Here is a 56,827-nt window from a genome sequence, read left to right as displayed (position 1 = left end):
TGTGCGGCTGCTTCCGGTACATGGGTACGGACCTGGCGACGGGCGAGCGCGTCGATACGCTGACGCCGCGACCGGTGCGTCATGCGCAGTACGGTGCCAATACCTTCGACACGACGCGCGGGACGATCCACCTGATCCTCGGCGGTGGCGGCACCAGTGCGCCGCTCGATGTGTATGGCGTCGACACTGGCACCGGCATCGCGCAAGCGAAGGTATTCACGAAGCCGAACCGTCCGATGCCGGGTGCGAGCGCGGGTACCTTCGTGCGTGCGCCGGCCGACGCGGTGGAAGACGCGGTGTGGTCCGCGAAGCGCGATACCGAGACGGGCTACGGCATCGCGGTGTTCGATGTCGATCCGGGCGAGCATGGCGGCAAGACCACCATCACGATGAACTACTATCACGCGCCCGGCGCGGACCGCGTCCCGACCGGGGAGTACGAGCTCTTCGAGACGGTGACGCTCGCGAAGGCACGTCGTTGAGATGTAGGTCGACTGATGCAGGGCGCGGCTTCGTCACGCCCTGCATCAGATGGCAGACGTAACGGCTTTCCTGCTCGCTGAAGGTCGTGCGGGTACCGGCGCTCTCGCCGCGTTGCATTGGTTCTACTTTTCGCTGTCGTCCTCTCGTTTTCGCCCCCCATCCTCCCCGGACCGTCGCGACTTTTCGACAATCCTCCTGCAGCACTTCATTAGCTGACTCCGAATGAATGCTCTTGCGCAACGCTAACGGTTGCCGCAAGCGGCAAACGTTTTCCCTCCTCGCCGAACGGCGATTTGCCTCGTATCGTTAAAAAGGAATGCCCATGCCGAAAAAGCTTCATCACGCTGCCTATCGATGCAAGGACGCCGCTGAAACCGTCGACTTTTATGTCAACGGAATCGGGATGAAATTTGCCGCGACGATGATCAATCACATCCCGTCGACGGGGCTCAAGGCCATCAACAACAATGTCTTCTTCGAAATGGAAGACGGCAGCTATATCTGCTTTTTCGAAATTCACGGCAGCAAGGAACCGGTTCTACCCGTCGAAAACGATTGGGCACAACATCTCGCGCTCGAGGTCGAGGATGAAACGCGCGCCGAGGCCATCTGTGCACGGCTGCGCGAGCGCGGCGTGGCAGTCGAAGGGCCCGTCGTGCACGGCGAGCTCGCGAGCTCCTGGTATTGCAACGATCCGAGCGGACACCGGATCGAATTGATCGTCAAGCCCCGCGTACCCGCGACCGCGATATGGGAACGGTTCGCGGCAACCGCATACGACGATCTGGCCAAGTGGGCCGAGTTCAAGAAGACCGCGATCTGAGCGGGTCCCTACGGTCGCATTCGTCGACCGCGCATTCCGTTGCAAAAACGCAGATCGAGGTCGCGCATGAAGGAAACGAATTACTGGAATTACCTCAAAGTCGAGGAGTTGTTGGCGCTTCAAACAGGTCTTGGTGAGGACGAATCGGGAGTCGGTAACGATGAACTGCTTTTCATCGTCGTCCATCAGATTTACGAGCTTTGGTTCAAGCTCATCCTGCGTGAATTGACGTTCGCGCGCAATGCGCTAAGTGAGGACATGCCGCACGATCATCGCGTCGCGCCGATCGTACGCTCCCTGCGCCGGGCCATCGTCATTTTCGAGCAGGCGAATCAGCATTTCCGGGTGATCGAGACGATGACCACACGGGATTTTCTCGATTTCCGCGACGCGCTTACGCCGGCGAGCGGCTTCCAATCGGCGCAGATGCGCGAAGTCGAGATCCTGCTGGGGCTCGAGGACCACGAACGCATTTCGCTCGGCAACCGATGCTTCAAGGACGCGCTGAAGTCGGCGGACGGCACGCCCTCATGGTCGTCCCGACGCGTCGAAGCGCGTATCGCGCAAGGCCCGAGTTTCAAGGATTGCCTTTATGAATGGCTCTCCCGTCTGCCGATCGTCGGGACGGTCGACGGCTTCATCGGCGACTATGTGCGCGCCATTCGCGACGAGAACCGCAGCCGCGCGCAAATGCTCGTCGAGTGCGGTCTTCCGCCCGACGATATCGAGCGCCTCGCGGCCCGCCGGCGGGCCGACGAATCGAACGTCGAGGCCTACCTGCGCGCGCAGGACGACCCCGAAGCCGATATGGCGACGCGCGCCAAACGTCGTGCGGTCCGCGCCGCGTTGCTCTACATCGAAAGCTACCGGGAACGACCCGAGCTCGGATGGCCGCGCGAGCTCATCGAAGCGGTGCTCGATTTCGAGCAGGCCTTCGTGATCTGGCGGCAGCGGCATGCGCGGATGGTCGAGCGGATCATCGGCCGCCGCGTCGGTACCGGTGGCTCGAGCGGCGTCGACTATCTGGACGAAACCGCGCTGCGCTATCGCGTGTTTTCGGATCTTTGGGCCGCGCGTTCGTTGTTGTTGCGCAAGGCCGCGGTCCCGACGCTCGATCCGGCGTTGGAGGATCGATGATGACGCGCATTCGCGTGGTCGTCGTCGGGGCGAGCATGGCGGGTTTGATGGCCGCGCTCGCGCTCGCGCGCAAGGGCGCCGACGTTCAATTGCTCGATCGCGACGATATGACGCCGCGCGTCGATCGCGCATCGAGCGGTGAAACTCCGTTCGATGCGAGCTGGCGCAAAGGTGTACCGCAGGCGCGTCATACTCATGCGCTCGCGGCACTTGGGCGCCAGGTACTGCGTTCGCACGCGCCGGACGTGTGGCAGGCGTTGCTCGATGCGGGCGCGATCGAGACGCCGTTTGGCGGTACGCTGCAACCGGGCAAGGAAGCCGTGCCGCGCGTCGACGATGACGCGTTGTTCGGCCTGTCGTGCCGACGCTCGCTCGTGGAGGAAGTCGTCCGCCGCATCGTATGCGCCGAGCCGAACGTGACGCTGCGCGATCGGGTGGTCGTCACCGGACTGCTGGCGGCGCCCGGACCCTTACCGGTCGTCGAAGGGGTACGCACGTCGGAGGGCGACGTGCGTGCCGATCTCACGATCGACGCGCTGGGACGTGCATCGCCATCGGGAGAGTGGCTGCAAGCGCTCGGCGCATCCGCACCGGTGGAAAGCTCGGAAACCTGCGGCCTGTCCTATCTCACGCGCTGGTACCGGTCGCGCAACCGGCCGGCCGTGCAGTTGACCTCGGGTCTTTCCGCCGGCGCCTATGCGGCATCGAGCGGCTGTATTGCGTGCCCCGCGGATCATGGCTATGTGTCGGTGACGATGATCGTTCCGCACGGCGACGTCATGCTGTCGCCGCTATCGGATGCGCAGACGTTCACCGCGGCGGCCCGTTTGCATGCCGGCCTGTCCGAATGGCTCGATGTCGAAGCCGGAGAACCGGTCTCCGACGTCCTTCGCTGGCCCGTCTGCGAGAATCGCTTCCGACGCTTCGTTGTCGATCACCGGCCGCTCGCGCTCGGGCTCATCGGCGTCGGGGATTCGATTTGCGTGACGAACCCGGTCTATACACGCGGCATGTCGCTCGCTGCGCGCTACGCGTTTGCGATCGCGGACATGGTCGGTGCGCTCGGTGTGGGCGACAGCTATCGACTCGCGCTCGAAGCCGACGCGCTCGCACAAACGCTGTTGCGCCCCTGGTTCGACGACAGTGTCGCCCAGGATCGTGCGCGCCTTGCGTTATGGCGCGGCGAGTCTCATCCGTCGATGGGCGATGAATCGATTACGCTCCAGCAGATCGCGGCCGCGGCCCGGCATGACATCGATGTGTGGCATGCGTTGGCCCGCCGCACGAGCATGCTCGAGGAGCCCGATGCGATTTTTACGCGCGGCGCGCTCATCGAGCGCGTGCGCCGTACGCTGGCGGCGCATCCTCCATTGCCGCCGCCGGGGCCGACGAGGCAGGACCTGCTGCGGGTCATCGATGCGCGACGCGCCCATGCTTCACAGCCGGGAGCGCACGTTGGCATCGACCCTTCCAGTTCGCATGAAGCTCGCAGCGCGCCGGCCTTCGACGTCGCAGCCGCGCGTGAGCGCTTCCTGCTCGACGATCGCATCGTGTATCTCAACCACGGCATGCTCGGCGCCTGTCCCATCGAGGTACTCGATCGGCAGACCGAGTGGCGCACCCGAATCGAACGACAGCCGTGCGCCTTCGTTTTACGCGAGCTTCCGGCTCGACTCGACGATGCGCGCCAGGCACTGGCGGAACTCATCGGCGCATCCCCGGGAGATCTTGCGCTGCTGCCGAACGTGACGACGGCGCTCAGTGCCGTGCTGCGATCGCGATCGTTCGCCGCGGGCGATGAAATCCTGACGACGGACCACGCTTACCTGTCGTGCCGGAATCTGCTCGATTTCGTGGCGCGCGAAACGGGCGCGCGGATCGTCGTCGCTCGGATCGAGACCCCCGTGGCCCACCCCGATGCGGTCGTCGACGCCGTGCTCGATCGCGTGACGGCGCGCACGCGGCTCGCGGTTCTGGATCACGTGACCAGTCCGACGGCGATCGTTTTTCCCATTGCGGCGCTCGTCGACCGACTGGCGGCGCGCGGTGTCGATACGCTGGTCGACGGCGCGCACGCGCCGGGAATGCTGCCGCTCGACGTCGACGCGATCGGCGCCGCGTATTACGCGGGCAATTGTCACAAATGGCTTTGCGCTCCGCGCGGTGCGGGCTTTCTGCATGTACGGCGGGATCGCGCCGACGGTTTGCATCCGCCCGTGATCAGCCGCGGCTACGGCGTATCGAGCACCGATCGTCCGCGGCTGCATCTCGAGTTCGACTGGCTTGGCACGGCGGACCCCACGCCGCTGTTATGCATTCCCGACGCGATTCGCTTTCTGCGGAATCAACTGCCCGGCGGATTGCCGGCGCTCTATGCGCGCAATCGTGAGCTGGCGCTCGATGCCGCGCGCACGTTGGCGCAAGCGGTGCCGCTCGTACGGCTCGCACCCGATTCGATGGTCGGCAGCATGATCGCGCTTGAACTGCCGGACGCGTTCGTCGCGGCGCCCATCGACGCGGCCGCATCGCTGCAGCAACGCCTGTACGACATGCATGGCATCGACGTATCCGTTGCGTCCTGGCCGGACGGCCGGCGGCTTGCGCTGCGTATCTGCGCGCAGATCTACAACTCGATCGACGATTTTCGTCGACTGGGCACCGTGCTTCGCGAACTTGCCGCCGACGTGCGGGACAGCGACATGGTGTCCGACGCTCATCTTAGGAGTACTGAATGTTGAATGGGAATCACGAAGCAACCCGGCGTGTGTTGTTGACCGGCGGAAACGGCGGCATCGGCATCGAGCTGATTCGGGTGTTCGCCGAGGGGGGATACCGCGTCACCTTCACGCATCGCCCGGACGACGACAGCCGGCGACGGGCACTCGATCTGATCGAGCGGTTTCGCGAGCTCCGCGTCGACGCTTTGCCGCTCGATGTCGGAAATCGTGCGAGCCACGCGGAGCTGGTCGAGCGCCTCGTCGAACCTGTCGATGTCCTCATCCACAATGCCGGCGTCGGCACGAAGACGGTGGAGCGGGTTGCGTCGCACCCCAAGGCTCAGGACGAAGCGTTCTTTCGCGTGAATGCGCTCGGGCCGCTTTGGCTGACCGACGATCTATTGCCCGCGATGCGTCACCACGGTCGCGGCAAGATCGTCTTCGTGAGTTCGGTCGATGGCGGCATCACGCATTTTCCGCGTTTTCGCGCGGCGGACGGAATGAGCAAGGCGGCCGTCGCCTTTCTCGGGCGGCAACTCGCGGCATCGCTCGCGTATACCGGCATCGATGTGTTCACCGTCTGCCCGGGCGCAACGGATACGCCGATGTTTCAAGCCAGCACACTGCGCGGGCTGACGGCCGAGCAGCGGCAGGCGCTCGAATCCTCGCTGCCGGGCGGCCGACTGATCGAGGCTCGCGAGATCGCCGATCTTTGTTTTTATCTGTGTCGCGACGAAGCGCGCATTTTGCGCGGTGCCGTCATCGATGCGTCGCTGGGTCTGGGCGTGTGCCCGACCGTGTTGAGCTAAGGAGCCCTCCATGCCCGTTCCATCCAATAGCTTCTGGGAGCAATGGCTCGTCGCGCATCGCGCGAAACCCGAAGCCTGTGTGACGTTCTCGCTTTCACCCTCTCCCTCGTTGAAGGAATTCATCGAAGAACTCGACGGCAGCATGCCTCTCGATTGGTCGAGCGAGGACTATCAGGGAGCGCGCGGCCTGCGTGCCCAGGTTCTCGATCGTTACGGATATCGTCCCGCATGCGATATCGACGACGTGCTGATCACGGCGGGTGCGCAGGAGGCGAACTATCTCGCTTTGACTCAGTTGCTTCGCCCCGGCGATGAGCTCGTGATCGATGCGCCCGGCTGGCAGCAGCCGATCGTCCTGGCCGAGCAGATCGGTGCCGTCGTGAAGTATGCGCCGCGCCTCGAGGCGCGCGGCTGGGCGCTCGACGTCGATCGGCTCGAAGCGCTCGTCACGCCAAAAACGAAGGTCGTTTTCATCTGCAACCCGAACAATCCGACCGGACGTGTCGAGGACGAAGCGACGCTGCGCAGAATCGTCGGCATTGCCGAGCGTGTCGGCGCGTACGTCATCTCGGACGAGGTGTATCGCGGTCTCGAATGGGAAGGACCGCAAACGCCGCGCGTGGCGACGATGTACGAGCGCGGTATCAGCACCGGCAGCGTGTCGAAACTGCTTGGCTTGCAAGGGCTGCGCACCGGCTGGATGATTACGCGCGATCGAAAGCTGATTGCCGACGCGATGGTGTTGCGCGAGAACACGAGCGAGATCATGAACGTGATGGGCGAGCGGATCTCCGAGATCGCACTGCGTCCGGATCGATTCGCGCTCGCCGTCGAGCGCTCGCGAGCGGTCGGATATGCACGGATCGAACGACTCGACCGGTTCGTTGCCGATCAGCCGGCCTTGCGCTGGCGCCGGCCGGCGGCGGGGCTGCTCGGACTTGCATATCTGGATCTGCCGATAACCGCGGGAGCGTTTGCGCACAAGCTGCTGATGCCGCCGTACAACACGTTCGTGATGTCGGGCGACGCGTATGCGTGCCCGCAGCACCTGCGGCTCGGGGCGGGCGGGGTGTCCGACGAGGAGCTTGAACTCGGGCTTTCGCGAATGGCGCGTTTGCTGGGGAGTTGAGCCGGCTGGCTCTCGGTGGGCAGGCGGGCAGTGTCGAATCGGAGCGATACGGTCCGTCCGACGAAATCGGGTGCCGCGCTGTCCTGGCACGCTTTGAGCTAGCTGCGATAGGTGCGGACCACTCCTGTCCGTGGAGGCACCGTGTCAAAGAAATCGGCCAAATCCGCGCAATATCCTCCGCCTGACGCAAGGCAATGCGTGCTGGCCGAGTTGCGCCGGCAGAAAATGGCGCGCTCGCCTCATGCCTATGAGCGGGGCACCGCCGCTCACTTTTACGAATGGGTAAAGACTCAGGCGGCCGGCAGGTTACCGGTGGGGCCGGACGAGTGGATTTGCGGCGATTGTCATTTGGGCAACCTTGGCCCGGTTGCCAACGCCGAGGGAGAGGTTGCGGTTCAGATCCGGGATCTCGATCAGAGCGTGATCGGCAATCCGGTGCACGACCTGCTTCGGCTGGGGCTATCGCTGGCCACCGCGGCATGCCGTTCGGACTTGCCGGGTGTGATCGTGAGCCGCATCGCGGGTGCGCTGCTCGACGGGTATGAACAGGCATTCGACGACCGGCGCGCTGACGACGCGAGCCGGTCGCAACGACCGGAGGTGGTCAGGATCGCGATGCAGGAAGCGCTGCACAGTTCGCAGCGTAAGCTTGCACGCCAGAATATCCGGCATGTCCGCCCCCACATCTCGCTCGGCAAGCGCTTTTGGGCGATGTCGGACGACGAGAACCAGGCTGTGCACGCACTGTTCGAGGCCGGGGGGCCGGCTCTGATTCGAACGGTGCTGGGCGAGACGGTGCGAGACGCGTCGGCGATCCGCGTGCTCGATGCCGCTTATTGGGTGAAAGGATGCAGTTCGCTGGGCCGGCGCCGATATGCGGTGTTATTGGGCGTCGATGGGGCGAACTCCACGGACGGCCCACCGCGCCTCATCGACATCAAGGAAGCGGCCGCGCCCGCGGCGCCGGTTGCTCACGGGCATCGTATGCCGCGTGACGATGCGAAACGTGTGGTGGAAGGGGCACGTCATGTCTCGCCGTTGCTGGGCGAGCGCATGATCGCTGCTCGGCTCGATGGATGCTCGGCTGTGGTCCGCGAGCTGATGCCTCAGGATTTGAAGGTCGAGGCCGAGCACCTGTCCGAGCGCGACGCGGTGAAAGCGGCGTATTTTCTGGCGCGTGTCGTCGGTCGCGCGCATGCGGGACAGATGGATGCCGCGACGCGCAAAGCATGGCTCGCCGCATTGCACACCAGGCGACCGAAGTCGTCGGAGGCGCCGTCGTGGCTCTGGAGCAGTATCGTCGAATTGCTCGTGATGCATGAAGCGCAATACCTCGAACATTGCCGGCGTTATGCGTTGGAACGGCCGTTGAGGGACGAGTAGCTAGCAGCGCCGGGCACCTGGCTCGAACGAGCGTGCGGTACCCCTGGAGCCACGGTGGCGCTGGCGTCACGCCGACCGCTGGAATGAACCTCAGGCACTTCGGGCATTCACGACGCTCTTCCGGATACGAGAGGCGATCGAAAGAATGTGCAATGGAATTCATTTGGGGCGTCCGACCGACCGGTAATCCCCGGAACGGCACGTCGGTACGATTTCGAGCAGTGCCGCCCAGCGCCGGCTCCAGTCGCTGTCGTGCGCCAGGCCTGGAACGGTCAACGCCTGGGCGCACCGCGTACCGGTGGCGTTCACGAAGCGTTGCGCCACCGCAGGCGGGACGACATCGTCCTTGGCCCCGCTGAAATGCACTTGCGCAATGCTTGCGACACGGCTTGCGAAATCGATCGCGTCTTCCGACTCGGGCATCGGCGATACATCGTGCAGCCGATTGACGAATTCGTCGTCGAGATTGCCCGCCACCGTGCGAATCGAAACGACATCGGTACGGCGTGCTGCGATCAGCACTGCGACGGCTCCGCCCCCCGAGTAACCGACCAGCTCGACGGGTTGGCCGGGTGTGAGTGCGGCGAAGCGGCTGACCGCCGCGTTCATCGACTCGATCACGTCCGCCGCGAAACGCTTGCCGGTCCAGTATGGAATGCCGCATCGCGGATTCATTGCCATCGGCGTGAACTGGCAGGGGCGGGCCAAATAAACGACGTTCGGCGCGAGATCCTGCGCGGCGAGCGCGAGCCCCGTCGCTTTGCGCGGTGTCGGATCAAGCGCGGGCTCGGTGAGCGAGAGCCAGGCGACGCCATCGCCTTCGATGTACACGCGCAGAGGCTTGCGAGGCTGCGAGATCCGTGCAAAGGCCGTCAGCACGAATGGGCCGGTATTCACGAGCTGGCGGCGCAGGTGAGCCGGTTCGGCGAGCGCATCTGCATGCGCGTCGGGATCGAGCGCGACGCACCCCGACAGCGCGCCCAGCAGCAAAAGCGGCACGAGCGCCACAAGCACCTTACGCACCATCAACGCTGACAGAACTGCCGTCCAGAGACACGCCATTTGACGCGATAGACCACTCCGCCAACCCATGCCACACGGCAGTCTCATTGAACCGTCAATTGCATGAGCTCGGCGGCCATCCGCGAGACGACGCCACTCCAGTCCGTGCGTACGTCCTGACGAAACAACCGCATCTGGGGATACCACGGCGTATCCGTACGCTCGAGCAGCCAGCGCCAGTCCGGGACCTTCGGTAGCATGACCCACACGGGCCGGCCCAATGCGCCCGCGAGATGGACGGGAGAAGAGTCCACCGAAATCAGGAGGTCGGCGATGCAAAGGATCGCCGCCGTGTCCTCGAAATCGCCGATCTCGTTGGACAACGACAACAGCGGCATACCGCCGGGCGGCGTGTCGGCCTGCGTTGCGGCAGGGCCTTTCTGAATCGACACAAAGCTGACCGCTGCCTGCGCGAGCGGCGCGAGTTGGGCCAGGCTTAGCGAGCGGTTGGCATCGTTGGGGTGCGTGGGCCGACCCGCCCACACGAGCGCGACCAACGGGCGGGGCAGGGCGGCCAACCGCTGTCGCCATAGCTCAACGCGCCGCGGGTCCGGGTTCAGATACGGTATCGGCCCGGGCAGATCGTCGAGACGTAGCCCCAAGGCCATGGGCAAGCTCATCATCTCGCAGTGCATGTCGAACGCCGGCGGCAGGCTCCCACGTTCGATGATCTCGTCGAACCCCACGCTGCGCCGTATGAGCGATAGCGATTCGGCGTTGATTTCGAGCACTACCCGCGCACCGCTTTTCTCCTCGGCCCAAGGCACCAGGCGGGCGAACTGGAAGGTGTCGCCGTAGCCCTGCTCGTCGTGAATCAGCAGCGTTTTGCCGGGCATGGCGCGGCCGTCCCAGCGTGGACGTTGTACCTTGCGTTCGATGCGCGTCGTGTGCGCGAGGCTGTAGCGGTATTGGTATTCACGCCAGCCGCGTTCGAACTCGCCCGAGAGCAGTAACGTCTCGGCGAGGTCGAAACGTGTAGGAAAATCGCCGGGCGCGTGCTCTACCAGCATTTCCTGGATCGCGCGCGTTTCGGCGACGCGTCCCTGCGGACGAAGCGCCGCAGCGAGCAGCTTCCAGAGTGCGAGCGGTCCTCTGCCCGAGGCCAGATACGGTCGCACGATCGCCTCGGCGTCCTCATAGCGTCCCGATGCCAGCAGCGAGCGAATCCGCAGATCGATCGCGCGGATATCGCAGTCGGCACCGGACATCACGGAGCCTCAACGCCAAGCACGTCGAGCAACGGACCGAGATAGCGCGCGTACCCTCGCCAGCGGCCCTTCGAAGTCAGGTAGATCGGCTGACGCACTTGGTTGACGCTTGCTGTGCGGACCACCCGACGGTTGCGGTGAAATTGCAGGCAGGCATCGTCCCACGGCAACCCGAGCCAGCCGATCAAACGCCGCGCTTCGCCTTCAATATCGTCGACCACCGCCTCGTATTCGGTTTCGATGAAAACCTCACGAGGCAGCAGTTCGCGCCAATGCGCCATCAAGCGTTGGTAATGGCGGTAGAAGGCGCCAAGCTCGGCAAGGTCATAGGCAAACGGCTGCTGTCCGGCGAACAGTTTCGTGTAGCAGGACAAGCATGTATCGACTGGATCGCGCCGAACGTGGATGATCCGGGCGCCCGGCAGGAGTAGCGGGATCATGCCGGCATACAAGAAATTGCCCGGCATTTTGTCGACGACATGGGGTCGCCCCCCGGCGAGCGGAGCCACGCGCGCCAGATAGGCTTGCGCGCACTGGCGCAAGCGCGCGCGCGTGCTTGCCTCGTTGTCGGGCGCTACGAAGTCGGGGAAGTTGCCGAGTTCGTCGATCGCGAGACGCAGTGCCGATAGCTCGCCCGCGCCTGTCACCTGCGGATGCGACGAAAGGATCTGTTCGATCAGGGTGGTGCCGGAGCGCGGCATGCCGATGACGAAGATGGGCAACGTCGACGGCTCGCCGAAGCCTTGGAGCCCGTCATACCGTTCCGGCGTGAAGACCGTCCTGACCTGTTCCATCCAGCGGCCGATCTGCTCGCCGTCATAGTCGAACGAACCGCGCTTGCCGCGGTTGCCAGCCTCTAGATGACGAAACGCCCGTTCCGGATCCTTGATGTCGAGATAGGCTTTACCGAGCGCGAAGTGCGCCGCGATGCGGTCGATGAGCGGACGTCGTTCGCCCTGAGCGAGGTAGGCTTCCAGCGTTCCGATGTCGGGATCGTTCGCTTTGAACGTGCGCAGCTCGGCGCGCGCTGCGAGCGCCTGCGCAGAATCCGGGAAACGGATGAGCGCTTGCTCGAACGCCGCGAGCGCTTCATTCTGGCGCCCCGCTTCGATCAGCAAGGTGGCGCGTCCCACCAGTGCCGCTTCGGCTACCGCGCCGGGCAATGTGGCGGCCTGCTCGTAGGCGAGCAGCGCCTCATCGGTCAGACTCAGATCCTGCAGCGCGAGCGCAAGCGTGTAGTGCGCCTCGGCGTTGCGCGGCGCAAGTGCAACGGCGTGCCGCGCGATGGCAAGCGCCTCTTCGGTATGGGCGATTTGTCTGAGCGCCTTTGCGCGCGCCGTGAGCGCGGCCGGATGCTCGGAAGCGAAAGCGCCCAGCATATCGAGCGCGCGCAGTGCCGCATCGTGGCGCTGCCGGGAAATCTCGGCGTCCGCGAGGTTCAGGTATGCGTCGACGAGGCGAGGGTTCAAATCGATGGCCCGCCGCGCATGTTGAGCGGCTTCGTCATAGCTGCCTTGCGTCGACAGCAGGTAGGCGAGATTACTGTGCGCTTCCGCATAGGATGGATTAAGCGCGAGCGCCTGACGATAGCAAGCCTCGGCACGATCCATCTGCCCGAGTCGCCGCCACGTATTGCCGAGGTTGTTCCGCGCTTCGGGCCATTCGGGATTGAGCGCGACGACCTTCTCGAGGCATACGCGGCTGCGCTCGAGCTTGCCGGCTTCTTGCAGCAGGATGCCCAGGTTGTTCCAGCCGGATATGAGCGCCGGATCCATCGCGACGGCGCGCTCCGCAGCTTCCTCGCCTTCCGGCAGCATCCCCTTTTGGCGATACATCTCGGCCAGGTTGCTCGAATACACGGCCGACGCGCGAGGGGCAAGACAAGCCTGCTTTAGATGCGAGATCGCCAGATCCAGGTTGCCGTAGGCGTGGGCCATCAGCCCGAGCAAATGGAGGGCGTCGGGCTGGCCCGGCCATGCGACGAGCACGCGTTGGGCCAGCATTTCGGCCTGTTCCGCTTGACCTGCATTCCAGTGCGCGTAGGCACGGGCAAGTGCTTCCTGGATGCTGATGTTCTCTGAAGGAGTTGCTGTGCTGACCATGCTCGACATATTAGAACAACTGTCGCAGACGCAGGCTTCCGGCTTGGGAGACAAAGCCGCGCCCGAGCAGAACGTTATAGCGCGCGGTCAGACTGAGATTCCTTTCCTTCAGCAGCGTGACGCCTGCGGTCACCACGGCTGCGTTCGTCACGGGGCTCGTACCGAGTACGGTGAAACTGGTCTGGCCGCTTGGATCCGCAGCGAAGCTCGCAGTGGTGAGCGCGCGCGTGTTGTCGTACTCGTGCCGCCATGCGACGGTCAGCTCCGGCACCAGCACGCCATATGAGGTTGGTACCTCTCGTTCGATCTTCGCGCCGAGGTCGGTAGTGACCGAGGTCTGGTGCGTGGCATCGACCGAGAGCGCGGCGCCGTTGCCCCCGGATTCGGTGTAGGCATTTTGATGCAAGTAGCTGTACGTGAGGCTTGCGAGCGGCGTGACAGTCGCGACACCGAGCGCGAGCGGATATCCGATCTCGCCGCGCGCGACGTACTGCTGGCCGCTGAAGCTGCCGCTGGCTTGGCCGGAGAACCCGGGAAAGGCGACCAACCGATTCGTGTCGTAGCGCTGAACGATCGCGCCGGCGGACAGATTGGCGTACCACCTGTTCGCCACGTAGCTGCCGTAGCCGATGAGGCCATACGAGTTGATGCGGGTGTTGTCCCCGGCAGTGTCGCCCGTATTGTTGACTGCGGTGTTGCTGTAGCTGAATGCGCCGCCGACACGCCACGCCTGGGATATCGGGCGATCGACACCGAATAGCAAGCCACCGTAGTTCGCGCTGTATCCGTCCACTTGATCGCGTTGGTCCTGGCTTGCGTGTCCGCCGAAAGCCTGCCCCCACACGCCCCACGACGGCGAGCCCTCGCCGGTCGAGATGCCGCTGCCGTACCGTTGTTGCGCCAGGCGCAGCCCGTTGGCGTGGCTCGATATGATATCGAGTACGTCCAAGGTTGGAGCCGCCGCTGCGCGGCTCGAGGAGGTTTGCGACGTCGGGCTGAGCTGCTTGCCTGCCGCGTTGAGCGCTTGGGTCGAGCCGCCAGCTTCGAATGCAAGCGAGGCGTCGAACAGGTTGAGCAGAGCTGGGCTGATGCCAGTGTAGTTCTTCAGCCCGGTCAGCGCCGACACTGCATTGGGCGCAGTTGCGCCTATCGGCGTTGGCGTCGGCGTTGGTGTGCCTGTGCCGGTTCCAGTCCCTGTGCCCGTACCGGTGCCAGTCCCAGTCCCTGTGCCCGTACCGGTTCCTGTACCTGTACCTGTTCCTGCGGAGTTGGCGACAGTCAGGACAAGATCGCTGTTTGAGCCATTGGCCACGGCCGTCCCTGTGACGACCAGCCCGGTGACGCCGGCGATCGAATAACGCAGCGTGCCTTCGTTGTAGTTGGTGCCGGTCCCGGCGGCATCGACGACGACAAAGCGCTGGCCAGCCGCGAATCCATAGGCATTGACCTTTTGCAGCGTCACGGCAGAGCCGCTCGCGATATTGGCTGTGCCAGAGACCACCAGCCGGCCATAGCCGGCGTCGCTCGCAATCGATCCGCCCGCGACCGCGCTGTCCGTCACCCCGACCAACAGCGTCGCGGATGCACCTTGCGTGTAGTTGCCGGTGATCGCGATGGGATTGTTGACCTGCAGCGTAGCGCCGGTGTTATTGACGGCGTGGCTGCCCGCGTTGATTTGGTCGTTCAGCAGTACGTTGCCGGACCCAAACACCACATTGGACGAGGTATTCGTGATGGTGCCTGCATTCGCGGCGGCGATCCCGCCGCTCAGCCCTGTCAGGGTGCCGAATACCGAACCGCTCCCGCCGCTGATGTTTAGATTGGTAGAACCGGTGTTATGGATGGCACCTGCGATCAGGCCGCTGTTGCTGATCTGACCGATGGTGCTGGTGCTGTCGACGTTGATGGCGTTGAGCAGGCCCGTAATGGTACCGCTGTTGATTACCGTACCGATCGTAGCGCCGGCCAAAGCGAAAATACCCGTATAAGGCCCGCTCGGAAAGCCGGTCACCGTTTGCGTGGTCGCGCCGCTGATAACGCCAGAATTGTTGATCGTGCCGATGGTGCCGGACTGTGCGACAACGCCGGAAAACGTGCTGGTGATCATCCCGGTGTTGGTCAGCGTGCCGAGACTGGCGCCGCTGCGGATAAGAACACCCAGTTCGTTGGTGATGGTGCCGCTGTTGTTCAGCGTGCCGATAGTGGCTGAGTTTTCGCCAAGAACACCATAGCCGACGATCGTTCCGGCGTACGTGGAACCTTTGATGGTGCCGCTATTCAAGATCGTGCCGATGCTGCCGGCGTTGTTATCGATGCCGAATATGCTGCCGCTGACCGTGCCGCTGCCGGCGAGCAGGCCCATGTTGTTCACGGTGCCGATCGTGCCGCTATTGAGGATGCCCCGTCCGGCGCCGGTGATGGTGCCGGTTGCCGTGTTGGTCAGCGTTCCGATCGTGCCGGTGTTGTTGAGGCCGGCTGCGATGGTGCCCGCGATATTGGACGAGCCGATGAGCCCGTTGTTGGTGAACGTGTTGATCGAGCCGCTGGTCCTGATGCCTGAATTGCCGCCCACGAACTGGCCGGCACTGTTGTTGGTCAGTACGCTGATGGTTCCGGCATTGACCATCCCGTACGTTATGCCCGCGATGGTACCGTTGTTGGTGAGCGTGCCCAGCGACGAACCGACCGCCAGCAAGGCGGTCGCAGTGTTGAAGTTGGAGAGGATGATGTTCGGGGCGATCGTGCAGTTGCCCGAGGACCAGCCGATTTCCGTGGTGTTGGAGCTGATCGTTCCGTTGATTCCGCAGTCGGCTTTTGCGACCAGCGGCGCGACGCCGGTGAGCGCACCGGCAAGGGCTGCAACGATTGCGCGTTGTCTCTGCGGTACGTTCTTGCGATCCATGGATACCCCGATCAAAAAAGGTTCGAGCGGCAATCGTGTAAGAGTTTGCAACTTCCCAGATACTATTCAGACGAATCGCGAAATTCAATGTCGATTGTTAAGTGTGTGGTCTGGTCTCCCGTGCAGCATGACGAGAGAAAGCGGCAACAGGGCAATCGATCGCTTAATCCTTTCAATTCCGCTACAGGCAAAACCATTTGCGCGAATTTATGCAAATATTCACCAACGCCTTATCTGGCGGGCGTTCGGTTCGGTTGAGCGATCATTGCCACGGCGATGAAAAACGATGCGTATCGAGTGGGGGAATGCGCCGCCCTATGCGACACGTGCTACGACGCGCTGCCTTAGCCAAAAAACACCAATTGACAACGTCGCGTTTTTGTATGGCGCCTCGATGGCATTCGAGTGGCGGCGTACGAAACACGGCGTGCGCAATGTGCAAGCTGCCGGACACCCGTCAAGGCTCGGGCCTCGCCAACGGATGAGCGGTCGCATCGACGATTTCCTCGAAGTCGCGAAGCACCAGGCTCGACTCGCGCGGGACGCCCAGCATGTTGAAGGAGCAAACTTGCGGATAGCGGTTTTCCGTATTGGCCCGGAAATTTTGTGGGTTGAATAGGGGGCTGATATGCCACCACAATCGGTAACCGTGTCCCCACAAGAATTCGATAAGCCTGCGAGAGTGGGCGACCCGATCGTTCTCGACATACAACAGCGGACGGTGCTTCGCGAGAATCCCCTCGGCACCTTGCAGGACCTGTAACTCGAACCCTTCGACGTCGACCTTCAGGAGGTGGACAGTTTGCCCACGAGTCATATCGTCGAGCCGTATGCACGGCACCTCGATGCCGTTGTCCAACGGCTGGGTGCGAGCCGATACTGCGCCGAAGTTACCTGCCCGGCGGTAATCCGGGGAAGGGAACCAGACTGTTCCCTCATGTGCGGCGCACGCGAAAGGCCAAGCGACCACATTGTCCGTGGCATTTAGCGCGAGATTCGCACAGAGATTCTGGAACACGAAGGGCTGCGGCTCGAATGCCATGACGTCCGCACCGGCTGCTTTAGCCGCTTTTGCGAGGGGCACCGTCTGGCTGCCGATATTGGCGCCGACTTCTACGACGGTGCCTGGCCGGTCGATGCATTGCAAGAGCAACTGCGTTTCTAGCTCGGCGTACTCGCCATACTGGATCAACGCTTGACCGACATATTCGTCGAAGCGGTTGGCGAGCATGGTTCCGTGTCGCGTATCGACGAGAACGTAGGGGTCTGCGGCGTATGGCATCGGTCCGAGTGGGCGGCAGAGGATCGCATCATAGCCTACATAAACGCGATCGTCCTTGTAGCATACCGATCCCGATGCCAACCCCATGGTCCTGATCGACAATCCGAAGGTTTTTAGATGTGTTCCGCAAACCCGATCATATCTGGCCCGAAAATGACGTCGCTCGGAGATAGCGTTACGATCGAGAGTTAGTCGTCACAGCTCAATGTCAAAGGCCATATGAAGCGATTCCTTCTAGTACTTTTTGCGGCGACCGCCTTCACGATCTGCGCTCATGCGCAAAGCAATGCGCCTGGCCCGGTGGCTACCCGCTCGGGGAAATTGGAGTTCGTGCACAGCGACCGCAATTTCGCAGGCACGCTTGACGGCCAGGTTTTCGATCGCTTCGAGACAAACGTCCTGACACATTTCGATGACGTCGACGATAGGAATGGCACCGTCACGCGGACACTCGTGCAGACCGATGCCGGCCCTGTGCTGTACGATTTCCGCGCTCACCCGCCGCTTGTGCTGCGCGCGAATAGGCGCATGACTGTCAAGCGCGTATTTTGGCAAGGCGATGACGTGGTGATGCAGGGTACGCGAGGGTGGTTTCGGCTCGCTCGCGGTGGGCTGACCAAGCTACAGTCGTCCAAGTCGACGTACCGTTGAATGCGTTTGCTGGCCATTAGCGCAACGGCAGAACTGAAATCACGACCGGCAAAAACATCGAGCCTTCTAATGCACACGGTAAGATGACGGCCACCTCGTTCCATTGGAAGCGCCGAGATGCAAGTGCTGGTTGATGCAGATGCCTGTCCCGTTGTCGTCAAGGACATTCTTTTTCGGGCTGCGCGGCGTACCAAGGTGTGCGTGACGCTGGTGGCGAATCAGTATCTACGCACGCCGCCTTCCCCCTTTATCAAAGCGCTGCAAGTGCCAGCGGGGTTCGACGCCGCGGACAATCGAATCGTTGAACTGGTTGAGCCTGGCGATCTCGTCGTTACCGCCGATATACCGCTTGCAGCGGCGGCGTTGGATAAGGCCGCGTATGTCCTCGATCCGCGGGGAAATTGGTTTACCCGCGAGAACATCCAGGAGTATCTGACCATGCGAGACGTGATGGATCAGCTCCGCGGCTCGGGTGTCGCGACCGGCGGCCCGACGGCCTACGCCCCATCCGATAGCAAGGCATTCGCTGCGCAGCTGGATCGATTTCTTGCCCGGCGTGGACCGGCGCCTGGGGACTCGACGAGATAGCGAAGCTCAGCGTTGTGCAATGCGTTGACGGACGCGTCCGAGATTGCTTTTTCGCGAATGGGTGCAGAGCTAGTAAAACCCGTGCAGATTCCGGCTCATGAATAACCAGAAAACCACGTTGATCGATACGACGCTTGAGTGCATCGAGATTAACCTGATCCATAGCCGAGCCGACGAGAAAACCGTCGAGCTTTACCGGTTGACGGTGCACGACGGTTGCTATTTCGCGGCCCGCGGCGACATCGACCCAGAAGGATTCAAGCGCATCGAGCGGCTGCGGCTCGGCGCGATCGTGCGCATTTGCGCTTTCGAGGAGCGCGGTCGTCGAAAGATCGCGTGGATTAGGAGTATCGAATATGGCATTCCTCCATATGACCTACTCCGTCAAAGGCAGCGAAACCTCACTCTGCTTTCCGTCTCGTTCTGTCTGCTAGCGGCGAGCCTTCTAGGGTTGGGGATTCACGCGTCGCTTGTCACGGTGCTGGCTATCCTCGTGGCGATCATCAGCTTGTTTGGCTGCGTGGTTGCCGTCGGCGGCCTGATCGAGTCGCTAAATTCGTCGCGGGTGGAAGCGCAGGAGCGGTGGCAGAGCGAGCCATACCGGTTTGTCGACGAAGGAAGCATCCGATGACATATGGGGCCGTGCAAACCGTATCCGGCGCGGTCATATCGGTCAGCCAGAAGCCGATCGTGATTGATGTGTGGAGTCCGAATATAGGGCCAACAACCGATCAAGTTGAACAAATCACCTTCCGGCTCGACTCTATTGATCTACCGCTGATACTGAGGACCGGCAAAACGCGTGAGCTCTTCGTTGCGAATGGCGATCGGTTGCACGTTGCCTGCATCGCGTTTCCGGATCGCCTGGCGATCTTAGGTATCCGGAATGTGAACGATGGCTCGGTCTACATGGTGCGCACGGCGAACGTCGTTAGCACACGGCGGGAGATCTACACGGCGATTTTTGCTGTCGTCGTTTGGGGGATGGCTTCTGCCGTGATCGGCTTCGTTCAAAGGAGCACGCACCTGGCCGTGGATTCGTTTCTGATCGGTGCAGCGGTTTCCGTGGGCTTCGGCGCCGTTAGCACAATCGTTCGTTCGCTGTTCGGCTGGAGTGTATGGCCCGATATCAGAAAGCTCGTGCAGCCAGGGGGAAAACACGAGATGCACGCAGCGGGTCAGGCTCTTGGGCTCGGACCGAAAGAAGAGCGCACGATTCGGTTTCTGTGAAGGGGATGGCGCCGACAAACTCGCCATCCACCTCACAATCGGCCAAGCGCCGATATGATTTCGTCTTGCCGATATATGAGCGAGCTAACCGGCTTGGTCAACGCGCTCCGTGGACCTGCTGCCAGCGTCGGGGTTTCGAGCATGCACTCAATTCCCTCAATGGTGAACACAGGGATCAAGTCTGGCGGACGTGGTACCGGGGGATTCGATCGACCGAGGCAGCGGGATGACCACACGAGTTGCCAGTCCGGACAAATGATTTCCTTGGACCTCGACCAGATAGGGCGTACCCGCGTGCCCACTGGGGTTGGAGATTGTCCCCGGATGTCGGGGCGGCAACCCTTCCGTCCCTGACCAACGGCTGTGGTGGAGCGATCCAATCCTTGCCCGTCGATTGCTATATAATGCACATTATATAGCGAGGAGAGTGCCATGCTTACATTCAAGGTCACAACGGTCGGGGCCTCGGCCGGTTTCATTCTTACCAAGGAGGCGATGGCACGACTCAAGGTGCAGAAGGGCGATACTGTGTATCTGACCGAGGCGCCAGAAGGCGGCTACCGGATTACGCCGTACAACCCGGATTTTGAACGCCAGATGAAGCTGGCGGAAGAGATCATGCACGATGACCGCGATATTCTACGTGCGCTGGCCAAATGACAGCGTGGCGCTGGGTGCGCGCGGATCTGACTTATGCCGTCCATGATCGCCAGCTTGCCGAACATGGGGGGCTTGATGGCGTTCGAGACAAAGGGGCAGTGGAGTCCGCACTGACACGGCCGCAGAATCTCGACGTTTATGCGCGGGCGGACGCAGCGGCACTCGCCGCTGCATATGCCTATGGGTTAGCGCGGAATCATGGCTTTGCGGACGGCAACAAGAGAACTGCGTGGGTAGTTGCGCGCATCTTCCTGGCAGACAACGGCTATCGATTGAAGTTTGATCCGACCGACGCCGTTAGGACCATGGAAATGGTCGCTGCTGGCGCGATCGACGAAGTTGCGCTGGCGGAATGGTTTCGGCAACGGATCGCAGAGTAAGTCGATGCTTAGACGATGCGCGAACAATCGGAACCGCTATGGCGTCGTTACGGCGGAAAACGAATCTGAGAGAATTGTCTCCCGGCCAAGATCGCGCGCCGCTCGATTTCTGAAGCCGAGTCAATCAACCTCTGTTGCTCGAGAAACATGAGGAAGGCGCAAGTAGAAACCTTGCGTTCTTCAGAGACGGGAGTCAACAGTACCCGGTACATCGTGGGCGTAGTAGTGTACGTCCGCGTAGTGCTCCCTGGCGAACGAACCTTTGGCCGACCAGTTGATGTGGTTGTGATAGCTTGCTTCGGCCACTTGCGGGCCATGCGCCTTCAAGCGATCGACCGTTGCGGTATCAGACGGCCGAACTATCACGATGTGGCCACCCTGTTTGGGATCGGGGTTGACGTACACGCCAACGACAAACCAGCCTTGATTGGCGAGATACTGGACCTGCTCAAGAGATTCGACCCGGTGCCAACCGGCGCGCCGCCCGGCGGAACTGTCGAGCCATTCGCCTTGTGCGTTTGCAAGCAGGTTCAACCCGTGGCGCGGCGGCCGCATCAGATAGACTCCGAGTCGGACCGACATGCCAGCAATGTAGGCGCTGCAGTGCGTCTCGCTGTCGCGTCCGTGCCATTCTTCGGGCATGTCCGGTATGCCGGTCTTCCAGTCGATATGACGCCGGTACAACCAAAGATGCTCCACGTCCGAGTCAACGATCACTTGCAGCAGGTGGCGACCGGCAGCGGTAACCGGGCCGCAGCACGGCCCCGATTGCGACACGGTGATTGACGGCAACGCGGCCTGCGGCGGGTCCGACGCGCATGCGCCGAGCCCCAGGGCAAATGCAATCGCGCTTGCCTGGCCGCGTCCAAGCTTGGTGATGTTCATTGCCGATTCCTTGCTTTGGTTTCGTCGCGCTTGATTGACGTGTACAAAATCGGATCAGGCCGCATTTTATCAGGGAGCGAACGAGCGTCGACAGACCGAGGCGCCAAAATGCGCTACCGGATTACGCCGTACAACCCGGATTTTGAACACCAGATGAAACTGGCGGAAGAGATCATGCACGATGACCGCGATATTCTGCGGGCGCTGGCGAAATGACAGCGTGGCGCTGGGTGCGCGCGGAATGCGACGACGGCATCTTAACTTCCTGCGCGTTTCACGTAGTGGTTCCTATTCCCGTATTGGCGGCCATCGGCGGGCCGCGTGTACGACGTGGTCAACGCACTGCGTGGAATTGCGGCAAGCGTTGGAGTATCGAGCATGCACTCAATACCCTCGATAAGGAATACGGGGATTAGATCGGGCCGAAGCGGTACCGGGGCGCGGAAATCGACGCCGCGCGGAAATGACCGCGACGTATGGTGCGTTGATTGGCACGCCATTTCGAAACGGCACGACCATCGATCATTTGATCATTTCACTGTTGCGCGGAGCACGTAGTCGCCCAGAATCGTTTCCCCTACAGCCGTGGACAGTTCCCGATTGCTGTACATCCCCGCGAGGACGATGACGAGGAGATCCAGACTGGGAACGATGAACATCCGTTGTCCGCCATAGCCGATTGCCGCAATCCATCGAACGTCCTTGCGATCGACGAGCGATTGGCCGGTCCACCAATGGAGGCCGTAGCACAACGACCCGCCCGCTTCAATCTGCGCGGACGTACTTTGGGTGATCCATGACTGCGAGACTATTGGCTTTCTGCCCCAACGCCCGCCGTTGAGCACCATCTGACCGATCTTCGCAAGATCCCTTGCGCGCATGCGTAGACCGGATGCCGCGTTGGGCGTCCCATCCGCATATCGAATCCACTCGACATCGCTGATCCCCAGCGGCTCGAATAGCATTTCGTTCGCCAGTACGTCGAGAGGACGGCCGGATGCCGACACCAGTACGCCGGCGAGGACGGTGGTGAGCCCTCCGTTGTAGACGTAGGCCGAGCCCGGCGGCCGTGTTATAGGTTGCGAGAGCACGTAACGACACCGATCCGGAGCATCGGTCATCTTTCGCTCGCTGTTAGTTGCGTCGCCGTATGGTAGTGACTCGTTCCACTCGAAGCCCGCGGTCATGCTCAGCAAGTGTCGCAATGTCACCCGGCGCAGGTCGGTTGCGTTCGCGCTGGCGTAGTCCGGCAGCGCAGCTATGACAGGAAGATCAAGATGCTCGACCCAGCCCTGGTCGATCGCGATTCCGAATAGCAGCGACACGATGCTCTTGGTGATCGAGCGCAGGTCGTGCTTCAGATGAGCGTCGTACTTGACGAGGCCAACCGGTATCCCCCAGCACTCGTCTTCCCCGCAAAAATAGTGCTCGTATGCAAGCTTGCCGTATCGACACATCACGATGGTGTGGACGTTCGCCGCCGTCCAAGCGCTGATCCGCGGCTCGATGGCGTCCATGATGACCTGAGTCAGCCCCACCTCGTTCGGCGGGCAAATTTGCCATTCGCCCGGCGGGCCCTGAAGCGCAGCGCGGCGGCCGTAGCTATCCGCCTCGGTCATTTCAATTTTCCTCAAAAAGGCACGCCAACTCCACGGTCATGAACGTAGTGCATGTCCGAAGAAGCCGACGACACGGCGGGCGGTTTGCTGATGGACCGCGTCCCGATCGATTCCCGAACCATCCTTGCAGACCCTCGCGAGCTGGTCGATCATCTGCGGAACGCATGTGTCGAGGAAGGTGGAGTGCGAGGCGCCTTGCACCATTACAACGTCAGAAGTGGGCAGCAATCTGGCGATGCGGCGAACGTTGGTATCAGGCGGCGCGGTCATATCGGAGGTTCCTGCGGTCAGAGACACCGGAATCCTGACATCGGCAAAGGATCGTCCGTTGAATGCTTCTCCTAACGCGGGAGCGATCGCGAACACGGCCTTGATCCGTTTGTCCTGATACGATGCACCGGCTTTTGCGATGGAGGCTAGCGTCTCGGGCGACATGACGGCGGGAGGAGAATCTCCGGCAACGGTTGTGATTCGGTTCATTTCCGGTGGATGGCAGATGGCATCCGCTGCCGACGATCGACAGAAACGTTTGAACGCCTTTAGGTCGGTGCGCGCTCCCGCCAGTTCCAGAACTGTGTATCCGCCCAGAGAGAAGCCCACTGCCCCGATTCTTTGGCGGTCGACGTGCATGCCGAATACCGGATCGCTCAGCAGTGCATCCAATACCTCGCTGACATCGGTGGCGCGTTCCCACCAAAGCATGAAACCCGCACGCGTCAATGGGCCGAGCGCATTATTGCCCGGGTGATTGACGCCGGCCACGATATAGCCGTTGACGGCAAGGGCGGACGCAAGCCAGTCGAGGTCATTTGCGCTGCCGCCGGTTCCGTGTGAGAGCACAATCAGCGGGTACTTACGCGTAGCAGCCGAAAGCGGGGCGCCCCACGCAATAGGATGTCCGCGAAAAACGGCATGTCCCGGAAAGCCGATATCGTGTGGCTGTTCCAGAATCCTTGGATCGACGGGGTACCAGAGCGTCGTGATGAGTCGCTCCGTTTTTGCGCCCCGCCAGTCTCGCGCGACGCTGGGCGCGAATTCCCGTTGCGCTTCACCGACGTGATAGGGAGCCGTGGCGGCTTCGTGCGCACTTGCCGACATGAGCGCGGTAACGAATACGGCTATCGAGGTCAGAGTACGCAGCATGCTCATGCCTCTCGAACCGGGATCGCAAGATCGGTTACGGATTGGTGCTTCAAACCCGACAACGGCGGATTTCTGTAGAGTTCGAGTGCTGGTCGGCCGTCGCTCAGGTAGCCGCTACGCGGGAGCCAGCCGTTGAAAAGTGTCCGGAACGTCGGACCGATCAACGCGTAGGGCCCCACAAGCCGCGTCGACGCGTATAAACCGCCTTCGAGGCAGACGGGTTGGATCGCGCCAACGGGCTTCATACCCGAGGAAGGAATAATGCCGGCGAAATATCGAAAGCCGTCGCGATGCTCGGGATTGCCGATGCATAGGCCGATGACTTGGTGTTTCTTCGATGCCGCGTCGATGCCGAGTAAGCGCAGCAGCAGTCGGTAGGTTTGCCCGATGGTAGCAGTCGGTCCATCGTGGCGAAGGCACAGTAGGGTCGACGCCGGCAGTTCGATGGTCGCGACGGTCCGCGTGTCATCCGCCACGATCTGCCCACCGTCCAACTTGTCAGCGAGCGGAATGGGAAAGGCGGAGACATCCTCCTGCCGGGAACGGAAGGTGCCCGGACTGACGCCGGCGAATCTCCGAAACGCCCGTGCAAATGCCTGCGCACTGTCGTAGCCGACGTCCGAGGCCACCGATGTGACGGAGTGCGTGCTATCGGTTAGTCGATTTGCAGCCTCCGCCAGTCTCAGTCGCTGAATGGTCTCCGCCACGGTTTCTCCCGTGAGGCTTTTGTAGACGCGATGGAAGTGGAACGGCGAAAAATGGGCGATTGCCGCGAGGCTTTCGAGGGTATGTTGACCGCTTGGCTCTGCGAGAATCGCCTCGACGACACGAGCGATTCGCCGCCGGTAGTCCTGTTCGGTGGTTGATTTCATGGTGAAACCAGCTTAGCTTGTCCGGGCACGATAAGCGGTGCAGAGTTTGCGGATTTTTCCCGGACTTGGTCTAGGTGCTCGGTCGGAAATGCTGTGTCGGAGGAGCAGGCGGTAGGTGGGTCCCCAGAATTGCAACTGATAGAACACTCGACAGGAAACCGTGCATGAAACGCCTCTATTGCGCAATGACTGCGCTGCTCGTCGCCGCGCATGGGGAGGCGGCTCCTCTCGATCATGGAGACCTCGTGACCTTTCGGACTCGTGAGGGTGTGACGCAAAGTCTCTTCATTGAATCGCCGTCACCGAATCCGCCGGTGATCGTCATCCTGTACAGCGGTGGCGACGGAACCACCCGACTCGATCAAAGCGGCGCGACGAATCAGCATGGCAATTTTATCGTCCGTACCGCCCACTTCTGGGTCCAGCATGGCTACGCTGCGGTCCTGACTGACGCGCCGTCCGACATGCAACGGAACGGCATGAACGACTACTGGAGGCGCAGCAAGGATACGCTGGTCGATCAGAGGGCGATCATCGCACAGGCGCGCCAACGTTTTCCCAACTCGAAAATCGCTCTGGTCAGTACGAGTCGCGGGACCGTCACGGTTGGCAACATGCTGGAGCACGCACCAGAGCTGGCTGACGTATACGTGCTGACCTCGCCGGAGTCGGTTGCCATCAAGCATCCAGGCATCTCCGACCTTGACGTGCCGGAGCAGTACCGCGGCAAGGTGCTGATCGTCTCCAACAAGAATGACGTCTGCCCCGTCGCCAACTATGCTGGCGGCAAGCGGCTGGCCTCGCGCAACAATGTCGCATTCATCACGGAGGAATCGGACGAGGGGGGCGGCGATAGGCAATCCGACTGCGGCGGTCATTCGCCGCACGGCTTTCTCGGCATCGAAAGCGACACGCTGAGAGACATCAACGACTGGATTGGCCCGAAACTGTAAGGTAAGCGGTCGATAAACGACGTCCCACCTTCATCGGACGTGCAAGAGCGTTCTGATATCGTTCGACTCTCACTCTGGCTGGCCAGTGGGTAGTGGCATGCGTTGGATAGTGACCCTTGTACTCGCAATCGGATGTGAATGGTTGCACCAACGGATCGCAGAGTAAGTCGACGCTAACAGTCGTTCGATCGAACTCGAAATTCCCGCTGGTTTAGCGAGTTACGGGCGTCCCACGGGCACCGCCGACAACATCCGCTCCACATACCGCGCAATCAAATCAACCTCCAGATTGACCCGGCTACCCGCCGACAGATGCCTGAGCGTGGTGACTTCGACGGTATGCGGAATGAGGTTGATCGAAAACTCGCAACCGTCGTCCCGATCGACAACGCTATTGACCGTCAGGCTCACACCGTTGACGGTCACCGAACCCTTATACGCGAGATAGCGGCCGATCTCGCGCGGCGCCAGCACGCGCAACTCGTGCGACTCGCCCACGGGTGCGAAGCGCGTGACGGTACCGAGCCCATCGACATGTCCCGAGACGATATGCCCGCCCAGCCGCTCATGCGCCGTGAGGGCCTTTTCAAGGTTGACCTCGCCGGACTCGCCAAGCCCCACGGTGCAATTGAGGCTTTCGCGCGAGACATCGACGTCGAATGTTTCGCCGGTCTTGGCGACGACCGTCATACAGGCACCCTGGATCGCAATGCTGTCGCCGATGGCGACGTCCGTCAGATCGAGCGCGCCCGCGCGCACCGTCAAGCGCACCCCGGCGTTTGCCTCAGTGCCGAGCGGCGCTACTGTCTCGATGCGGCCCACTGCCGCGACGATTCCCGTGAACATCGTGTCTGTGCCTCGTAATCAGAATGAAGAGGGTGTCGGAGCAGGCGCCGGCGAAACCGGCTCGGCCGGTACAATGCGCGCCAGCACGCGCAGATCGTCGCCGACCCGCTCGACGCTGCGGAACGCGAGCCGCGTACGCGCATCGAGCGTCGCGGGAGCGGCAAGCGCAAACATGCCCGCAGAATCGGCGCCGAGCAGGCTCGGTGCAAGATAGACGAGCAACTCGTCGACACATCCTTCGCGCAGCAGCGAGCCGTTGAGCTTATGTCCGGCCTCGACGTGCAACTCGTTGATGCCGCGCCGGCCGAGTTCCTTGAGCATGCCCGCCAGATCGACCTTGCCGTGTGCATTCTCGAGCGCGACGACTTCCACGCCCCGCTCCGCGAGCGCCTCCGCTCGTGCTGCATTGTCCCCGTCCAGGCCCGCGCAGAAAACAAGTGGCGGCGCCCCTTCGAAGATATGCGCATCGAGCGGCGCGTCGAGCCGGCTGTCGATGAGCACACGCAGCGGCTGGCGCGGCGTCTCGATCGCGCGTACCGTCAAGTGCGGATTGTCCTCGCGCACGGTACCGACGCCGGTCAGGATCGCGCAGGCGCGCGCGCGCCAGGTATGTCCGTCGGCACGGGCGGCGGGCCCGGTGATCCACTGACTCTCGCCGGAGGGCAGCGCCGTTCGCCCATCGAGCGAGGCCGCGATTTTCATGCGCACCCACGGCCGTTTGCGCGTCATGCGCGAAACGAAGCCGATGTTCAGCTCCTGCGCTTCATGGGCCAGCAACCCGCAACGAACGTCGATCCCAGCGTCGCGCAGCATCGTGAGACCGCGGCCCGAGACCTGCGGGTTCGGATCTTCCATCGCCGCGATCACACGCGCCACGCGCGCCTCGATCAGCGAATGAGCGCACGGCGGCGTGCGACCGAAATGGCTGCAAGGTTCCAGCGTCACATAGGCCGTCGCGCCATGCGGATCGTTGCCGCGCCGGCGCGCGTCCTTGAGCGCCTGCACCTCGGCGTGGTCCTGGCCGGCAGGCTGTGTAAAGCCCTCGCCGATGGCCAGCCCGTGCTTGACGAGCACGCAGCCGACCCGCGGGTTGGGCGTCGTCGTGTAAAGCCCCCGCGCAGCCAGCGCGAGCGCGCGCTGCATGTGGGCGAAGTCCGCGTCGGAAAACATCGTCGGGTGCTCGTCGGCGAGCGGCGTTACGCCGCAAGCGCGGCAAACGCACCGCGTGCGGCATCGAGCGTGGCATCGATGACGGCATCGTCGTGCGCACTTGACACGAACCCGGCTTCGTACGCGGATGGCGCGAAATGGACGCCCGCGTCGAGCATGCGATGAAAGAACGCGTTGAAGGCGGCGATGTCGCTGCGCGAGACATCGGCGAAGCTGGCCGGAACCTGCGCGGTGAAGTAAATGCCGAACATGCCGCCGAGCGCATCGGCGCTGAAGGCTACGCCGGCCGCACGCGCCGCCGCCGACAGCCCGTCGGCCAGGCGCGCAGTCTTCGCCGAGAGCTGTTCGTAAAACCCCGGCGCCTGGATCAGTTGCAGCGTCTTCATGCCCGCCGCGACGGCGACAGGATTGCCCGATAGCGTGCCGGCCTGATAGACCGATCCTTCAGGGGCGAGGTGCGCCATGATGTCGCGCCGACCGCCGAATGCTGCCGCGGGCATGCCGCCGCCGATGACCTTGCCGAGGCAGGTGAGATCCGGCTCGATGCCATAAAGCGCTTGCGCGCCCCCCAGTGCGACACGAAAACCGCACATCACCTCGTCGAAAATCAGCACGGCACCGTATTCCGTGCAAAGCCGCCGCAGCGTCTGCAAGAAGGCCGGATTGCCGCGCACGAGGTTCATGTTGCCGGCCACGGGCTCGACGATCACGGCCGCAATCTCGCGGCCGAATGCGGCGAACGCCGCTTCGAGCGCCTCGCTGTTGTTGTATTCGAGCACCGTCGTATGTTTGGCGATATCGGGCGGCACGCCGGCCGAAGTCGGGTTGCCGAACGTGAGCAGACCCGAGCCGGCCTTGACGAGCAAGCTGTCCGCGTGCCCGTGATAGCAACCTTCGAATTTGACGATGCGGCTGCGATCCGTGAATCCGCGCGCCAGGCGCAGCGCACTCATCGTCGCTTCGGTGCCGCTCGAGACGAACCGCAACTGCTCCATCGAGGGGACGAGCTTGCGGATTTCCTCGGCGATCTCGATCTCGGCTTCGGTCGGCGCGCCGAACGAGAAGCCGTCGGCCAGCACACGCTGAACCGCTTCGAGCACTTCGGGATGGACATGCCCCAGGATCATCGGTCCCCAGGAACCGATGTAGTCGATGTAACGGGTCCCCTCGGCGTCCCAGAAGTAGGGGCCCTGCGCACGTGCGATGAAGCGCGGCGTGCCGCCGACCGAGCGGAAGGCCCGCACGGGCGAATTGACGCCGCCGGGGATGACGCGCTGAGCGCGTTCGAACAGAGCTTGATTGCTAGGCATGGAGTGAGGGCAGCTGCAATGAAGGATCGGGCCGGGGCGCCACCCGTTCAATCGGGCGCCATGGCAAAAAACGGCCCTACGATGCGTGGAATTGTACCGGAGCGGCGCCGCCCGGGCGTTTGCCGATCGCTTTGCGTAGAATCTGCGCTTTACGCGCCGTGCGCTTCGCGCCCGGTTGCCTGGCTCGCCGCTTGCAGCCGCCGCGCAGCGCCTGCCGTCTTTATGAGGCACTCCATTCGATGACCGAAACCGACCAACGCCAGCCTGATCTACGCCTCATCGCGCTCCTGGGCGCGCTCGCGGCCTGCGGCCCGATCGCGGTCGACATGTACCTGCCGAGCCTGCCTTCGATCGCACGCGCGTTCGGGGTCGCCGATTCGGCCGCCCAGAGCACGCTGACGAGCTTCATGCTCGGCTTCGCGATCGGCATGCTGGTCTATGGCCCGCTGTCCGACCGTTTCGGCCGGCGTCCGATCCTGCTCGGCGGCCTCGCTCTTTTTCTCGTCGCGAGTATTGCCTGCGCGAGTGCGGGGTCGATCGATCTGCTCGTCGGCATGCGTTTCGTCCAGGCGCTGGGGGCCGGCGCGGCCTCCGTGATGGCGCGGGCGATCGCGCGTGACGTGCATGCGCCGCACGATGCGGCGCGCGTGCTCTCGATGATCGCGATCGTGACGGGGGTAGGCCCGCTGCTGGCGCCACTCATCGGCGGGCAGTTGCTGCTCCTCGGCGGCTGGCGTGCGATCTTCGTCGTGCTGGCGCTCTTCGGTGCCCTCGCGTCGGCGCTCGCCTTCATGCGGGTGCGCGAATCGTGGCCGGCCGACAAGCGTGCCGGCGCGGTGCTCTGGCATTCGTTCGCCATCTACGGGCGGCTTCTCGTCGATCCGGTCGCGCTCGGCCACTTGTTGTGCGGCGGCATGGCGTTCGCGTCGATGTTCGCGTACATCACGGCAACGCCGTTCGTGTACATCGATTATTTCCATGTGACGCCGCAACACTACGGGTTCTTCTTCGGCCTCAATATCGTCGGCATCATGCTCGGTAACTATCTCAACGCGCGGTTGATCAGCCGGTTGGGCTCGCTACGGCTCGTCGCAGGTGCCTCGTTCGTGAGCTGCGGGGCCTCGTTGTTCGTGGCGCTCGCTTGCCTGACGGGGTGGGGCGGCCTCTGGTCCATCGTCGCGGGGCTGTTCTTCGTGGTGGGCGTCGTAGGTGTGCTGACCGCGAATTGCACGACCGATCTCATGCACCGCTATCCGCGCAACGCGGGTGCCGCGGCCGCGGTTTTCGGTGCCGGGCAGCTCGTGCTCGGCGCGCTCGCGAGCTTCGTCGTCGGTGTGCTGCAAAACGGCACGCCCACCGGCATGGGCATCACGATCGCCGGGACCGGGGCGCTCTGTTTCGCCGGGCGAACGATGGTGATCCGCTGGCACGGCCTGCCGGCGCGCGGTACGGCCATGCCACGCTGAAGGTCGCACGCGAGACAACCGCGATAAAAAAAGGCGCCGACAACGCGGCGCCTTTCGAGTGTACTGCCGATCCCGCTGTCGTCCGGCAAAGCCGAAGCTTTGCCGGCGCGCGGGTTGTTACTTGTTGGTTTAGAACTTGTGACGGATACCGACGCGTGCTGCGACCTGGTTCTTCGTCGTGCTGGCGCCGGAGAACTCTGCCGCGTAGATGTCAGCCGTCACACCGCCGCTCATCGCGTGCTGGTAGACGCCCATTGCATAGACGTCGGTGCGCTTCGACAGACGATAGTCGGCAACCAGGTTGAGCTGACCGTACTTCGGCTTTTGGCCCGTTGCATCGACCTTACCGAACGTGAACGTGTAGCCCGCGCCGAGCGTCGTGGCCGGCGTCAGGCTGTACTGGCCCCACAGTTCAGCGCTGTCGAACCGCACTTTGTTGCCGGCCACGCCGTTCGCGTCGTCGAACCGCACGTCCGAGAAGTTGGCACCGAAGAGCGCCGGTCCCATCGTGTAGCTCGCGCCGAGGCTGGCGACCTGCATGTTGCGGGGCAGACCGACGAGACCCCAGATGCCCGTCGTCGGATTGACGGCGCCCGGTGCCTGGTTCGCGTTGAAGTTGCCGTCGTCAAACTGCACGCCGGGGTTGCGCGCGTAGAAGTAACCCGCGCCGACATACAGAGGACCGGCCGAGTAGCTCAATGCGCCGCCGATCGTGCTGTTTTGACCGAACTGGCCGGCAACGCCGCCGAATGCGTACATGGCTTCGGCTTGCAGGCCCGCAAACTTCGGCGAGACATACTTCACTGCGTTGTTGATACGGAAGCCGTTATCGGTGTTGTCGATATCGGCCGGGTGCGAGAAGAACGCGCCCCACTGGCCGTTGAACGTCGTCGACTGAACCATGTCGACCACCGGGTCGTATTGACGGCCGAGGGTCAGGGTACCGAACGAGTCGTTCGTCAGACCGACGTAGGCCTGGCGACCGAACATGCGGCTATGCTGAGCCAGCTTGCCGTTGGCCGCGTTGAAGCCGTTTTCCAATTGGAAGATGGCCTTGGTGCCGCCGCCCAGGTCCTCAGCGCCCTTCATGCCAAAGCGGCTACCTTGCAAGATACCGCTTTGCTCTTGCCACTGCGAATGACCGCTAGTGTTGTTAACGTAGCTGATACCGAGATCGATGATGCCGTAAAGGGTGACACTGTTTTGCGCGAACGCCGGTGCTGCCACGGCGCTCGTCACTGCGAGGGCGATAAGCGATTTTTTCATTAAACGGTCTCCGAGACGTTGAACTGCAAATTGAGCACCCGGGGTGGTGAGTGCAGCGGACTAGCGCATCTTTTGAACACGCTGGATCCCCGCCGCGGGTCCAGGTAGTCGTCCGGATACTAGGCATGTCGAAATCAGCCCCTTATTAGTGGAAACACTAGTTGCTTCCCGTCGTTGCAGTTTTTGAAACGGTGTATTTCGCGAAGAGCCTCTTCGAGAGCCGCGCCGGCTGTGCGTTTCGGTGAAAGCGGTTGCTTAAATATGCACGACAGCGTTGCCGCCCCGCCACATATCGTGTGTCAGAATTGTTGCGCTTGCGTGGGGAAAAACAGACGAAGAAACGGCCGCTTTGCCCAATATTGGGGCGACCGCGGGCGGCTCGTGCACCGAAACGGGGGGCTGGGTGAGGGCGGCAGGCCGGCTCGCCCCAAAAAAAAGCCCGGGCCGGCGGACCGGAACGGGCTCTTGGAATAAAGCCGGCGAATCGCAACAGTCCCCGGCCGATTGAGTGTAGCAGCGTGGAGACGCCCCTCCGATGAGGGTTTTCGCCAAGCTCGAGGTCAATCCGTAGCGGAGGATGCCGCCCCATGGCTGAGCCAGTCGAGCACGGCCGCCGCATCTTCGGTGCGGCTCGCGCGAGCCTTGGCAACGGCCTCGGTCACTTCCGGGCTCGGCACCGCGCGCCGGATCGCCACGCCCACGGCGAGAATGTCGATCATCACCAGATGCAGAATGCGCGAGATCATCGAAAGCTGCGATTCGCGCATCTCGATGTGATCCGTTTCCAGCGCCACGGTAGCCCGCTTGGCCAGCGGTGTGTTGCTCGAGGTGATGGCGATCACCTGCGCGCCCGCCTGCATGGCGACGTCCAGCACGCGCAGCAGCTCGGGCGCCCGGCCCGACTTCGATACCGCCACGATGACGTCGCCTTTGCCGAGCAGGGCAGCGGAGGCGGCCTGCATATAGAGATCGCCGTAGGCGATGGTCGGAATGCCGAACCGGAAGAACTTGTAATGCGCGTCCTGCGCGACGATGTTCGAATTGCCCAGTCCGTAGAACTCGATGCGCCGTGCGCTGTTGAGCATATCGATCGCCCGCTCGACATGCTCGAAGTTCAGGTGCTCGCGCAACTGCAGGATCGCCGAGACGGTGTTGTCGAGCACTTTCGCGCCGAAATCGGTCGCCGTGTCGCCCAGATGGACCTGGCTGTGGCTGACCGGAATGGTTCCGGTCAGCCCCGTGGCGAGCTTGAGCTTGAAATCGGACAGGCCCTGGCAGCCCAGCGAACGGCAAAAGCGGATCACCGTCGGCTGGCTCACGTCGGCCTTGCGGGCGATATCGACGATCGGATCGCTGATGATCGAGCGCGGATGATTCAAGGCGAGATCGGCCACGCGCCGCTCGGCCGGCGTCAGCGCATCGCGCATCTGACGAATGCGCTCGAACACAGCCGAGGAGCCGCCGCCCGTGCGGTTCGAGAGCTGCTCCGCGAGAATGGCCGACACGCCCAGGAACGCCGGATACTCGGCCGTGATGACGTAGGTGGGCACGTTGGCCAAATAAGGCTCGAAGCGGCCCTTCGCCTCGAAGCGCTCTCTGAACCGCGAGCGCGCGAAGAACTCGCCCAGCTTCAGCACGACGCCGCCGCCGATGTAGATGCCGCCGAGCGCGCCGAGTGTCACGGCGATATTGCCGGCGAACGTGCCGAGAATGCCGCAAAAGCAGTCGACCGATTCAGCCGCGAGCGGATCGCCTTCGAGCGCGCGGCTGACGACCTCCGCGGGATCGAGCGTGGCGCCGACGCGCTTTTTGTCGCGTGCCGCCAGCGCCCGGTAGATCAATTCGATGCCCGGGCCTGCCGCGACGCGTTCGAACGACACGTGCGACCACTTCTTGCGCGCATAGTGCAGCACGATGTCCTCGCGCTCGTCGGACGGCGCGAAGCTCGCATGACCGCCTTCGCTGCCGAGGGCAATCCAGCGGTCGTCGGCGGGAATGAGGCCCGATACGCCAAGGCCCGTTCCGGGGCCCAGCAGGCCGATCACGCTGTTCTGGCGGCGCGCGCCGCCGCCGATCTGCACGCGCTGCGCGTCCGTGAGGCCCGGCAGCGCCATCGCGAGCGCGGTGAAGTCATTGACGACGAGCAGCGTATCGAAGCCGAGCGCGCGACGCGTGGCTTCGATCGAGAACGTCCAGTTGTGGTTGGTCATGCTGACCTGATCGCCATCGACGGGATTCGCGATCGCGATTGCCGCATGATTGACGTGGCCGACTTTCGTGTCCTTCAGATACTGCTTGAGCACCTCTTCGACGCTCGGATACTCGGCGCAGGGATAGACGCGAATCTGCGAAATCTCGCCGGGGCCGATTTCGAGCGCGAAGCGCGCGTTGGTGCCGCCGATATCGGCGAGCAGCCTCGGGCCGTCGGCGTGCTGACGGGCGCCCGGAATGGCGATTACTTTAGTTTGCACACCAGTAGACATCGAGTCTGACTCCCTTGTCGTTTGCCAGCTTCGAGATGGCGTTTTCCTGGGCGGTGGATGCGGCTGCCTTGAGCACGTCGAGTTTGGGCGTGCCGGAGATCAGCAGATAGAGCCGCTCGATTTGCTTGAGTGCGGCGAGCGACAAGCTCACGCGCGCGTGGGGCGCTGCCTTCGGATGGACGGCGACGAAGTGTGGCGCATCGGGGGACGTGATCCGGGCCCACTCGGGAGCGTCGGCAAAGAGCGACGCACTATGCCCGTCTTCACCCATGCCGAGCACGGCAACGCTTGGCAACGCGCGCTGCGCATCGGCGTTGAGCGCGGCAACGTTTGCTTCGAGCGTGACGGCCGTATCGACGAGCGGCAAAAAACGCGCATCGCCCGCACCGTCTCGCAGCAGTGTCTCGCGCACGAGTCTCGCGTTGCTGGCCGGATCGGTTTCGGGCACCCAACGGTCGTCGACGAGCGTCAGATCGATGCGCCTCCAGTCGACCGGCTCTTTCGCCAATGCGAGCAGAAACGGACGCGGGCTCGTACCACCGGATACCGCGAGCGTCGTGCGCGACGCGCCGCCGGATGCGGCGCACGATGCGTTGAGCGCATCGCCGACCGCTCTCGCCAGCGCGCCGGCCTGGGCGCGCGGATCGTCAAAAGCGTGAAGCTCGATCACTTCTCCTCCTGAGCAGCTTTTTGTAGTCCCCAATGGGTTCGTTCGACGGGGCGCCGCGGTACGCAGCGCCCCGTCCCGGCATGCGACCCGTGCCTTAGTTTTCTTCCTCGAGCCAGCAGGTGTCGTGCTGCGCGAGCATCGCGCTGGCGGCGGCCGGCCCCCAGGTGCCCGACGCATACGGCTTCGGCGGCTTGTTCGATACCGCCCATTCGTTGAGAATGGGCTCGACCCAGCGCCAGGCGGCTTCCTGCTCGTCGCGCCGCACGAACAGCGCGAGCCGGCCGTTGATGACATCGAGCAGGAGCCGCTGGTACGCCTCCATCTGTCCTTCCTTGAAGAACTGATCGAAGGCGAGATCCAGGTGCACGCTCGCGAGATTCATGCCTTCGCCGGGCTGCTTGGCGAGGCAGTAGAGCCTGATCGATTCGTTCGGCTGCAGGCGGATCACGAGGCGATTGGCGCCCGGGCGCAGCGCCGGCGCGCCGAGCGCCGAGTGCGGCACCGGGCGGAAGTTGACGACGATCTCCGCGATACGATCCGCGAGCCGCTTGCCCGTGCGCAGGAAGAACGGCACGCCGGACCAGCGCCAGTTCTCGATCTCGACTTTCAATGCGACGAAGGTTTCGGTCGCGCTCTGCGGCTTCACACCGTGTTCGGTCGCATAAGCGGGCACCGAGGCCCCTTTGATGACGCCGGCATGATATTGCCCCCGCACGGCGACCTTGGAGATGTCGCGCGTATCGATGGGCTTGAGCGCGCGCAATACGCGCAGCTTCTCGTCACGCACCGAATCGGAGTCCATCGAATGCGGCGGCTCCATGGCGACGATCGATAGCAGCTGCAACAAATGGTTCTGCACCATGTCGCGCAGCGCACCCGTGTTGTCGTAGAAGTCGCCGCGGCCTTCGACCCCGAGCTCCTCGGCAATGGTGATCTGAATGCTTTCGACCCACTCGCGGCGCCACAACGGTTCGAACAGGGCGTTGCCGAACCGCAGCGCGAGCAGGTTCTGCACCGGCTCCTTGCCGAGGTAGTGATCGATCCGGTAGATCTGCTCTTCCGTGAAGATTTCGCCGACGGCGTCGTTGATCGCGTTCGACGAGCGCAGATCGTAGCCGAGCGGTTTTTCGAGCACGATCCGCGCGTTCTCGTTCAGGCCGACGGAAGCCAGCGCGCGGCAGATCGGCACGAACAGCGACGGACCGGTTGCCAGATAGAAGACCCGAATCCCCGGATGCCCATCGAGCGCATCGCGCAGCACGACGAAATCCTCGGCCTTGCCGAGATCGAGCTTTACGTAGGCGATGCGTTCGAGAAAGCTCCGCCAGACGGCATCGTCGACGCCCGCCTTCGAGACGTGCGACTTGACGTTCGAATTGATCCATTCGATGTAGCCGTCGCGATCCGCCGCGTGGCGCGCCACGGCCACGATCCTGCCGTTGTCGGACAGCATGCCCGCACGGTGGGCTTCGTACAGCGCCGGGAGAATCTTTCGCATCGACAGGTCGCCGGTCCCGCCGAAGAGAACGAAGTTAAAGCCTGAGTCGATTTGCATGAGTCGTGAGCCGAAGGTCAAGGGTTGCTGAGCGCGCGGACCAGGTGCAGGTTGCGTCGGATTGGGGCTTGGGTCGAACTAGCGTCGTATCTGAGGTGGATCTGTCTCCAGGTTGCCTCTCGCACATTCTCCATCGGATCGACCGCGCGGCGAAGCCGGCGGCCGGGACCCGGTTGTAGCGCGATAAAAATTTTTTTGACACTGAATTGTAGTTTAACTACAATCCAAATCAAGAGGTAACGTCGATTCGATGCAAAAAGCATGCGTCGCCCCCGCGGGCGGCGCGGTGTTTCGGGCGCGAATCGGCTGCGAAGCGCGCTGGCACGTCGGCGCGCTCGGGTATGCGCCGCGCGTTGCATCTTAGCGTCAAGCGGCAATCCGTTCCGCCTCCCCGAGTCCGAGCGCGCGATGCGTGTCGGGCCGGGTCGAATCAAAACAGGAGACAAGTCGTTGAGTTCCGAATCATCCAATTCCTGAAGCGTCTTCCGGCCGGGCGTGTGTTCAGCCGTATCGAATGGCGCCAGGTCCGGCCTGTCCAGTGTTGTTCTGTTTGACCAACCACCGTTCCCCATCGCTAAGAAACGGGGAGCAATCGTATCTTGTTCAGGTGTCCGGAGGAGATAAAGAATGAAAGTTCGCGCGATCATGGCAGCGCTCGCCGCCACGGGGCTGATGGGCGCTGTTTCGGCGCAAGCGGCGGAGTCCGTCGAAGTGCTGCACTGGTGGACGTCGGGTGGCGAATCGAAAGCCGTCGGCGTGCTGAAGGACGACATGACGAAGCAGGGTTACACCTGGAAGGACTTCGCGGTCGCCGGCGGCGCGGGTGCGGCCGCAATGACGGCGCTCAAGACGCAGGTCATCTCGGGCAATGCCCCTTCGGCCGCGCAGATCAAGGGGCCGTTGATTCAGGAGTGGGCCGATCAGGACGTGCTCGTGAACATCGATTCGGTCGCGAAGGACGAGAACTGGAAGAAGAACCTGCCGCCGGAAATCGACAAGATCATGCAGTACAAGGGCCACTACGTCGCCGCGCCGTTCTCGGTGCACCGCGTGAACTGGCTCTATATCAACAAGGCCGCGCTCGACAAGGCGGGCGGCAAAGTGCCGACGACCTGGGATGAGTTCTTCACCGTTGCCGACAAAATGAAGGCGAACGGCATCATGCCGATCGCGATGGGTGGCCAGCCGTGGCAGGACCTCACGCTTTGGGAAGATGTCGTGCTGTCGCAAGGCGCTCCCTTCTACAAGAAGGCGCTCGTCGATCTCGATCAGGCCACGCTGACTTCGCCGCAGATGGTGAAGGTTTTCGATACGGTGCGTAAGATCCAGGGCTACTTCGATTCGGGTCGCACGGGCCGTGACTGGAACCTCGCCACGGCGATGGTGATCAACAACAAGGCCGGCATGCAGTTCATGGGCGACTGGGCCAAGGGCGAGTTCGCCAACGCGAACAAGAAGTCGGGCGTCGACTATGTCTGCGCACCCGTGCCGGGCACCGACAAGGCCTATACGTTCAACGTCGATTCGTTCGTCTTCTTCCAGCAAAAAGGCCAGAAGGCGGCGACGCCGGGGCAACTTGCAATGGCCAAGACGATCATGAGCCCCGCGTTCCAGGAGCAGTTCAGCCTCTACAAAGGTTCGATCCCGGTGCGTCTCGGCGTGTCGATGACCAAGTTCGACGATTGCGCGAAGAAGTCGTACGCGGATGAGCAAACGGCGATCAAGTCGGGCGGCTATGTGCCGTCGCTCGCGCACGGTATGGCGCAGCCCGACGCCGTTGCCGGTGCCATCACGGACGTCGTGACGAAGTTCATGAACTCGCAGCAATCGTCGGCCGATGCCGTGAAGGCGCTCGCGAACGCCGCGAAGACGAAGTAAGCGAAGGCAGTGCCCAAGCGCGGCGCGTCTTGTTCGACGCGCCGCTCTCAGCATCACCTACGCCGGTCGCCGCGTTGCGGCGCAAAGCAGGGCGCGTGCCGGCAGGCAAGATTAGGAGTCGAGTAGTGGCTGCCTCTCTTAGCGACAAAGGCAACAAGATGGCACACACGTATCGTCGTTCATCGTCGTTTTCGGCGGTGGCCGATCGCTGGATCCCCAAGCTCGTTCTGGCGCCCAGTATCGTCATCAGCCTCGTTTTCATTTACGGTTTCATCGCTGTTACCGGCTATCTGTCGCTTTCGAAGTCGCGACTGATGCCCAATTACACGTTCGCGGGTCTCGACCGCTATACGGAGCTCTTCAATAACGATGTCTGGTGGACCTCGGCCAAGAATCTCGGCTGGTTCGGCATTCCGTTCATCGGCATTTGCGTGGGGCTCGGTCTCTTTCTCGCGATCCTGCTCGATCAGAAGATTCGCAACGAAGGCGCGCTGCGCGCGATCTTCCTTTATCCGATGGCGCTCTCGTTCATCGTGACCGGTACAGCCTGGCAGTGGATTCTCAATCCGGGCCTGGGCCTCGAAAAAGTCATGCACGACTGGGGGTTCGCCAGCTTCTCGTTCAACTGGATCGGGGATCCGGACAAGGCGATCTTTTGCATCGTGATCGCCGCCGTCTGGCAATCGACCGGGTTCGTCATGGCACTCTTTCTGGCCGGCTTGCGCGGTGTCGACGCCGAGATCTTCAAAGCCGCACAGGTCGACGGTGCTTCGCTGCCCACGATCTATCGCAAGATCGTGATTCCGAGCATGCGTCCGGTGTTCTTTTCGGTACTGCTGATTCTGTGCCATATCGCCATCAAGACGTTCGACCTCGTGGTTGCATTGACCGCGGGTGGCCCGGGCACTTCGTCGTCGCTGCCCGCCATCTTCATGTACACGTTCTCGTTCAACCGCGGACAGCTCGGTGTCGGCGCCGCGTCGTCGATGATGATGCTCGCAACGGTCGTGGCCGTGCTCGTGCCGCTCATGTACATGGAATCGAGGAGCACCCGCAATGTCTGAAATGACACAGAAGTTTGGGGACGGCCCGGCGCGTACCGGAATGTCGGTGAGCCGTGTCGTGATTTACGCGGCCCTCATCCTGTTCGCGCTTTATTTCCTGTTCCCGATCTACGTGATGCTTTCCACGTCGTTCAAGGATATCGACGAGCTGCGCACGGGTAATCTGCTCACGCCGCCGATGCACTGGACTATCGCCCCGTGGGTGAAGGCATGGAGCGGGGCCTGTACCGGCGTACGCTGCGACGGGATGCAGCCGTTTTTCATGAACTCGATCCGCATGGTCATTCCGGCCGTGCTGATCTCGTCGATCGTCGGCGCGTTCAACGGTTACGTCCTCACGCACTGGCGCTTTCGCGGTGCGGACGCGCTTTTCACGATGCTGCTCGTCGGCTGCTTCATTCCGTTCCAGACGATTTTGCTGCCGATGGCGCGTCTGCTCGGCACGATCGGGATCTCGAACACGATCACGGGGCTCGTCTTCGTGCACGTCGTCTACGGGATCGCCTTCACGACGATGTTCTTCCGCAACTTCTACGTCGGCGTGCCGGCCGAGCTCGTCAAGGCCGCGCGGATCGACGGTGCCGGCTTCTTCACGATCTTCACGCGCATCCTGTTGCCGGTGTCGCTGCCGATCTTCATGGTGTGCGTGATCTGGCAGTTCACACAGATCTGGAACGACTTCCTGTTCGGGATCGTGTTCTCCGGCGTCGATTCGATGCCGATCACCGTCGCGCTGAACAACCTCGTCAATACGTCGACCGGTGTGAAGGAATACAACGTGGACATGGCCGGCGCGATCATCGCGGCCCTGCCGACGCTTCTCGTCTACGTGATCGCAGGGCGCTACTTCGTGCGCGGCTTGACCGCGGGTGCGGTCAAGGGCTGAGGCGGTCGGGCTTCGCGCCCGAGGGCGCGACACGCCGGGCTGCGCACGGAGCGCAACGCTTATTCGCAAGCAGCAATGCAGATTAAAGGATTCTCAGCATGGCAAGCCTTTCCATCCGCGACGTATACAAGACTTACCCGAACGGCGTACCTGTCCTCAAGGGCGTCGACATCGAGATCGAGGACGGTCAGTTCCTGATTCTCGTGGGCGGCTCGGGTTGTGGCAAATCGACGCTGCTCAACATGATCGCCGGGCTCGAGACGGTCACGAAGGGCGAGATCCGCATCGACGACAAGGTCGTCAACAACCTGTCGCCGAAGGATCGCGACATTGCGATGGTCTTCCAGTCGTACGCGCTTTATCCGTCGATGACGGTGCGCGACAACATCTCGTTCGGGCTCAATATCCGCAAGGTGCCGAAGCGCGAACAGCAGCAGATCGTCGAACGCGTTTCGCAGATGTTGCAGATCGATCACCTGCTCGATCGCAAGCCGGGGCAGTTGTCGGGCGGTCAGCGTCAGCGCGTTGCGATGGGCCGCGCCCTCGCGCGAGACCCGGTCATGTTCCTGTTCGACGAGCCGCTCTCGAACCTCGACGCCAAGCTGCGCATCGAAATGCGTTCGGAAATCAAGCTGCTGCATCAGCGCCTGGGGACGACGATCGTCTACGTGACGCACGATCAGATCGAGGCGATGACGCTCGGCGACCGTATCGCGGTCATGAAAGACGGTATCGTCCAGCAATTCGGCGCGCCGCAGGACATCTACGATTCGCCGTCGAATCTCTTCGTGGCCGGCTTCATCGGCGCGCCGCCGATGAACTTCATCGAGGGCAAGCTCGTCGAGCAGGGGGCCGGTGCCGGTATCGAACTCGATACGGGCGTGAGCCGCAGCGTACTGAACCTGCCATTCGATCTGGCGCGCGTGAAGAGCTCGATCGGCAAGAACGTGATTCTGGGGCTGCGGCCCGAGCGGATTACCGACGCACGTCACGCGCACAACGGTCATGGAGAGGGGCTGCAACCGATCGAAGTCAAGATCGACGTGATCGAGCCGACGGGTCCGGATACCCTGGTGTTTGCACAGATCAACGGCAAGCGGACGGTGAGCCGGGTGCATCCGGCATCGAATCCTCAGCCGCTCTCGAACATGACGCTGCTCTTCGACGTCTCGAAGGCCGTGCTGTTCGATCCGGCCACGGAAGCGCGCATTGCCTGATTGCCGGGCATAGGCTCGGTCGCGCTTGGCGCGCTTGCCATGCTCAATGCGGCAAGCGCACGTCGAGTTTGAATGTCACGAGCCGCGCGACCAGAATGAAAGCGGTTGCGGCCAGCACGCTGTAGACGGGGTCGACATCAGCTTTCGCGAGCAGCAGGTAGAGGCCGCAGCCCGCCAGTGCGCACGTGGCGTAGGGCCGCGAGTCCCTGAGGATGAGCGGCACCTCGTTGCAGAGCACATCGCGAAGAATTCCGCCGAATACACCCGTCACCACGCCCATCATTGCCGAGATGAACCAGGGCATGCCCGACTCGAGGGCAATCGACGTTCCCGATACGCTGAAGAGCCCGAGACCGACCGCATCGGCGACGAGCAGGGCACGCTCGGACAGTACGCGCGACGCCATGCGCAGCATGACCGGCGCGAAGAACGACAAAGCGAAAATGACGATGACGTAGGTCTGGTGCTCGACCCAATAGAACGGCCTCCGGCCCAGCAGGACGTCCCGGACCGTGCCGCCGCCGAAGGCGGTGACGGTGGCGACGAGAAACGTGCCCACCGCATCGAGCCGCCGCTTGCGCGCCTCGATGAACCCCGAGACCGCAAAGGCGAAAATGGCGAGCCCCTCGATGATCGACAGGGCGAGGGTAAGCCTCGGGTGCATGCGTGCGGTCGTGAAAAGTCAGGCTGAACGAGGGGGCGCCTTCGGCGCGCTGGGGGGCTGCAAGAGTACGAGCACGGCGCCGGCGCCTCCATCGCGCTCGCGTGCCTGACAAAATGCAATGACTTCCGCTTTCTGCACGAGCCAGGCGCGGACCTTTCCCTTGAGCACGGGCTCCTTGCCGACCGAGCCGAGTCCCTTGCCGTGAACCACGCGTACGCAGCGCAAGCCGCGCTTGACCGTTTCGCGAATGAACTCCGCCAATGCCTCGCGCGCTTCGTCGCGCCGCATGCCGTGCAAGTCGAGCTGGGCCTGCACGACCCAGTGACCGCGCCTGAGCTTGCGCACGACTTCGTGGCCGATGCCGGGCCGGCAGTAAAAGAGCGACTCGTCGGTATCGAGCAGCACTTCGGGATCGAATTCGTCGGAGATCGCCTCGGCCAGCACGGCACGCTCGTCGCGCCGCGTCTGCACCGCCACGGCCGGCGGCGCCGCCCGCTCGTGCACTGCGCGCGCCGAAGCCTTCAGCGGCGATACGCTGCCGACTTCGCGCCGGAAAAGTTCGGCGTCGGCCGAGGCCTCCCGGGCCGCTTTGGCGGCGGCGGCGCGCTCGCGTTCGCGCTGGGCCGCGCTGCGTTCTAGCGCGTCGCGCAGCCCGCCGAGACTGGCCAAGCCGCCAGCCCGCACGGGACCTTCGCCCGGTTTGACGCTACCGGGACGCGTTCGATGTCTGCTCATGACACAGCCGGACTGCTCTCGGACGTTAGCGATCCGATTCGTGGCTCATGACGTGAGCCTGATGCACTTCATGGATGCTTTCCAGGTAGCGCTGCGCATCGAGCGCCGCCATACAACCGGTGCCGGCGCTCGTGATGGCTTGCCGATAGACGTGATCCTGCACGTCGCCCGCGGCAAAGACGCCGGGTACGCTCGTCGCCGTCGCGTTGCCGCTGAACCCGCCGTTCGTGATGATGTAGCCGTTCTTCATCTCGAGCTGGCCGGCGAAGATATCGGTGTTGGGCTTGTGGCCGATCGCGATGAACACGCCCTGCAACGCGATATCGGACGTTTCGCCCGTCTTCGTATGCTTGATGCGCAGGCCCGTGACACCGGAATCGTCGCCCTTGACCTCGTCGAGCACATGGTTCCACTTGATCTCGACGACGCCTTCCTTTTCCTTCTCGAGCAGCCGGTCGATCAAAATCGGCTCGGCGCGGAACTTGTCGCGTCGATGGACGACGGTCACCTTGCTGGCGATGCCCGCGAGATAGAGCGCTTCCTCGACGGCCGTATTGCCGCCGCCCACCACGGCGACGTGCTGCTGCTTGTAGAAAAATCCGTCGCACGTCGCGCAGGCCGACACGCCGCGTCCCATGAACGCTTCTTCCGAGGGCAGCCCCAGATATTGCGCCGATGCACCGGTCGCGATGATGAGCGAATCGCAGGTGTACTCTCCCGAATCGCCGATCAGACGGATGGGCTTTTCGTCGAGCTTCGCGGTGTGGATGTGGTCGAACACGATTTCGGTGTTGAAACGCTCGGCATGGTCGAGAAAGCGCTGCATCAGCTCGGGACCCTGAACGCCGTTGGCGTCGGCCGGCCAGTTCTCGACATCGGTCGTCGTCATCAGTTGCCCGCCTTGCGCGAGGCCCGTGACGAGCACCGGCGACAGATTGGCGCGCGCCGCGTAGACGGCAGCCGTATAGCCGGCGGGGCCGGAACCGAGGATGAGGACTTTGGCGTGTTTGCGCGTGGACATGGAGATCGAATCCGTAATGAATACCGCTAAATGAGCTGACGGGGCGGCGGCACAGCCAATGCTGACCGTTGGCAGCGCGCACCCGTTGCGCGTCTAGGCCTAAATGGGGCACACCCGCGCATTATAAAGGGCAGGGGCTTGGCTTGCCGCCCAGGGAATTTCAATCGTGGCGATAGCCGGCACCCGTCGCACGCGCGGCGCGGCCCAGCGTCGGGCGCGCGTGCGGCAGCCCGGCTGTTGCGCCGTTACCGTCATTTACAGCCCGTGGCGCGACGCAGCGTTTACAATAGCCCGCATCGAACGACCGGCGTGCCGGCGCCTACGGGCCTGCACGCCAAGCCTTTACGGATTCATGGCCAAAGCTCCCTATTCGGCGCACGCGCAAGCCTTACCGCATCGCATGTCGCGCCTTTTCACCGAAATCCGCTGGATATTGCAGGTCGCGCTCTGCGTGTTCCTGGCGATGGCGCTCGTCAGCTACAGCCGCCACGATCCGAGCTGGACGCACGCCGAGCAGGTCGAGCGCATCGCGAACTGGGCAGGCCGCGTGGGTGCCTGGACGTCCGACATCCTGCTGTTGCTGTTCGGCGTGTCCGCCTATTGGTGGGTCGCACTGCTCGCGCGGCGCATCGCCGCGAACTACCGCCGGCTCACGCATCAAGTGGAAGCCGAAGAGGACAAACCGCGCGAATCGTGGGTTGCCGATGCGTTCGCGTTCGCGCTCGTGTTGCTCGCATGCGACGGAATCGAAGCCTTGCGGATGTGGTCGCTGCGGGTGCCGTTGCCGCGTGCGCCGGGCGGCATCGTCGGCGACGCCGTGGCGCGCGGCGTCTCGCATGCGCTCGGCTTCACGGGCGGCACGTTGGCGCTCTTGATCGCGCTCGCCATCGGCTTGTCGCTCTATTTCCGGTTTTCCTGGCTCTCCGTTGCCGAGCGGGTGGGCGACGCCATCATTTCGGCGGTGACGTTCGCGAAGCTGCGCCGCGAAGCCGGCCGCGATCGAAAGCTCGGCGAAGCGGCTGCGGTCAAGCGCGAAGGCAAGGTCGAACAAAGCCGCGTGCGCCTGGAAGATCACGAACCCGTCACGATCGTGCCGCCCATCGTGACGCCGGCCAAGTCCGAGCGCGTCGAGAAGGAAAAGCAGGTTCCGCTGTTCAAGGACCTGCCGGGCGACACCACGCTGCCGCCGATCGCGCTGCTCGACGCGGCGCCGGCCGTGCAGGAGTCGGTGTCGGCCGATACGCTCGAGTTCACCTCGCGTCTGATCGAAAAGAAGCTCAAGGATTTCGGCGTGGACGTGAGCGTCGTGGCCGCCTACCCGGGCCCGGTGGTCACGCGCTACGAGATCGAGCCGGCCACGGGCGTGAAGGGCAGCCAGATCGTCAATCTCGCGAAGGATCTCGCGCGCTCGCTGTCGCTCGTTTCGATCCGCGTCGTCGAGACGATTCCTGGCAAGAACTTCATGGCGCTCGAGTTGCCGAACCAGCGCCGCCAGACCGTGCGGCTTTCGGAGATTCTCGGCTCGGAGGTCTATGCCGACGCGGCCTCGAAGCTCACGATCGGTCTGGGCAAGGACATCGGCGGCAAGCCGGTATGCGCGGACCTCGCCAAGATGCCCCACCTGCTCGTAGCCGGCACGACGGGCTCGGGCAAATCGGTCGGTATCAACGCGATGATCCTCTCGCTCGTCTACAAGGCGAGCGCCGACGAAGTGCGCATGATCCTGATCGATCCGAAGATGCTCGAAATGAGCGTCTACGAGGGCATTCCGCATTTGCTGTGCCCCGTCGTCACCGATATGCGGCAGGCCGGCCACGCGCTGAACTGGACCGTGGCCGAAATGGAGCGCCGCTACAAGCTCATGAGCAAGCTCGGCGTGCGCAATCTGGCCGGCTACAACCACAAGATCGACGAAGCGGCCAAGCGCGACGAAAAGCTGCCGAACCCGTTCAGCCTGACGCCCGACGAACCGGAGCCGCTGACGCGCCTGCCGAACATCGTCGTCGTCATCGACGAGTTGGCGGACTTGATGATGGTGGTCGGCAAGAAGGTCGAGGAGCTGATCGCGCGCATCGCGCAAAAGGCGCGCGCGGCCGGCATCCACTTGATTCTCGCCACACAGCGCCCGTCGGTCGATGTCATCACCGGTCTCATCAAGGCCAACGTGCCGACGCGGGTTGCGTTCCAGGTCTCGTCGAAGATCGATTCGCGCACGATTCTCGATCAGCAAGGCGCCGAATCGTTGCTGGGCATGGGCGACATGCTCTATATGCCGCCCGGCACAGGTTTGCCGGTCCGCGTGCACGGTGCTTTCGTCTCGGATGAGGAAGTGCATCGCGTCGTCCAGAAGCTCAAGGAGCAGGGCGAGCCGAATTACATCGAAGGCATTCTCGAGGGCGGCGTGGCGGGCGAGGGCGACGAAGGCTCCGCCGCGCTCGGCGGCGCGGCGGGTGGGGCGGAGGAGTCGGATCCGCTTTACGATCAGGCCGTCGAGATCGTCGTGAAGCACCGCCGCGCCTCGATCTCGCTCGTGCAGCGGCATCTGCGAATCGGCTACAACCGTGCGGCGCGGTTGCTCGAACAGATGGAGCAATCGGGGCTCGTCTCGGCGATGTCCACCAACGGCAATCGCGAAATCCTCGTGCCCGCGCGCGACGGCGACTAGGCATCGTTGCCGCTCGGCCGAGAAGCCGCGCGGCTCAGTTCATCACGGAGAATCACCCCCATGCAGCATCGTTTCCGGCATTTCGCGTGGCGCTTGCTCTCGCTTTCGTGGGTCTCGCGCCCTATGCGCCGAGGGCTTGCCGCAACCCTGTTCGGTGCCGCGCTCGCGGTGGCGGCGCCGACGGCCTTTGCCAGCGGGACCGAGCAATTGAAAGCCTTTATCTCGCAAGTGCACTCGGCGCGCGGCGAATTCGTGCAAAAGGAAGTGAAGGCGCCTTCGAAGGCGCAAGGCGCCAAGCCGACGCAGGGTGGAACGTCGAGCGGCACGTTCGTCTTCTCTCGGCCCGGCAAATTCATCTGGACCTACGAGAAGCCCTACGAGCAGGTCTTGCAGGCTGATGGCTCGAATCTTTACGTCTATGACAAAGATCTGAATCAGGTCACGATCCGCAAGTTGGGCGGCGCGCTCGGTGCGAGCCCGGCAGCCATTCTTTTTGGCAGCAACGATATCGAGCAGAACTTCACGCTGCGCGACGCGGGGGTGAAGGCGGGGATCGACTGGCTCGAGCTGCGCCCGAAGTCGCGCGATACCCAGTTCGAGCGTGTCGGCATCGGCTTCAGGGACGGCAATCTCGAGGCGATGGAACTGCACGACGTCTTCGGCAACGTGACGCTGCTCACGTTCACGAACATCCAGAAGAACCCGCCGCTCAAGGCCGATTCGTTCAAGTTCACGGTGCCGAAGGGCGCCGATGTCATCAACGGCTGAGCCTCGCCATCGGGAAAACGCGTCATGCCTGATCTGTTCGCGCAAGAACCCGTTGCGCCGCTCGCCGAGGCGCTTCGCCCGAAGACCTTGGACGAGGTCATCGGCCAGTCCCACTTGCTCGGTGAGGGTAAGCCGCTGCGATTGGCGTTCCAGTCGGGCAAGCCGCACTCCATGATCTTCTGGGGGCCGCCGGGAGTCGGCAAGACGACCTTGGCACGCCTTACCGCGACGGCCTTCAAATGCGAATTCATTGCCCTATCCGCGGTCTTCTCCGGTGTCAAAGACATCAGGGCGGCAATGGAGCAAGCCGAGCAGAATCTGGCGATGGGCAAGCACACGATCTTGTTCGTCGACGAGATTCACAGGTTCAACAAGTCGCAGCAAGACGCGCTTCTTCCTTATGCGGAAAGCGGCTTGGTCACGTTCATCGGTGCCACCACCGAGAATCCTTCCTTCGAGGTGAATTCGGCCTTGCTGTCGCGGGCGCAGGTCTACGTGCTGAAATCGCTGACAGACGACGAGTTGAAGCAGCTGCTTCGACGCGCTCAGGAAAAGGCGATTGGCGGTCTGGAGTTCGACGATCTGGCCAGGGACACCATCATCGGCTATGCGGATGGTGACGCCAGAAGATTCCTGAACCTGCTCGAACAGTGCCAGACGGCTGCCGGTGCCGCCGGAATTCGGAAGATCGACGCGGAGTTCGTGCGCAATGCGTTGACGTTGAATTCCAGGCGCTTCAACAAGGGCGGCGACAACTTTTATGACCAGATTTCAGCCCTTCACAAATCGGTTCGCGGTTCGCATCCCGATGCTGCGCTCTACTGGCTGACGAGAATGCTGGACGGCGGGGCCGATCCCCGGTATCTGTCGCGGCGGATCGTTCGCATGGCTTGGGAAGACATCGGTCTTGCCGACCCGAAAGCCATGCAGATCGCCAACGACGCGGCCCTGACCTACGAGCGTCTGGGAAGCCCGGAAGGCGAGTTGGCGTTGGCCCAGGCGGTGATCTATCTTGCCGTTGCCGCCAAGAGCAACGCTGGCTACATGGCCTACAACCAGGCCCGAGCTTTCGTGAAGCAGGACAAGAGCCGTGAGGTTCCTGTCCATCTGCGCAATGCGCCAACGAAGCTCATGAAGGAGCTGGGGTACGGGCATGAATACCGGTATGCCCACGATGAACCCAATGCCTACGCCGCTGGCGAGACCTATCTTCCTGACGGCATGGAAGAGCCTCGCTGGTATCAGCCGGTTCCAAGAGGTCTGGAAATCAAAATAAGCGAAAAGTTGGCCCTCTTGAAGAAGTTGGACGAAGAAGCGGGGAAGAAATAAGCACTAGCGCGCCATCCCGTCCAGTTCGACAACGATGTCGTCCGGCAGCAGGAGTGTTTCCGCAGCCAGGTTTTCCTTGAGGTGGCTGATCGAGGCCGTTCCAGGAATGAGAAGGACGTTGGGTGCACGATGCAGGAGCCAGGCCAGTGCTACCTGATTGGGCGACGTCCCGAGACGGGCAGCGACGTCGGATAACGTGGCCGACTGCAACGGCGAAAAACCGCCTAACGGGAAAAACGGGACGTAGGCGATATGATCGCGGCCCAGCTCGTCGATCAACGCGTCGTCAGTCCGATGGACCAGGTTGTAGTGGTTTTGCACGCATACGATATCGCAAATGCGGCGTCCCTCCGCCACTTGGGCCAGGGTCACGTTACTCAGGCCGATATGGCGTACGAGGCCCTTGCGCTGCAGCTCTGCAAGCGCGGTGAGCGGCGCTTCGATCGAACCTTCGGCCGGCTGCATCGGATCGATCATCACGCGCAGGTTGACGACGTCGAGCTTATCGAGTCCCAGATTGCGCAGATTGTCGTGCACCGCCTGCTCGAGCTCGGCGGACGAATAGGCCGGCAGCCACGATGCGTCGGCGCCGCGGCGCGCACCGATTTTCGTGACGATCACCAGGTCGTCGCGGTAGGGATGCAGCGCCTCGCGGATCAACTGGTTGGTCACGTGCGGCCCATAGAAATCGCTGGTGTCGATATGATTCACACCGCATTCGACCGCCGTGCGTAGAACGGCGAGGGCACCGTCCTTGTCGGCGGGCGGACCGAAAACGTGGGGCCCGGAAAGGCGCATGGCGCCGTAGCCGATGCGGTTGACCGTCAGGTCGCCGAGACGATAAGTAGCGGATGAGGAAGGCATATAGGACCTCTTTCTGTTGAAGGTCCCAGTGTAGGCAGGCGGCTGCCGTTCGAAAAGGCGGCATAATCTACACAACCTGTACGAAATTTCGCACAATGAAAGTCGATCTCGCCGACCTGAATGCTTTCATCGCTGTGGCGCGCGCCAAGGGCTTCCGCGACGGCGCACGCTCGACTGGCGCCAGCGCATCGGGTCTGAGCGAGGCGGTACGGCGGCTGGAGGCGCGACTGGGCGTGCGTCTGCTGAACCGCACGACCCGCAGCGTGGTCCTTACCGAAGCGGGCGACCGTTTGTTGGAGCGTCTCGGGCCGGCGTTGACGGAGGTCGAAGCCGCGCTCCACGAAGTGAACGATTTGCGCGATCGCCCTGCCGGCAGGTTGAAGCTGAACGTTCCCGTCAGCGCCGCACGGCTGGTGTTACCCACGATCGTGCCGGGTTTCCTGGCCGCTTACCCCGAAATACATTTGGAGATCATTGCGGAAGAAAGTCTCGTCGACGTGTTGGCAGCCGGCTGCGATGCGGGCATCCGCTACGACGAGCGTCTCGAGCAGGACATGATTGCCGTGCCGATCGGCCCCCGAGTCCAGCGTTTCGCAGCGGCTGCCGCGCCATCGTATCTCGCCAAGCGTGGACGACCCGATCATCCGAGCGAGTTGCTGCGGCACGACTGCTTGCGCATGCGCTTTGGCGGACGCGCGGTGCAGCCCTGGGAATTCAAGCGCAACGAGGAAGCGGTGAGGATTGACGTCGATGGACCCTTGCTGGTCGAGCGTTCCGGTGCGGTCGATTTGATCGTCGATGCGGCCCGAGCAGGAAGCGGCATCGCCTACCTGTTCGAGGATTGGCTGCGGCCGTATCTGCAAAGCGGTGCGCTGGAATCGGTGCTCGAGCCGTGGTGGCAGTCGTTTTCCGGCCCTTTCCTGTATTACCCGGGACACCGCCTCGTCCCACCCCCGCTGCGCGCCTTCATCGACTACATCAAGGACACAACCCGCAATGACTGACAGTCGATGCGGTGCGTTAAAATCGCGGTTTTCCCTTTACGACAATCGACTTTCCCCATGCTCGACATCCAGTTGCTGCGCAAAGATATCGAAGGCGTTGCCACGCGCCTTGCCGCACGCGGCTACACGCTCGACGTCGCGGCGTTTTCGGCGCTCGAAGCCGAACGTCGTGCCATTCAGACCCGCACCGAAGAGCTGCAGTCGCGGCGCAACACATTGTCGAAGCAGATCGGGGCGATGAAGGGGCGCGGCGAAGACACGTCGGCGGTCATGGCGGAAGTGGGCACGCTCGGTGACGCAATGAAGACGTCGGCCGCGGCGCTCGACGGCGTTCAGGCGCGCGTGCAAAGGCTGCTGCTCGAAATGCCGAACCTGCCGCACGAAAGCGTGCCCGTTGGCCGCGACGAAACGGACAACGTCGAAGTTCGCCGCTGGGGCACGCCACGGCAATTCGACTTCGAGGTCAAGGATCACGTCGATGTGGGCACGCCGCTCGGGCTCGATTTCGAAACGGGGGCGAAGCTGTCCGGTGCGCGGTTCACGCTGCTGCGCGGGCAGGTTGCGCGTCTGCATCGTGCGCTTGCGCAGTTCATGCTCGATACGCATACGCAGCAGCACGGTTACACGGAAACGTACACCCCTTACATCGTCAATCCCGAGGTCCTCGTCGGCACGGGCCAGTTGCCGAAATTTGCGGACGACATGTTCCGCGTGGAGAAGGGTGGCGCCGAGAGTGCGGTGACGCAGTACTTGATTTCGACGTCGGAAATCCCGCTGACGAACACGGTGCGCGACAGCATTCTCGATGCGGGCGAATTGCCTGTGAAACTGACCGCTCATTCGCCGTGTTTCCGCTCGGAGGCGGGCTCTTACGGCCGTGACACGCGCGGCATGATTCGCCAGCATCAGTTCGACAAAGTCGAGATGGTGCAGATCGTGGCGCCCGAGGCGTCGTACGACGCGCTCGAGCAGATGGTCACGCACGCCGAGGCCATTTTGCAAAAGCTCGAGCTCCCATATCGGGTGATCACGCTCTGTACGGGAGACATGGGTTTTTCCGCGGCGAAGACATACGACCTCGAAGTCTGGCTGCCGGCGCAGAACACCTATCGCGAGATTTCGAGCTGTTCGAATACCGAAGCGTTCCAGGCGCGTCGCATGCAGGCGCGGTATCGCAACGCTCAGGGCAAACCGGATCTGCTGCATACGCTCAACGGCTCGGGCCTCGCAGTGGGGCGCGCGCTCGTTGCCGTGCTCGAGAATTTCCAGAATGCCGATGGCTCGGTGACGGTGCCGGCGGCGCTGCGTCCTTATGTGGGCGGCGTCGAGCGCTTGGAGCCGGTGAGGGCGTGATCGATCAGGCGCGGCGTCTCGGCTTGCGACCTTCTTGGTAAAAAAGCTTGGAATGCTGCTTTCGATGTTCTATAATCTTCGCTTCGCCAAACAGCGACCAGCTTGGCGAAGCGAAGTAAGCGATGGTAGGGCAGCTAATGTGGCAAATGAGCTGCATGCCATCCACAAGACGGAAAGGTGGCAGAGTGGTCGAATGCGCCGGACTCGAAATCCGGTGTACGGTTATACCGTACCGTGGGTTCGAATCCCACCCTTTCCGCCAAAATTCAAGTAAGAACGGGCCGCTCGGCCCGTTTTCGTTTTTGCCCACCACAGAATTCACCAAAAGCGCCACGCCCGACGAAGGGATTGAAATTCGTCGCCAATTGCCGTCGCGCTCTTCTTGTCATCTTGATGCTTGAACCGCTGGGCGAAAAACGCTGGCCAGCTTCAGGATCTCGAATGGAATTTTCTGGCGCCGCAGAACGTTTACCTTCCACCACGTATCGGGCACTGTGTTTCACAGGGGTTGGTTGGTGAACACCAAGGAGCACTACACCGAGCACGTCGCTCTGGTTAGCCTTTGACCAGAAGCCGGCGAGGGCATATGACACATGGAGAGCTCCGGGCAATGCGCGCTAGTTGCGCCCACAGGAGGTCAAAATGAAAGCAACCCAGCTATTAATAGCCTTCCTCATGGTTTTGTCGGTCACCTTAACGGGATGCCCATCAAACGCGGGGACGCATGACAGCGGTGCCGCGGCGAGCAGTGGCAGCAGCAGTAGCAGTGGCGGCGGATATTAACCGCTACGGACACGTCGCAAGCTCGACGCCTTCGGGACTCGGACGCTTACGAACGCCAGATGTCTGGAACGCCCGCGTCCAGACGCATCCGAGCCGGCGAGCGACATCGACGGTTCGGTTATCGCGGGTCAGGCTGGCACCCGCCCTCGGCCTACGTCTGGCGAAGTCAGGGTAGCCATGGAGGCAATGCGCGATGAAATTCGATATCAACACGAAGGCCAGACTCGCGTTCGCGGCGTTCCTGCTTGTGTCGACTGTCGCCGGGGCGGGCTGGTATTTCTTTTCAGTAAGCCAATACGCAACCTACCAGATCTATACGAAGGACTCCGTCTCCGGTCTCATTGCCGATGCCCCAGTCGAATTTCACGGCGTCGACGTGGGAAAGGTGAAAAGCGTCAGGCTGGTTAATCCGCACTCCGTGGACATCGTGTTATCTATCGACAGGACCGCGCCGGTCACTTCGGCGAGCGTAGCGACGATCACATCCCGAGGACTCGCGACACGAGGGTTTACCGGCTACGTTTACATTTCTCTCGAAGATGTCGGCAGCGATTCGCGGCCACTGACGACACGCCCGGGCGAGCCCTATCCGATCATAGCGACGGCACCGTCGAAGGCCGTGACGCTCGATACGGCGATGAATCAGGTAAACGAAAACTTTCAGGTCATCACCAGGCTGCTGGAGTCAATACTCGACGAGACGACCGTAGCTTCGCTGAAGCAATCAGCCGACAACTTGCAGCAGGTAACCAAAGTACTGGCGAAAAATACCGGGAAGCTGAACGCTATCGTTGCTAACGCCGAGCGCGCCAGTCACCGTTTTGAGCCGCTGCTGGAATCGAGCCATGACACCGTCACAGCGCTCCAGACGCAGATCTTGCCGGAAACGCACAAGGCGCTGTCCAACCTTGACAATCTGTCCAAGTCCTTTAACGACGTAGCGATCCGGATCAATCGGGACCCGTCAATCGTGATACGCGGCGCGGCACCGCCGCCGCCCGGGCCGGGCGAGCGGAAATGAAAATCGACATAGGCAGGGCGGCTTTCATCGCACTATGCGTAGCCGCGTTTTCGGGATGCACCCTCTTCTCGCCAGTCAGGATTGATACGAAAGAATATGTACTGGACAATATCCCGCACGATCTGCCCAACGAACAGACCCACTCTGCGACCCTGCTGGTGCTGATCCCCGAGGCCGCGCCGATCTATGCCACAAGGCAGATGGCCTATACGACCCAGGCGTATCAGGTCGCGTATTTCAGCCAGAATGAATGGGCGGAAACACCGCCGCAGATGATTCAGCCTTTAATCGTCGAGGCACTTCGACGCACCCGTTATTTCAGCGACGTTCTATCGCCCCCCCACTTCGGCCGCCACACTTTCGTGCTTCACACCGAAATCATGACGCTCGAGCAAGACTTCACTACGGCTCCCGCAATGCTGCAGTTCGCGATGCGTGTCTCGTTGATCCGAGAGGCAACAAACAAGGTGATTGCGACCAGCGAATTGTCGGCGCGGGAGCCCATGCGGGAAGGGAACGCCGCCGCAGGAGTTGCGGCGGCCAATGAGGCTATGGCAAAACTATTGCGGGAACTCGCCAGGTTCGTGGTCGAGAAAGCACATTAAGGCAGCATTCTGCGTAAGGTATCGTCCTTGAGTACGAAATGATGCATCAGCGCCGCACCCACGTGAACGCATATGAAAAGGATGAGTGAATAACCCAGCCATTTGTGGATGTCGATGAGTCGTTGAAACAGATAGTCGTCGCGAGGAAGGAAATCCGGTAGCGTGAACAGGCCGAAGAGCGAGACCGGAATGCCAGCGGCGGAGGACATCAGCCAACCAGTCACTGGCAACGCGAACATTAATGCGTAAAAGCAAAGATGGACGAATCGGGCGGCAATTTTTTGCCAATCGGGAAGATGTGCAACCAATTGCGGCAATACCTGGGTGAGCCGCCAGGCCAACCGCGCTACGAGTAGAACGAGTACCGACAAGCCGATCTCCTTGTGGTAGAGAATCAGCATGATCTTCTTCATATCGAACCCGACATCGGGGAGCCTGACCATATAGAGGCCCAATGCCGCAAGTCCAATGATAAGAACCGCCATGGACCAGTGGAGCAGGATGGCGACCGCTCCGAAGCGGTCTTCGGTGTTCTCAATCGGCATCATCGCTCGGGTACCGTTCGCTAAAGGCCGCATTCGTGCAAGCTGGATCCATGTTCATCTTTGGGCGCCAGCCCATCAGCCTTCATTTCCGTTAGGTTGGGCTAGTGCCGTCGCACCCCGCCGAATCCGTGCATGCCACCGCCGGAGAATGGTCCGCGGTGAAGGCCGGTACCCATTCGCGCCCCGAAGTGGTTGCTATCCATTTGGTGGAAACGATCGAAGTGACGAAAATGATGGAAACGATCGAAGTGACGAAAACGATGGAAACGATCGACCAAGATCAAGCTCACGCCTCCGCCGATGAAAAGCGGCGGCCCCCAATACCAGGGGTCGGGATACGGGTACGCCGTGACCGGATACCACAGCACGCTACCATCAGTGCTTTGCACGATCTGCCATGTTCCGTCACTTTGCAGGCACGCACGCGCGACGATCTGCTGCATCGCGCCGTCAATTTCTGCCTGCCCGACGACTGCGCGGCAATTGGAACTGTCGGCCAGGTCGGGTGACTCGTAGTAGGATTGCGCGAGTGTCGGCGCAGAAAAGCCGAGACAGACGGCTAATGTCCCGAAACGAAGTAGTTTGTCCATGATGGGGTCCTGAACGGATCCCCGACGTTTCGATGCGCGGCATCACCGCGTCATCCAGCACATCGGTTTGCTTGGGCAAATTCACGCCGCGGCGATAGAGCTTGCCGCTCGGAACGTGGTTGCCTGGTGAGTAAACGACGGAACACGCCGGGCTATTCCGGGCGGTGAAGGAGCCAGTCGGTCGCCGCCGAAGCCCGATTTTTTGCGCTTGTAGCACGAGTGGGACGCAACGGCTGCCGCCGTCGCCGAGATTTAGCGCATCTCAGGGCCGAACTTAATGCCTCGCTGAACGTACAGACGTGGCGCATTATCGGCGCCGTGACTTTGCTGACCGGCGCCGTTTATTATTTGGCGAAATTCGTCCACTGACACGGTTCGGTCCGCATCGCGCGGGCTTTCGTCGATATCACTTGAAACGGCTTTACCGCCGCTTACGCCGTCTCGCGGCGCGGCACTCCTCGTTTCCATCGCCGAACGAGCTGTCGCAATGACAGCGCATGCAGCAAGACCGAGCCTTGTACCACGACCGCTCGTGTCAACACATTTGGCATATCGCTTCGGGCGGTAAAAATGTCGATGCGGGTATTCCCGGTGCGCTCAGCCCAAGTAGCAGATTGCGAGCCGACTTTCCCTAGACTAATATCCATCTCGCCTGTACTTATTTTCTCGGTCGATTGAAGTCGCATGCATCGATCGGCCGTTTATCGCGTGCACAAGGAAGTGATGCGAGAAATGGTCAACACCCGTGGTGGACATTTGAGCCTGCGGTCTGCGTCTGAAAACGATATTGAATTTTTACGTACGGTTTTTGAAAGCACGCGCGCGCAAGAATTCGCGCAAACAGGATGGAGCGTCGAGCGCGTTAAGGCATTATTGGCCGATCAATTTTCGATGCAGCATGAGTATTACGGTCGGCATTACCCGCATGGCCGCTTCGATGTAGTCATGCTGGGCAAGACCGCGATCGGACGCCTTTATCACGATTGGCAGGGGGCCGAGGCGCGGTTGATCGATATCGCACTCTTGCCCGCTTATCGACGCGGGGGTATCG

At 62.3% G+C, this 56,827-nt stretch carries 51 protein-coding genes, 1 tRNA gene and 1 pseudogene (1 of these 53 cut by a window edge); 28 read left to right on the top strand and 25 right to left on the bottom strand.

The window, feature by feature from the left end; all coding sequences use genetic code 11:
* From VGL01_RS04820 to VGL01_RS04785, 7 genes are all read left to right on the top strand, one after another.
* Positions 1–482, top strand: the 3' end of a protein-coding gene (locus VGL01_RS04820; protein WP_331567603.1) for a metallophosphoesterase family protein. It extends 1,207 nt beyond the left edge of the window; 482 of the gene's 1,689 nt are visible here — the last part of the coding sequence; its start codon lies beyond the left edge, outside the window; it ends in the stop codon at positions 480–482.
* Between the two features lie 323 nt (positions 483–805).
* A complete protein-coding gene (locus tag VGL01_RS04815) occupies positions 806–1,306 on the top strand; it encodes a VOC family protein (protein WP_331567601.1) in 501 nt (166 codons plus the stop codon).
* A 66-nt stretch (positions 1,307–1,372) separates the two neighbouring features.
* On the top strand, positions 1,373–2,443 hold the full coding sequence (locus VGL01_RS04810) for a tryptophan 2,3-dioxygenase family protein (RefSeq protein ID WP_331567600.1): 1,071 nt from the start codon (positions 1,373–1,375) through the stop codon (positions 2,441–2,443).
* Positions 2,440–5,181, top strand: coding sequence for an aminotransferase class V-fold PLP-dependent enzyme (locus VGL01_RS26110; RefSeq protein WP_414720177.1), 2,742 nt, complete (start codon positions 2,440–2,442; stop codon positions 5,179–5,181). The genes VGL01_RS04810 and VGL01_RS26110 overlap by 4 nt, the downstream gene beginning before the upstream one ends.
* A complete protein-coding gene (locus VGL01_RS04795) occupies positions 5,175–5,969 on the top strand; it encodes an SDR family oxidoreductase (protein ID WP_331567598.1) in 795 nt (264 codons plus the stop codon). Before VGL01_RS26110 ends, VGL01_RS04795 begins: the two co-directional genes overlap by 7 nt.
* Before the next feature lie 10 nt (positions 5,970–5,979).
* A complete protein-coding gene (locus VGL01_RS04790) occupies positions 5,980–7,098 on the top strand; it encodes a pyridoxal phosphate-dependent aminotransferase (protein WP_331567596.1) in 1,119 nt (372 codons plus the stop codon).
* A gap of 141 nt (positions 7,099–7,239) precedes the next feature.
* On the top strand, positions 7,240–8,481 hold the full coding sequence (locus VGL01_RS04785; RefSeq protein ID WP_331567594.1) for a DUF2252 family protein: 1,242 nt from the start codon (positions 7,240–7,242) through the stop codon (positions 8,479–8,481).
* A 159-nt stretch (positions 8,482–8,640) separates the two neighbouring features.
* On the opposite strand, the gene VGL01_RS04780 is transcribed toward VGL01_RS04785, so the two are convergent.
* The 5 genes from VGL01_RS04780 to VGL01_RS04760 form a co-directional block, all read right to left on the bottom strand.
* On the bottom strand, positions 8,641–9,507 hold the full coding sequence (locus tag VGL01_RS04780) for an alpha/beta hydrolase (RefSeq protein WP_331567720.1): 867 nt from the start codon (positions 9,505–9,507) through the stop codon (positions 8,641–8,643).
* A gap of 80 nt (positions 9,508–9,587) precedes the next feature.
* Positions 9,588–10,754 carry a glycosyl transferase family 8 gene (locus tag VGL01_RS04775; protein WP_331567592.1) on the bottom strand — a complete coding sequence of 389 codons (1,167 nt, stop codon included), beginning with the start codon at positions 10,752–10,754 and terminating at the stop codon, positions 9,588–9,590.
* Entirely contained in the window at positions 10,751–12,853 is a 2,103-nt protein-coding gene (locus VGL01_RS04770) for a sulfotransferase (RefSeq protein ID WP_331567590.1), read from the bottom strand. The genes VGL01_RS04775 and VGL01_RS04770 overlap by 4 nt, the downstream gene beginning before the upstream one ends.
* Positions 12,854–12,863: 10 nt before the next feature.
* Positions 12,864–15,755, bottom strand: a complete 2,892-nt coding sequence (locus tag VGL01_RS04765; protein WP_331567588.1) for an autotransporter outer membrane beta-barrel domain-containing protein — start codon at positions 15,753–15,755, stop codon at positions 12,864–12,866.
* A 457-nt stretch (positions 15,756–16,212) separates the two neighbouring features.
* Positions 16,213–16,986, bottom strand: a complete 774-nt coding sequence (locus VGL01_RS04760; protein WP_331567586.1) for an FkbM family methyltransferase — start codon at positions 16,984–16,986, stop codon at positions 16,213–16,215.
* Positions 16,987–17,256: 270 nt separating this feature from the next.
* On the opposite strand from VGL01_RS04760, the gene VGL01_RS04755 reads away from it, so the two are divergent.
* The 4 genes from VGL01_RS04755 to VGL01_RS04740 all read left to right on the top strand — a co-directional run bounded on the left by VGL01_RS04755 (position 17,257) and on the right by VGL01_RS04740 (position 19,506).
* Positions 17,257–17,688, top strand: a complete 432-nt coding sequence (locus tag VGL01_RS04755; RefSeq protein ID WP_331567584.1) for a hypothetical protein — start codon at positions 17,257–17,259, stop codon at positions 17,686–17,688.
* Between the two features lie 117 nt (positions 17,689–17,805).
* Positions 17,806–18,276, top strand: coding sequence for a YaiI/YqxD family protein (locus VGL01_RS04750; RefSeq protein WP_331567582.1), 471 nt, complete (start codon positions 17,806–17,808; stop codon positions 18,274–18,276).
* Positions 18,277–18,373: 97 nt separating this feature from the next.
* Entirely contained in the window at positions 18,374–18,907 is a 534-nt protein-coding gene (locus VGL01_RS04745) for a hypothetical protein (protein WP_331567580.1), read from the top strand.
* Entirely contained in the window at positions 18,904–19,506 is a 603-nt protein-coding gene (locus VGL01_RS04740) for a hypothetical protein (protein ID WP_331567578.1), read from the top strand. The genes VGL01_RS04745 and VGL01_RS04740 overlap by 4 nt, the downstream gene beginning before the upstream one ends.
* Before the next feature lie 32 nt (positions 19,507–19,538).
* Here the strand turns inward: VGL01_RS04740 and VGL01_RS04735 are convergent, their stop codons facing one another.
* Positions 19,539–19,649: a hypothetical protein gene (locus VGL01_RS04735; RefSeq protein WP_331567576.1), complete on the bottom strand. Its 111-nt coding sequence runs from the start codon at positions 19,647–19,649 to the stop codon at positions 19,539–19,541.
* Between the two features lie 13 nt (positions 19,650–19,662).
* Positions 19,663–19,761: a hypothetical protein gene (locus VGL01_RS04730; protein WP_331567574.1), complete on the bottom strand. Its 99-nt coding sequence runs from the start codon at positions 19,759–19,761 to the stop codon at positions 19,663–19,665.
* Positions 19,762–19,938: 177 nt separating this feature from the next.
* Between VGL01_RS04730 and VGL01_RS04725 the strand changes: the two genes are divergently transcribed.
* Together VGL01_RS04725 and VGL01_RS04720 are read left to right on the top strand one after the other, a co-directional pair.
* Positions 19,939–20,166, top strand: coding sequence for a transcriptional regulator (locus VGL01_RS04725; protein ID WP_009889671.1), 228 nt, complete (start codon positions 19,939–19,941; stop codon positions 20,164–20,166).
* A complete protein-coding gene (locus tag VGL01_RS04720; RefSeq protein ID WP_331567572.1) occupies positions 20,163–20,546 on the top strand; it encodes a type II toxin-antitoxin system death-on-curing family toxin in 384 nt (127 codons plus the stop codon). Before VGL01_RS04725 ends, VGL01_RS04720 begins: the two co-directional genes overlap by 4 nt.
* 180 nt (positions 20,547–20,726) lie before the next feature.
* On the opposite strand, the gene VGL01_RS04715 is transcribed toward VGL01_RS04720, so the two are convergent.
* The 4 genes from VGL01_RS04715 to VGL01_RS04695 all read right to left on the bottom strand — a co-directional run bounded on the left by VGL01_RS04715 (position 20,727) and on the right by VGL01_RS04695 (position 25,065).
* Positions 20,727–21,431 carry a hypothetical protein gene (locus VGL01_RS04715; RefSeq protein WP_331567570.1) on the bottom strand — a complete coding sequence of 235 codons (705 nt, stop codon included), beginning with the start codon at positions 21,429–21,431 and terminating at the stop codon, positions 20,727–20,729.
* A 530-nt stretch (positions 21,432–21,961) separates the two neighbouring features.
* Positions 21,962–23,050, bottom strand: a complete 1,089-nt coding sequence (locus tag VGL01_RS04705) for a serine hydrolase (RefSeq protein ID WP_331567568.1) — start codon at positions 23,048–23,050, stop codon at positions 21,962–21,964.
* Positions 23,051–23,086: 36 nt separating this feature from the next.
* Positions 23,087–24,199 carry a prolyl oligopeptidase family serine peptidase gene (locus VGL01_RS04700; RefSeq protein WP_331567566.1) on the bottom strand — a complete coding sequence of 371 codons (1,113 nt, stop codon included), beginning with the start codon at positions 24,197–24,199 and terminating at the stop codon, positions 23,087–23,089.
* Positions 24,196–25,065 (bottom strand): AraC family transcriptional regulator, encoded by an 870-nt coding sequence (locus tag VGL01_RS04695; RefSeq protein ID WP_331567564.1) that lies wholly within the window; start codon positions 25,063–25,065, stop codon positions 24,196–24,198. The genes VGL01_RS04700 and VGL01_RS04695 overlap by 4 nt, the downstream gene beginning before the upstream one ends.
* Positions 25,066–25,229: 164 nt before the next feature.
* On the opposite strand from VGL01_RS04695, the gene VGL01_RS04690 reads away from it, so the two are divergent.
* Entirely contained in the window at positions 25,230–26,018 is a 789-nt protein-coding gene (locus VGL01_RS04690; RefSeq protein ID WP_331567562.1) for a hypothetical protein, read from the top strand.
* 219 nt (positions 26,019–26,237) lie between these two features.
* Here VGL01_RS04690 and VGL01_RS04685 read toward each other — a convergent pair whose 3' ends face one another.
* From VGL01_RS04685 to hemL, 3 genes are read right to left on the bottom strand one after another with little or no spacing between them, the layout of a single operon-like run.
* Complete coding sequence (locus tag VGL01_RS04685) at positions 26,238–26,864, bottom strand: riboflavin synthase (RefSeq protein WP_331567560.1); 627 nt, start codon at positions 26,862–26,864, stop codon at positions 26,238–26,240.
* 18 nt (positions 26,865–26,882) lie between these two features.
* Positions 26,883–28,034 carry a bifunctional diaminohydroxyphosphoribosylaminopyrimidine deaminase/5-amino-6-(5-phosphoribosylamino)uracil reductase RibD gene (ribD, locus tag VGL01_RS04680; protein WP_331567558.1) on the bottom strand — a complete coding sequence of 384 codons (1,152 nt, stop codon included), beginning with the start codon at positions 28,032–28,034 and terminating at the stop codon, positions 26,883–26,885.
* 26 nt (positions 28,035–28,060) lie between these two features.
* Complete coding sequence (gene hemL, locus VGL01_RS04675; RefSeq protein WP_331567556.1) at positions 28,061–29,344, bottom strand: glutamate-1-semialdehyde 2,1-aminomutase; 1,284 nt, start codon at positions 29,342–29,344, stop codon at positions 28,061–28,063.
* Positions 29,345–29,583: 239 nt separating this feature from the next.
* Between hemL and VGL01_RS04670 the strand changes: the two genes are divergently transcribed.
* On the top strand, positions 29,584–30,810 hold the full coding sequence (locus VGL01_RS04670; RefSeq protein WP_331567554.1) for a Bcr/CflA family multidrug efflux MFS transporter: 1,227 nt from the start codon (positions 29,584–29,586) through the stop codon (positions 30,808–30,810).
* A 129-nt stretch (positions 30,811–30,939) separates the two neighbouring features.
* Here the strand turns inward: VGL01_RS04670 and VGL01_RS04665 are convergent, their stop codons facing one another.
* The 4 genes from VGL01_RS04665 to zwf form a co-directional block, all read right to left on the bottom strand.
* Positions 30,940–32,076, bottom strand: a complete 1,137-nt coding sequence (locus VGL01_RS04665) for a porin (RefSeq protein ID WP_331567552.1) — start codon at positions 32,074–32,076, stop codon at positions 30,940–30,942.
* Between the two features lie 560 nt (positions 32,077–32,636).
* Positions 32,637–34,559, bottom strand: a complete 1,923-nt coding sequence (locus tag VGL01_RS04660; RefSeq protein ID WP_331567550.1) for a bifunctional transcriptional regulator/glucokinase — start codon at positions 34,557–34,559, stop codon at positions 32,637–32,639.
* Positions 34,537–35,229 (bottom strand): 6-phosphogluconolactonase, encoded by a 693-nt coding sequence (gene pgl / locus VGL01_RS04655; protein ID WP_331567548.1) that lies wholly within the window; start codon positions 35,227–35,229, stop codon positions 34,537–34,539. The genes VGL01_RS04660 and pgl overlap by 23 nt, the downstream gene beginning before the upstream one ends.
* A 94-nt stretch (positions 35,230–35,323) precedes the next feature.
* A complete protein-coding gene (gene zwf / locus VGL01_RS04650; protein WP_331567546.1) occupies positions 35,324–36,784 on the bottom strand; it encodes a glucose-6-phosphate dehydrogenase in 1,461 nt (486 codons plus the stop codon).
* A gap of 627 nt (positions 36,785–37,411) precedes the next feature.
* Here zwf and VGL01_RS04645 point away from each other — a divergent pair.
* The 4 genes from VGL01_RS04645 to VGL01_RS04630 all read left to right on the top strand — a co-directional run bounded on the left by VGL01_RS04645 (position 37,412) and on the right by VGL01_RS04630 (position 41,829).
* Positions 37,412–38,662 (top strand): ABC transporter substrate-binding protein, encoded by a 1,251-nt coding sequence (locus VGL01_RS04645; RefSeq protein ID WP_331567544.1) that lies wholly within the window; start codon positions 37,412–37,414, stop codon positions 38,660–38,662.
* A gap of 125 nt (positions 38,663–38,787) precedes the next feature.
* Positions 38,788–39,726 (top strand): carbohydrate ABC transporter permease, encoded by a 939-nt coding sequence (locus tag VGL01_RS04640; RefSeq protein ID WP_414720176.1) that lies wholly within the window; start codon positions 38,788–38,790, stop codon positions 39,724–39,726.
* A 40-nt stretch (positions 39,727–39,766) separates the two neighbouring features.
* The gene (locus VGL01_RS04635) at positions 39,767–40,612 is read left to right on the top strand and encodes a carbohydrate ABC transporter permease (protein ID WP_331567716.1); all 846 of its coding nucleotides are present in this window, start codon (positions 39,767–39,769) and stop codon (positions 40,610–40,612) included.
* A gap of 98 nt (positions 40,613–40,710) precedes the next feature.
* Entirely contained in the window at positions 40,711–41,829 is a 1,119-nt protein-coding gene (locus VGL01_RS04630) for a sn-glycerol-3-phosphate ABC transporter ATP-binding protein UgpC (RefSeq protein ID WP_331567542.1), read from the top strand.
* Between the two features lie 43 nt (positions 41,830–41,872).
* Here the strand turns inward: VGL01_RS04630 and VGL01_RS04625 are convergent, their stop codons facing one another.
* From VGL01_RS04625 to trxB, 3 genes are read right to left on the bottom strand one after another with little or no spacing between them, the layout of a single operon-like run.
* Complete coding sequence (locus VGL01_RS04625; RefSeq protein WP_331567540.1) at positions 41,873–42,493, bottom strand: trimeric intracellular cation channel family protein; 621 nt, start codon at positions 42,491–42,493, stop codon at positions 41,873–41,875.
* Between the two features lie 18 nt (positions 42,494–42,511).
* The gene (locus tag VGL01_RS04620; RefSeq protein ID WP_331567538.1) at positions 42,512–43,228 is read right to left on the bottom strand and encodes a Smr/MutS family protein; all 717 of its coding nucleotides are present in this window, start codon (positions 43,226–43,228) and stop codon (positions 42,512–42,514) included.
* A 25-nt stretch (positions 43,229–43,253) separates the two neighbouring features.
* Positions 43,254–44,249, bottom strand: coding sequence for a thioredoxin-disulfide reductase (gene trxB, locus VGL01_RS04615; protein WP_414720175.1), 996 nt, complete (start codon positions 44,247–44,249; stop codon positions 43,254–43,256).
* Positions 44,250–44,601: 352 nt separating this feature from the next.
* On the opposite strand from trxB, the gene VGL01_RS04610 reads away from it, so the two are divergent.
* From VGL01_RS04610 to VGL01_RS04600, 3 genes are all read left to right on the top strand, one after another.
* Positions 44,602–46,914 (top strand): DNA translocase FtsK, encoded by a 2,313-nt coding sequence (locus VGL01_RS04610; protein ID WP_331567536.1) that lies wholly within the window; start codon positions 44,602–44,604, stop codon positions 46,912–46,914.
* Between the two features lie 123 nt (positions 46,915–47,037).
* Positions 47,038–47,682: an outer membrane lipoprotein chaperone LolA gene (gene lolA, locus VGL01_RS04605; protein WP_331567712.1), complete on the top strand. Its 645-nt coding sequence runs from the start codon at positions 47,038–47,040 to the stop codon at positions 47,680–47,682.
* Positions 47,683–47,706: 24 nt separating this feature from the next.
* Positions 47,707–49,011: a replication-associated recombination protein A gene (locus tag VGL01_RS04600; RefSeq protein ID WP_331567534.1), complete on the top strand. Its 1,305-nt coding sequence runs from the start codon at positions 47,707–47,709 to the stop codon at positions 49,009–49,011.
* Between the two features lie 3 nt (positions 49,012–49,014).
* Here the strand turns inward: VGL01_RS04600 and VGL01_RS04595 are convergent, their stop codons facing one another.
* On the bottom strand, positions 49,015–49,875 hold the full coding sequence (locus VGL01_RS04595; protein ID WP_331567532.1) for an aldo/keto reductase family oxidoreductase: 861 nt from the start codon (positions 49,873–49,875) through the stop codon (positions 49,015–49,017).
* A 95-nt stretch (positions 49,876–49,970) separates the two neighbouring features.
* On the opposite strand from VGL01_RS04595, the gene VGL01_RS04590 reads away from it, so the two are divergent.
* The 3 genes from VGL01_RS04590 to VGL01_RS04580 all read left to right on the top strand — a co-directional run bounded on the left by VGL01_RS04590 (position 49,971) and on the right by VGL01_RS04580 (position 52,494).
* A complete protein-coding gene (locus VGL01_RS04590; RefSeq protein ID WP_331567530.1) occupies positions 49,971–50,879 on the top strand; it encodes a LysR family transcriptional regulator in 909 nt (302 codons plus the stop codon).
* A gap of 57 nt (positions 50,880–50,936) precedes the next feature.
* Positions 50,937–52,232 (top strand): serine--tRNA ligase, encoded by a 1,296-nt coding sequence (gene serS / locus VGL01_RS04585; protein WP_331567528.1) that lies wholly within the window; start codon positions 50,937–50,939, stop codon positions 52,230–52,232.
* Positions 52,233–52,403: 171 nt separating this feature from the next.
* Positions 52,404–52,494 (top strand) — tRNA-Ser (locus VGL01_RS04580).
* A 4-nt stretch (positions 52,495–52,498) separates the two neighbouring features.
* On the opposite strand, the gene VGL01_RS04575 is transcribed toward VGL01_RS04580, so the two are convergent.
* The gene (locus VGL01_RS04575; protein ID WP_331567526.1) at positions 52,499–52,825 is read right to left on the bottom strand and encodes a hypothetical protein; all 327 of its coding nucleotides are present in this window, start codon (positions 52,823–52,825) and stop codon (positions 52,499–52,501) included.
* 383 nt (positions 52,826–53,208) lie between these two features.
* Here VGL01_RS04575 and VGL01_RS04570 point away from each other — a divergent pair, with 383 nt between their 5' ends.
* Both VGL01_RS04570 and VGL01_RS04565 read left to right on the top strand, forming a co-directional pair.
* Positions 53,209–54,036, top strand: a complete 828-nt coding sequence (locus VGL01_RS04570) for an MlaD family protein (protein ID WP_331567524.1) — start codon at positions 53,209–53,211, stop codon at positions 54,034–54,036.
* On the top strand, positions 54,033–54,641 hold the full coding sequence (locus VGL01_RS04565) for an ABC-type transport auxiliary lipoprotein family protein (protein WP_331567522.1): 609 nt from the start codon (positions 54,033–54,035) through the stop codon (positions 54,639–54,641). Before VGL01_RS04570 ends, VGL01_RS04565 begins: the two co-directional genes overlap by 4 nt.
* Here the strand turns inward: VGL01_RS04565 and VGL01_RS04560 are convergent.
* Together VGL01_RS04560 and VGL01_RS04555 are read right to left on the bottom strand one after the other, a co-directional pair.
* Positions 54,638–55,189 (bottom strand): cytochrome b, encoded by a 552-nt coding sequence (locus VGL01_RS04560; protein WP_331567520.1) that lies wholly within the window; start codon positions 55,187–55,189, stop codon positions 54,638–54,640. The genes VGL01_RS04565 and VGL01_RS04560 overlap by 4 nt on opposite strands.
* A gap of 98 nt (positions 55,190–55,287) precedes the next feature.
* Complete coding sequence (locus VGL01_RS04555; RefSeq protein ID WP_331567518.1) at positions 55,288–55,776, bottom strand: hypothetical protein; 489 nt, start codon at positions 55,774–55,776, stop codon at positions 55,288–55,290.
* A 684-nt stretch (positions 55,777–56,460) separates the two neighbouring features.
* On the opposite strand from VGL01_RS04555, the pseudogene VGL01_RS04550 reads away from it, so the two are divergent.
* Positions 56,461–56,827 (top strand): annotated as a pseudogene (locus tag VGL01_RS04550) (hypothetical protein); the annotation flags it as partial.

Source organism: Trinickia sp. (genome assembly GCF_036503415.1).
GTDB lineage: Bacteria > Pseudomonadota > Gammaproteobacteria > Burkholderiales > Burkholderiaceae > Trinickia.
Note: the sequence above shows the minus strand (reverse complement) of the source record. Positions and strands in the feature narration are given on the sequence as shown.

Excerpts from the sequence above, each read along its gene's own strand:
- VGL01_RS04815 (WP_331567601.1), top strand. The coding sequence starts at position 806 with ATGCCGAAAAAGCTTCATCACGCTGCCTATCGATGCAAGGACGCCGCT.
- VGL01_RS04810 (WP_331567600.1), top strand. The coding sequence starts at position 1,373 with ATGAAGGAAACGAATTACTGGAATTACCTCAAAGTCGAGGAGTTGTTG.
- VGL01_RS26110 (WP_414720177.1), top strand. The coding sequence starts at position 2,440 with ATGATGACGCGCATTCGCGTGGTCGTCGTCGGGGCGAGCATGGCGGGT.
- VGL01_RS04795 (WP_331567598.1), top strand. The coding sequence starts at position 5,175 with ATGTTGAATGGGAATCACGAAGCAACCCGGCGTGTGTTGTTGACCGGC.
- VGL01_RS04790 (WP_331567596.1), top strand. The coding sequence starts at position 5,980 with ATGCCCGTTCCATCCAATAGCTTCTGGGAGCAATGGCTCGTCGCGCAT.
- VGL01_RS04780 (WP_331567720.1), bottom strand. The coding sequence starts at position 9,507 with ATGGTGCGTAAGGTGCTTGTGGCGCTCGTGCCGCTTTTGCTGCTGGGC.
- VGL01_RS04770 (WP_331567590.1), bottom strand. The coding sequence starts at position 12,853 with ATGGTCAGCACAGCAACTCCTTCAGAGAACATCAGCATCCAGGAAGCA.
- VGL01_RS04765 (WP_331567588.1), bottom strand. The coding sequence starts at position 15,755 with ATGGATCGCAAGAACGTACCGCAGAGACAACGCGCAATCGTTGCAGCC.
- VGL01_RS04760 (WP_331567586.1), bottom strand. The coding sequence starts at position 16,986 with ATGCTCGCCAACCGCTTCGACGAATATGTCGGTCAAGCGTTGATCCAG.
- VGL01_RS04755 (WP_331567584.1), top strand. The coding sequence starts at position 17,257 with ATGAAGCGATTCCTTCTAGTACTTTTTGCGGCGACCGCCTTCACGATC.
- VGL01_RS04750 (WP_331567582.1), top strand. The coding sequence starts at position 17,806 with ATGCAAGTGCTGGTTGATGCAGATGCCTGTCCCGTTGTCGTCAAGGAC.
- VGL01_RS04745 (WP_331567580.1), top strand. The coding sequence starts at position 18,374 with ATGAATAACCAGAAAACCACGTTGATCGATACGACGCTTGAGTGCATC.
- VGL01_RS04740 (WP_331567578.1), top strand. The coding sequence starts at position 18,904 with ATGACATATGGGGCCGTGCAAACCGTATCCGGCGCGGTCATATCGGTC.
- VGL01_RS04735 (WP_331567576.1), bottom strand. The coding sequence starts at position 19,649 with ATGCTCGAAACCCCGACGCTGGCAGCAGGTCCACGGAGCGCGTTGACC.
- VGL01_RS04725 (WP_009889671.1), top strand. The coding sequence starts at position 19,939 with ATGCTTACATTCAAGGTCACAACGGTCGGGGCCTCGGCCGGTTTCATT.
- VGL01_RS04720 (WP_331567572.1), top strand. The coding sequence starts at position 20,163 with ATGACAGCGTGGCGCTGGGTGCGCGCGGATCTGACTTATGCCGTCCAT.
- VGL01_RS04715 (WP_331567570.1), bottom strand. The coding sequence starts at position 21,431 with ATGAACATCACCAAGCTTGGACGCGGCCAGGCAAGCGCGATTGCATTT.
- VGL01_RS04705 (WP_331567568.1), bottom strand. The coding sequence starts at position 23,050 with ATGACCGAGGCGGATAGCTACGGCCGCCGCGCTGCGCTTCAGGGCCCG.
- VGL01_RS04700 (WP_331567566.1), bottom strand. The coding sequence starts at position 24,199 with ATGAGCATGCTGCGTACTCTGACCTCGATAGCCGTATTCGTTACCGCG.
- VGL01_RS04695 (WP_331567564.1), bottom strand. The coding sequence starts at position 25,065 with ATGAAATCAACCACCGAACAGGACTACCGGCGGCGAATCGCTCGTGTC.
- VGL01_RS04690 (WP_331567562.1), top strand. The coding sequence starts at position 25,230 with ATGAAACGCCTCTATTGCGCAATGACTGCGCTGCTCGTCGCCGCGCAT.
- VGL01_RS04685 (WP_331567560.1), bottom strand. The coding sequence starts at position 26,864 with ATGTTCACGGGAATCGTCGCGGCAGTGGGCCGCATCGAGACAGTAGCG.
- ribD (WP_331567558.1), bottom strand. The coding sequence starts at position 28,034 with ATGTTTTCCGACGCGGACTTCGCCCACATGCAGCGCGCGCTCGCGCTG.
- hemL (WP_331567556.1), bottom strand. The coding sequence starts at position 29,344 with ATGCCTAGCAATCAAGCTCTGTTCGAACGCGCTCAGCGCGTCATCCCC.
- VGL01_RS04670 (WP_331567554.1), top strand. The coding sequence starts at position 29,584 with ATGACCGAAACCGACCAACGCCAGCCTGATCTACGCCTCATCGCGCTC.
- VGL01_RS04665 (WP_331567552.1), bottom strand. The coding sequence starts at position 32,076 with ATGAAAAAATCGCTTATCGCCCTCGCAGTGACGAGCGCCGTGGCAGCA.
- VGL01_RS04660 (WP_331567550.1), bottom strand. The coding sequence starts at position 34,559 with ATGTCTACTGGTGTGCAAACTAAAGTAATCGCCATTCCGGGCGCCCGT.
- zwf (WP_331567546.1), bottom strand. The coding sequence starts at position 36,784 with ATGCAAATCGACTCAGGCTTTAACTTCGTTCTCTTCGGCGGGACCGGC.
- VGL01_RS04645 (WP_331567544.1), top strand. The coding sequence starts at position 37,412 with ATGAAAGTTCGCGCGATCATGGCAGCGCTCGCCGCCACGGGGCTGATG.
- VGL01_RS04635 (WP_331567716.1), top strand. The coding sequence starts at position 39,767 with ATGTCGGTGAGCCGTGTCGTGATTTACGCGGCCCTCATCCTGTTCGCG.
- VGL01_RS04630 (WP_331567542.1), top strand. The coding sequence starts at position 40,711 with ATGGCAAGCCTTTCCATCCGCGACGTATACAAGACTTACCCGAACGGC.
- VGL01_RS04625 (WP_331567540.1), bottom strand. The coding sequence starts at position 42,493 with ATGCACCCGAGGCTTACCCTCGCCCTGTCGATCATCGAGGGGCTCGCC.
- VGL01_RS04620 (WP_331567538.1), bottom strand. The coding sequence starts at position 43,228 with ATGAGCAGACATCGAACGCGTCCCGGTAGCGTCAAACCGGGCGAAGGT.
- trxB (WP_414720175.1), bottom strand. The coding sequence starts at position 44,249 with ATGTCCACGCGCAAACACGCCAAAGTCCTCATCCTCGGTTCCGGCCCC.
- VGL01_RS04610 (WP_331567536.1), top strand. The coding sequence starts at position 44,602 with ATGGCCAAAGCTCCCTATTCGGCGCACGCGCAAGCCTTACCGCATCGC.
- lolA (WP_331567712.1), top strand. The coding sequence starts at position 47,038 with ATGCGCCGAGGGCTTGCCGCAACCCTGTTCGGTGCCGCGCTCGCGGTG.
- VGL01_RS04600 (WP_331567534.1), top strand. The coding sequence starts at position 47,707 with ATGCCTGATCTGTTCGCGCAAGAACCCGTTGCGCCGCTCGCCGAGGCG.
- VGL01_RS04595 (WP_331567532.1), bottom strand. The coding sequence starts at position 49,875 with ATGCCTTCCTCATCCGCTACTTATCGTCTCGGCGACCTGACGGTCAAC.
- VGL01_RS04590 (WP_331567530.1), top strand. The coding sequence starts at position 49,971 with ATGAAAGTCGATCTCGCCGACCTGAATGCTTTCATCGCTGTGGCGCGC.
- serS (WP_331567528.1), top strand. The coding sequence starts at position 50,937 with ATGCTCGACATCCAGTTGCTGCGCAAAGATATCGAAGGCGTTGCCACG.
- VGL01_RS04570 (WP_331567524.1), top strand. The coding sequence starts at position 53,209 with ATGAAATTCGATATCAACACGAAGGCCAGACTCGCGTTCGCGGCGTTC.
- VGL01_RS04565 (WP_331567522.1), top strand. The coding sequence starts at position 54,033 with ATGAAAATCGACATAGGCAGGGCGGCTTTCATCGCACTATGCGTAGCC.
- VGL01_RS04560 (WP_331567520.1), bottom strand. The coding sequence starts at position 55,189 with ATGATGCCGATTGAGAACACCGAAGACCGCTTCGGAGCGGTCGCCATC.
- VGL01_RS04555 (WP_331567518.1), bottom strand. The coding sequence starts at position 55,776 with ATGGACAAACTACTTCGTTTCGGGACATTAGCCGTCTGTCTCGGCTTT.